Genomic DNA, 50,894 nt, shown 5'->3' on the forward strand with positions numbered 1-50,894 from the left:
TAAAGCCGTTCGTAGGCCGACACCAGTGCTGGCAACGTCGACACATTTGGGCGGCGTGTTGTGACAATGTAGTCGTCGATAGTCACAGCTTGTCGTTCGCCTTCTGAAGTTCGGCCAGAATATTTTTGACCTCGTCGTCAGAATAGCCTTGGAATTTGATCCCCTTAAGTGTGACTGCCTTGTGTCGCTTTGCTTTAATTATTTCGACGACAATCTTGCGCACCTCTGGAATTGTCACTCCTGCAGCCGAAATGAACAGCGTAATAAAACTTAGCGTTGTCCCATCGATCGCCCGGCCATCGATAATCGAAATATCATTTGAGAATTTCTGAACTAATTCCTCGCCAAAAGCGCGGTCTTCTTCGCCTAGATCAATAGCAATCATAATTGTTGCCTCAAATGGTCCAGCGGAGTTCGCGGTGCGTGTACGTATCGATCTTAGCACGTTAATATTGCGCCCTGCCAGCGCTAGGTTCAACTGCACATCTCGTGAACCGAAGTTTTAGCCAAACAAAAGGAGGATATTTTTAGGTATCCGGAGTGCCTCGTTCATAAGGCTCGGATACTCGCCGCCGCGATAGTGGCCATAGCATCATTTGCTCGCGCTTTAAAAATGGGAGCGGCTACGCCTTACGCCGGTCGCACCAGTTGCAGGGTCACGTCGGCCGGTATTGGAGAGAAGCGTCAGGTCCTACCTCCACACCCGCGCCAGCATGAGCGCCAAGCAACCGAGTGCGGCGCTGACGAGGCACACCATCGCGTAGGACTGCGCGAACACGCCGGTCTGGATGTAGACCTGGCATGCGATGACCAAGCAGACAGCGGCTAGCAGCAGACAGGCGCAGCCGACTGCGATTGACAGATACCGGATCGCGGTTGCGATCGGCTTTGCGGGTGATGCGGAATCGTTCATGCAGGATGACAACGGCGCGGCGGACAGTGGGTTCCGCCGCAGCTCGCACGCCTCTCAGTCGCGGGCGCAGCAATCGACCAGCGCGCGCCAAATGCGCTGGACTTCGATCGCCCTCTGATGTTCGAGGGTATGATGTGTATTTGCGTTCGCAGCGGGGGAGGCAGCTTCCAAGCGTGTTTCGCGCGGCGCGATCCAGCGCTCGGAGATCGGATCGTACCATTTGCCGAGATTCGTCACGCTCGTGTCTCCTCGTTGCCCCCTTGTTATGCGGCTATCCCTTACGCCGGTTGGTGGTGTTCTGGGTGATGTTGCCGTGATCGGCCTGCTCGCGGATGTTCTGCTTCTCGTCGTCGCGATGGCCCTTGGTGGTGTCCACGGGAACCTGTGGCGCGCTGCCGGGACCCTTGTGGCTTCGGTTTTCGTCGGGAACAGGCTGCACCGTTTTCGTCAGCGGCTTCGTCATGGGCTCTGACTCCGTCGTTGCCTCGTCAAGGAGCAAACGCGCAGGTGGCGCGCGACGTTCCAATTGTCGGGACGATGTGATCGGTGCCGGGATGCGCGAACGTGCTTTGACGAAAGACGTGCCTTATCGAAACCGCCGCGTCACCATCGCCAGCACGAACACCGGCTCGCTGCCGTCGAACACGCTGAGCGTCCAGCTGTCGCCGGGGCGCAGCGCGTGCTCGACGTCGCGGGAGAGGCGGACCGCTTCGCGCCAGGCCGCCTCGTCGTCGTGCAGCGATTCCCCGGTTGTGTCGGTGTGGGGCTGCTGGCCCTCGAAATGAAAAAAGTACCGCGGCATGTGCGGGCAATGCGGGCAAAGCGAATATGTTCCGGCAGGCCCTAGCCGGATGACGTCGAGCGTCCCAGCACCTCGTGAAAATGCTTCTTCACCGCATTGTTGCAGGCACAGGCGCTGGCCTCGAGCGCGGGCGCATCGAGAACCAGGATGGCGCCGCGGCGGGTCGCGAGGATGCGCCTCGCCTTGAACGTCTGGATGACGCGGCTGGCATAGCTGCGTGACACGCCGAGCATGCTGGCGAGCTGCTCATGGGTGAAGGGGATCTCGTCGCTGCCGAGATGCTCGCGCGCAGCGCCGATCCATTTGGCTGCGCGCTGCTCGATCGAATGCGAGGCGTTGCAGGCCGCGGTCTGGAGCAATTGCGCGAACTGGCAGGCGGCGTAGCGCGACATCGTCTCGTGCAGGCTCGCCGATCGCTGCTGCGCCTGCTCGAGCGCGCGCAGCGGCAGGCGCTGGAGCGTGCCGCCGACCTTCACGACGATGCGGGAATAGGCCTGCAAGGGACCGCGGCCGGAGGGAATGCCGGTCGCGCCCTCGCGGCCCACCAGCAGGCTCTCGACCTCGCGGTCGTCCTCGACCGGCACCGCGAACGAGACGAACGCAGGGCCGCAAGGGAAGTGGACGAGCGAGATGCCGTCGCCCGCGTGATGTAGGATGTGGTTCGCAGCGAGCTCGACCGCCTGCAAGTGCGGGGCGAGCAATTCGAAATCCTGGGCGCTGAGCGTGCGCAGCAGATCGTTCCTGGGCCGGCCGGTCACGCTTCTTGTCTCTTGGCTTTTACGCGGCCGGGAATCGGCAACTGGGGGACCCTACGTTTCCGCGGAGGAACCGACAGTTCCAAAGTGAACACAAGCGCTTACGGGAAATCGAAAAGTTCGGCGACGAGGGGCGTCACGCCGCCAGGCGTTGCAAGCGGGGCACGGCGTGAACTTTGTTCTGGGCCGGAGAATGTGGTTAAGTCAAATTCCAGAGACTTTACGGGCAGTTGCTGCCACTTCATCGACCGCCTGCGTCAATGGCGTGTCAGTCAGGATCGAAGTCAGGTCGCGCCGCTTGATGGCGTGACCATAGGTCTCCAGGACTTGTTTCGCGCTCGCCCAGCCGCCCAGCCATGCAACCGTGTGCACATCGACCCCGCGCCGCAGCAGCTCCGTAGCGAAGCCGTGGCGGCAGCAGTGGGGCGTCAAGAGCTTCCCCGGGACCCGGGCTGCCGCTGCGTCCCAAGTTTCCTTCATGTCTCCGTACTTCCGGTAGACGAACAGAGGCCGCCCGGGAACGGGCTTCAAGTTGGCCAGCGCGGCTACCAGCATCGGCGGGAGGTGAGCCACGCGCGTCACCTCAACCAGCTTGTCCTCCTCGACCTTCGTCATCCTGATCGTCGCCTCGGCTTTCTGGAGGTCCAGATCCTTCTCGGGGTCGACGGCCAGCGCCTCGCTCGGACGGGCACCGGTCAGGAACATGAAGAGGGCATAGGCCCCGAGGTGGGGCTTTGTTTCCGCCTGGAATCGCTGAACCCAATCCAGAGTCGCCGGCTCCTTCTCCTTGTGGACGTTCGGGAAGCGCTTCACGCGCAAAAAGTCGCACAGCTCGAGTTCGGCGCAGTGGTTGACGATCGATTGAACGGGGGTGATCGCCAGCCGGTTCTTGCTCGCCCCGGTGCAGTGGCCATAGACCTCGTTGGCGAACGCCCGCACGGCGCTGGACTTGATGTCCTTCACCAGCTTCCCCTTGAAATGGTCTCTGGCTGCCTTGACGGCATCCACGGCGCCGATCATGAAGGGCTTCCCATCCGCAAGAAACTGGGTGCAGGCCTGGTCAAATGTCAGGATCGCGCTGGGGCCAAGTCGATGACCTTCCCAGTATCGGCGCTCGATCTCGGCAACCTCGCTCGCGGCGCGGACTTTGTCTTTGGTGTGGGTCGAACCACGGAGCCTTTTCCGACCGCCATCCGGGCCAATTGTTCCGCGGTAATGCCAGACGGCACCGCGACGGTATAGTTCAAGCGGCATTGTTCGAGCTCCCTGATGCGCGTCCGAATGCGTTCGATGTCGGACGGCTCGAATTCTTTCCGGCGGCCCATCGGAATGTAAAAGGGCACGCCCTTGGCATCCACAGGATTGTCGGCAAGCCACGCCCGCAGCCAGCGCTCCGACATGCCCAACTGTCCGGCAGCTTCGATCAAAGTGAATGGCTTCGTCATTTGCCTATTCTAGCAGGGTTTTCGACGTTTCGGAATAACTGACGTGAGGCTAAAAATTCTAAAGATTTCAGGCGCTGTTCACTCCTAGCAGTACAGTGAACAGATCGATGAAGGTGTCATCCGTCGGCGCTGTTGCGCGTATTCGACGAGAGCGGGGACGAGGGCGACCGTGCCTCATTCCAGAAGTCGGTATCGATCTTCCTGTATTCCTCGTCGGTTTTTGGATGCTCGCCTGTGATGGCCTTGAAACCATCGGCGCTGATCGCGATTGTGTCGCTCAGGTCGCCCTTGGCGTTGTGGTAATCGAGCAAGAAGCGAGCCTGATCAAACGGTACGCCGTACCGGCGATAGGCACGAAATGTGGCCAGCGTAATCGCGTTCGTATCGCAGGACTTGCGCAGATTCGTTTGACAAGCCTGCTCGTCGCTATCGATGTAGATCAGCTCCATGAAGCTCTGCATTGCCATGCTCACTTGTTTGAGGGGAATGCGAGTGAGGCGCGGATCTGTTCAAGACAGGATTGCGGCGTGCCTGGGCCAACGAACGTCCCGCCGGTCTCGCCAGCGAAATACGCCATAAACCTCTCAGCCTCTTTCAAAGCTGGGACCAGCACATTGATGCGCTCGGCAAGCTTGTCTCCGACGCGGATATGATAATCGCGAGACGTCGTCATGCGGTCGAGTTCGCCGCTCAGGTCCGGCTTCTCGTCCCTGATCCGGTTTGCTGCCCGCTCGACCTCATTGAGGCTTCGGCGGCTAATTGCGGCGTGCAGATCCTGCACCATCGGGTGGTCGCTCATTTTTGCTGTCTCCGGGCTGCATAGAAGAATTTTGCCGAGTGGGTCGCCGTCTGGGTAATAGGTCCACGAGGCGTTCATCCAACTGAAGTTGGTGCGCCGGCCTCGAATGATTGACCAAAGCTGTTTGAGGTTCATCCCCGCTCCTCTGAAGGGACCGCTTCACTGATAATGTCTTCGGCCTGCTGTCGAGCAAGCGGCATTGCTTCCTTGATGCCATCCATCATCACCTCGCGACCCTCGTCGCGGATGCTGACGAAGCAGACCCCGATCAGGCCGGTGAGAACGCCGGCCATGAAGGCGCTGAGTTGGCGCTCAGGTGGCATATCTCGATAGATGGCGATACGCTGCGCCTGCGCTGCCATCTCAGCGACCTGGATGCGGAAGCTATCGCACATGGCGTCGTAGGGATCGCCAGGATCGAACTCGCCTTCGTTCTCCTGCACTCTCATGACCTATCCCCCGTTGGTCCCACATCATCCGCGATGCGCTCGAAACGGCCATCGAAAAATTCCAGTGCCGGCCGCACCCAAACCAAGCCATCGTGCTCAGCTTGGTAGACGACCATCGTCATTCCATCGAGCGGGTGAATGACGCTGGACGCCTTCGCGGCCTCGAATAGAATGCGATAGGTCGTCCCGCGAACCTTGTGACGGTATCGATCAGCCATTTGAACCCCCCGATGCGGACACATCTGCGAGTACGTACTTGACCGGCTTGCGACCACACTCCTCGCACTCGCCCCAGACTTCATCCTCGCACCACTGCCGACCGTCGCTGTAGGCGTGCTTCTGGCAGCCCTTGCACCAGGGTTGGAGCCAGATCGTCTGATGCGCATCGACGTCTTCGTCGCCTTCAAAGCGTCCCGTCATTTGCAGTTTCCCTGTTGCGAAGGATGCTGGGATGTGAATGCGCGGAGCTGATCGGCTTGGCGCTCGCATTGGGCCTTCCACATGTCGCGGTTGCGGCCGACGCGTGCTCGATGATTCTGCACCGTCTCCAGTTCGGCAGCCAGCTTGGCGATGTCCTGCAAGGCCATCTTCAGCACGTTCTCTGCCTGCGCTTGGCTGCCTTGCGTTACGGCCCTGGGATCAACCCTGGCCCAGCTTTCAGCATCTTTGTTGAGATTCACTTTTCGCCCCCGCAGTTGGGGCGCGAGAGCGTGGACCGTGTTTCGTCCAGATAGCCATCCGGATTGTTTTGAGCGGGACGTTTCCGGCCATCCGCGAGGCGTCTTTGCCTGCGCGCTTCCTGCGGTTGAACAGAAGTGAGCACGTTGGTGGCGCCGGCCTCGTGTCGGAGTGCTTGGACGATCATGCTGCGTTCAAGATCGTTCATCGCCACGCGACGCCGTGCTTCGATGGCGATCGGCCAGAGCTAAGAGGCCGCGGGCCTTGTCGGTGTCGGCAGAACAGTGAGGGCCTTCCACCCTCTGGGCCAGCAATGCCGCGGTGTTACGCGTGGCCGGCTCTTCTTGGCGGACCGCTGCCGCCAAAACTGATTCCGTCTCGACCGGAGCGGCCGGCGGTTGTTCGATGCCGGTGCCATTGCAGTCCACGCAAGTTGTGTCGGCTTCAGGAGGAAGCCCGCACATCCGACTGTCGTATTTGCCCGTGCCGCAGCACGTCTGGCAATAATATCTGGGGCCAGCCGGAGCGGCCGGCGGCTGGGCGGCGTACAGAGCCCGCGTTGTGATCTTTGGGCTCAATTCGGCGGCCCTGATCCAACCTTCAGCTTCTTTTTTTGTCCGAACCAATCGCGGGAAAGTGCTGTCTCCCACGCGCTCGACAAGATAGCCGTCGGGCTCTCGCGCAGCTTGGGCAACATCGATCATATCAATCCCCTACGGATTACTTCATGACGCAAAGCGGCGTCTGAAGCCTCGATTAATGATACGGCCGACGTACCATCTGCGGTTTCCATCACTGCGATAGCCACGCGGGCGTCGTCCAAGTACGATTGAGCTAATTTCTCGCCAGCCCTGAAGGCGTCGCGGCGGCTGGCAATAGCCACTGCCACGCGCAAAGTCAGATCATCAATCTCAGCGGATGATGGTGAGTGAGGCGCGCTCATAGGTTCGCCTCGATATAGTCGGCGATCTGCTTGAACGTGTGGGGCTTGAAATTACCGGCACCATCATTGCGCATGCTGAGCGGATGGCTCTGGTCGAACCCGCCAACGAGATTAAAGATTGGTTCATAGGAGGAGTAAGAAGACTTACCGCCGACGCCGTGCCCCTCGACACCAAGGCCGTCATTACGAATGGGCAGGCCTGCAACCTTGCAGAGAACCCCAAGACAGCAATACCGATTGCCATCTCGAAGAGCATTTCTGGCCTGCTTGTACTCCCCACTCCGGAGAGCCTCGACCCACTTTGCCTTAAGGTTCGCATCCATGATTTGCCCTATGTGTTCGCGGGTGAGATGAGATCAGTGGTTATGCTCTGCCGCTTACTTCCGGCTGGCCTTCGAACCGGGCGATCATCTCTTTCATCAGGGAGACCACGTCCTTACGGTCGGCGCCGTTCGAGATGAAATTGCAGCGCGATCCATCTGCATGACCGAACGGGAAGACGAGCAAAACGAAGCCCGTCCCCCGCTCTGCGCCTGTGGCGTCGCCGTTGAAGGCTTGATCCAGGCCGCGTGCGACCGCATTCATAAGCTCACGGTATTCTTGCTGGATCGGGGCGTCGCCAAGGCGCTCGGTCATGACGTCAGTTCCTTCACGATCCACATGACGGACTGTTCGAGAGAGGTCATCGCCAGCGATGAATAGCGGCCGGTCTTGACCTTGTTGAACACGGCTTCCAGATCGGTTGCCTTGTCCTTGATCTCGTCGTGCAGAGCCTTCTCCTCGTCAGTCAACGCCCGGTATTTCGGCCGGAAGCGAGTGACTGGGATGGCAGTGTCGGCCTGCCTGCCGTCGGGTTGACCTTCGTAGACGTGTGCCATTGGGTTCTCCTTTTGGCGGTGGGTAGTTCAGCGTTGATGTTGAGACTGCGGGGTGGCGTCGAGACCATGCTCGCGGATCAGGTTCGCAACCTCGTAGGCTGCATATCGTCCGATCGAGCGACCAGCGTAGTACAGCGTATGGCAGCCATCGGTTGGCGAGCCTGGATCGCGCTCGTGGGTAACACCCAGTTCCCAAAGCGTGTCCGAGATGGTGTTTCCGTCTCGCGTCATTGTTCAGACCCCAAGTGAGGCGATGAGAGCGCGAGTGAGATCAATCTTTTGACGCCGGCACATCGACATATTCACGCTTGGGTGTGTAGGGGAAAGTCACGGGCACGCGGCTGTCATAGCTTGTGAAGCAACAGCCATCCGGCTCGCGGAAGATCTTGCCTTCGATGTCATATGCGCCATCAGCGTTCTTGAAGACGTGCGAACAGCGGACGTTCTGCCAAGTGTTCTCGCCGACCTCCATCCACTCGTCGTCGGCGCCAGTCAGGGGCGAAAGCGGTTCGAAGCGAGCCACTTTCTCGAAGATTGAGATAGCCATGCCGGCTGAGAACCCGCTGTGCCCCTCATCGGCGAATACCTTGACCATCTTCATCACAGCGTCTCCGAGCATCCCGCCGTAGTCGCTGTCTTTCGCGAACAGGCCGGCAATTTCCATTTCCTTACGGGCGTGCAGTTCGAGGTTCGACATTGGTATCTCCTGTTGTAAAAAGGTCTCAGGCCCGCTCACGTAGCGAGTGCGCTGGACCCGGCCTGCCTGCGTCTTGGATCGCAATCGTGATCCCGATAATCAGAGCAACCGTGCAGATGCCCAGGATCACATTGAGGAGCGTCATCGCTGCGCTGTCCTGAGCTTGCGCTTGCGAAGCCAATCACCAGCCGCTGCGTTGAGCAGCATGACGCCGTAGATCGGGAGGCTCGCGAGCGCGAGGATGACCAGGGTGGAGCGGACGATCACCATCACGTTGCTCCCGCCAAAACGAAGACGACGGCGAAGAGCAAGATGACGCCGAGGATGCCGATGACCATCATCTCAGCACCACCGATCCGTCGATCTTCTTCTTCAGCCTGGAATCCCGCGAGCCGGGGAAGCGCGAAGGCTTGCGAATGCCGCGGTACTTGTCAGCGACGCGCTTTGCCTTGGCGATCATGGGAACGTCGATCTTCTGCGTCTTCGATCCGTGGCACGGCAGGCAAAGAACGGCGCAATTGGTCAGACTGTTGTCGCCGCCAAGGGCATCTGGAATGATGTGGTCGAAGTGCTTCTTGTGGGCAACCTCGGCGCAACAGCGCAGGCCACTCGGCAAGATGCCCTCGCACAAGCCTTCCGATCTCTCGTAAGCTTCGCGCATCGTCTGTTTGGTGAACTCGCGCCTCACGATACCAACTCCAATTCGCGAAACTTCACGCCGCGCTCGGCACCGAAGGCGTAGATCAGCTCAAGCAAGTCGCTGATCTCTTCCTTGGTCATCTGCGAGGTCCGCATTCCGAGCGGGACGAACGTGCCGGCGTCGATACCCGGAACGACGCGGGTCCGGCGCAGCGAGGCGGTGAGTACGTCTTTCCAGTCCTCGCTGCTCAACTTCTGGCCGTACCAATCGACAGCCTTGCTGATCTGGCCGAGCAGCGACCACATCAGGGCGTTTTGATCGAGCGACCGGCGCGGCGCTCGAAACTCCACGGTCGTTCCGGCTGGAACGTTCTGCGCGTCCATTGCCCAGCGCGCGATCAGGTTGCGGTCGGCTTGGCCTTTGATTTGGACGACAGCGCGGGGCATCAGGCGGCCCCCTTCGTCAGCTTTGCGGGGATCGTGTCCAACTCTTTGCGCACAGCCAGGGCATCGTCCTTGTGGCGCGCCCAGAAGCGCTGGAGACCTTCGCGGTTGCGGGTCTTCATGCCCTCAAGCTCGTCCGCGGTCGTGCAGTTGCGGGCGTGCATGATGATCTGGTCCGCGTAGCGGCCGGCGGGGATGAATGACAGGTGGCCGGTGTCGTCAACGAACGGGTATTCGTCATCGGACATCGCGATGGTCTTCATGCGACGCTGCTCGCGCTCGATCTCGACCATTTCGGACGCGGAGCGATCCTGAACCTGGATGTGCTCCATCTCCTCTTCGGCATAGACCCCATCGAAGGTCTCGGGCCAGCCTGAGCGGAGCGCGACCATGTTGGCACACTTCGCCAGCATGACGCGCGGCATCTTCGCCCAGTTGCCGCTATCGTCGAGCGCCTGCATCTTCGAAATGTCGGCGCCGGCCTTCAGTTGCTTGCGCTTCTTGGGTTTGCCGGAGTCCTGATAGGTCTCGCCGGTATCCACCCACTCGAAGGCATCGCCGGAGGTCTTGATCGGTGCATAGTCGGTCCAGTAGGCCCACCCGATCACCGGATGCCATGCGTTGGTGTTGTCCTGCTTCCAGAGCTTGACCGTGCATTTCTCGATGCCGAGTGGGTTCGTCGGCCCCTTCAACTCGTCACGGTAAACGAACTCGGGCTCGGTCTCGGCCGGTCGATAATCGCGGCACCTGGAGGCAAGCACGCGCTGGCCGTCCTGCGTCACGATGATCGTCATCTTGCGCTTTTTGGGGTCGTCCTTCGAATAGACGACAGCGATGATCTGCTTTGAGAACGGGTCTAGCCGCTTGGCCCCCGCGTATTCGATGAAGAGGTCAAACTCGATTTCGTTCGTGTCGCTGGCAACCGTCTGCTTGATCGTGGCAAGCTGGCGCGGCGTCCAGAACGATGACGGCGAGATGTGTGCAATCTGGTTCATGTCAGCCCCTGCGGATGGTGAGCGAGACGCCAGCGGTCTCAAGGTGGCAGCCGGGAATGGCCGGCATCTCGGTTTCCAGTGCCGCCAGCGCCGCCGCGCGTTCTTCTGCGGTCTTGAGCTTGGCGATAGCGTCCAAAGCCTTCTGGCGCTCGCGCAGCGTCTTGCCGAGGCCGGCCTTGTCGAGAACCGGGTCCTGTCGCTTCCAGAATTGCGTGGGGACTTCGCTCTCGTTGTCGATCTCGATCCGTGGCGCAGCCTTGCCAACGGAGACCGTGCCGATGTCCATCTCCAACCGGGGCCAGTTGGCGACTGTCATGGCCTGCTCAATCAAGCCGCGCGTGGCCTCGACGCGCTTCTCAAGGCGCGATCTGCGCGCTTTCAGCTCGGTCTCGCGCGCCTTGATGCCGTTGATGAATATCTCATCCTCTTCGATCGTGAGAACGGCGGCGCGGATTTCCGCGTCCAACGTGGTCTCGCCGGCAAACGTGTCGGCAAGCGCCTGCTCATCTTCGCCTGCGATCATGCGCGATAGTTCAAGGCGAAGGCTCTTTGCAGCTTCAATCGAGCGATGGAGATCGTTGGGGGCCTCACTCACTGTACACACTCCGGTTCGGCCATCGCCTCGGCGACGCTCTGTTGAATCTTCGCGAACTCGAAAATGCCGTTGATGATCTCGCGCTTCCCATCCGGGTCTGCGGCAATGATCTGGTGGAAGTTTTCCTGGATCGCCTTGATGATGGCTTGGGTGTCGGTCACAGCATCCGCTCCGCAATCTTCGCCCACGTGGCGAGCATGAGGATGAAGATGGCGAGAGAGGTGAACTCGGCGAGGGTGCGGATCACGTTGACGCCTCCGCTTGATCGACCAAATCGGCAGGAACAATCTGAATGCAGGGCTTGCCGTTCTTGATGTCAGTCAAGATTGATGCGACGTTGTTAATGTCGTGGCCAGCACGAGCGGCGGCCTTGTAGACTGCGCCAGACATAGCAGCGCGCTGGTCGGCCATCTCTTTCTCAACGAGAGCCAAGGCGAATGCGAAGCCCGGCAGTGTGGACTTCGGCCTGTCCCCACCAAGCGCCTCAAATGCTTGAGCGAGGCCGTAAGTGCGCCAGATGACACTGGCTAGCTTGTCGTCCACCGCGACGTTGATTGGCGCGCTCATCTCACGCCTCCCTGCGAAGGCTGCGGGCATGGTCAGCGCGAGCGGCTTCGTGGTCGAAGGGCGGGGCGTCATAGACGCGATGGTCGTTCGCGCGGTTGATCAGCTCGTCCTTGACGTCGGAGACGTGCGAGCTGCCGCCGACGCGGTAGGTGATCTCGTGGGCGAATGCGATCTCGTGGCCGTCGCCGATGGCTTCGCGGACCTTGTCCACTGCACCACTGAAGGTCATCTCAGGCGAGACGTTCGCTTCAAGGCCGTGGACCTTTCGGGTGTCACGGCCGTAATCGACCATGACGACGAAGTAGCTGTGGCTGGTGGGCTGGTTGGTGGTGGCCATTCGTCGTCTCCCCGTTCGATGAGGAGACATAACCAAAGTTATCGATAGCCGTCAATAAGAAAAGTTATCGAAGCAGAAAAAAGTTATTGTGCAGTGCGAATGAGACCTTGTTGAAAAGGGGCTTAGCGCGGCTGCGAGCCGCAGAGGCTGACCAAATATTTAATAAAAGCGCCGCCGACCGATGGGCCTTGAAGTTCTGGCCGAGAGGACGCGAAAATTCGAACATTTTCGGCCATCTGGCCAGTACTCATTTTAGCAGTGCTGACGCAGGCCTGGTAGTGCCGCGCATACGCCGCTCCCTCGTCATTGTCTGAAAAAGAGGTGAGGGCGTCGTACATGCCGGCGATATATGCAGCTCGCATTGATGCCGGCAAAGATTCCCACTGGCTGTAGGTGAAGTAGACGGCGTTCGCTGGCGCGGCCGAAACCAGGAGCGCAGCGAGGATGATGGCGCGCCCCTTCATCATCGCCTCGTAAATTTACCCGTGACTCGGTGAGCAATCGTCCATTCCCGCCGGGGTAGGCTAAAATCCCTGCTCTTGCCTTCTTGCGGGTTGTGTTGGGTGACAAGCCAATTGTCCACGGTTGCCCGCCGGAGCTTCTTGATGGTGGCGCGGGCCTCGCCGTGCAGCTCAGCATAGAAAATATAGACCTCGCCACCTATAACCGGCATCGACGGCTCAACGATCGCCATCTCTCCGGCATTGTATTCCGGCTCCATGGACGTCCCGGTGATCAGGAGACCATAGGCGTCCCGAACGTGCACCAAGTGGGTAGGGCGGGGGACAAAATCGACTGGCTCGGCAGATCTGATGATCTCACCCGGCCCACCTTCTGCCGAAGCGAATATCCTGAAGTCCGGGCGCCCTGGTTGAAGGGGAGGCGGCGCCTCGTCCAGCCTCTGGCTATTCAGGGAATCGTCGAGGACCGCGAGGTCCAGCTCGAGCAACTGCGCAATCTTCGGCATAAACTTGGTCTGCCGAGTGGCGCCGTCCTCGATCTTCTTTATAGCCGGCTGCGAAATGCCGACGCGGTCGCCCAGTTCCTTCTGGGACCAACCGCGCTTTTCGCGCGCCTCTCTGATAATGCCGCCGGGTTCCATAGCCCGGAGTATTATAACGTCGGTTATCGGTTGTCTCGACAACATTAGTTATTGACTTCCTCATAACTGCGGTTATGTTTCGCGGTTATGGGCGACAATCTCATTGAACGTGCGATCAAACTCGCGGGCGGCTCCGAGGCCAAGCTGGCCAACGAAACCGGCCTGAGCCAGCCCTTGATCAACAAGGCGCGGAGAACCGGGCGTGCAGGCCCGAAACTCGCCTTGGCGATCCACGAATTTACGAAGGGCGTTATTCCAGCGTCGGCCCTTCGCCCTGATCTATGGGCGCCTCCTTCGGCAACGAGTGATGACACGCTCGTCCCAAACGTTGCCGGAGTTGATTGATGTCAGCTCATCATGCGGTGAAGAGGCGACGTTTTGATCCAGGCTGCAACGTCTGGATCTGCGGCTCTCATGCAGCTCTCGATACAGCGGCCAACATAAACGGCCGGCATCGCAAGATTGACGATTGGCGTCAGGTCGGACGCGAGGGGATGCGCCAGACCCGTTCTGTTTCGGATGCCCTTGAAGGTGAGGATACCGTTCGAGAATTCGTAGTCCTCGAACCAATCGACAAAGAATTCCGGCACTTCCTCCCGCCGTACGCTCATCACAATTTCCCCGCCCTGTTTGTTGGCGCGAAACACGCGCAGGGAAAAGTGTGCAGTGGTTCCATTCAGGTTGCAAATGGATTCGTGACGCATCCGACAAAGTACGGAGATGCGCGCGTTCATGTCTCGGAACGATACGCCTATTGCCGTGCAGAGAATGCAACTGGGGCGCGAGCACGATGAATAATCTCGGATTGACGCATATCAATGCGCGCAAGTTGAGCCGCCGGACTGCGCTCGTGGACGGGGGCGTTCTCAACGCGCAGTCCGGCTCTCGTGGCGCCGTCACCAAATACAATTCGGGCGCCGCAAACCTATGTCCCCTTCCGTCTGGATCTATATCCAGACCTGAACCGCTCCTCGAACGCGGCTATCTCTCTCAAGCGCTGCTCGACATAGGTGCGCTGTTCTTCCTTTTTCTTTTCATCATCTCCGCTGCGCTGAGCGTCCCGCTCGCGATGTTCCTGCTGATTTTTGCACGTTTGTAGGACCCTCGCCGCCGCCAAGCCAAGCGGGGTCCATGTCGAGTCGTCGTTGTCGTGTGTGAGTTGCTTCATGACTTGAACAATCAAGCATGGAGCGTTGGTCGGATGAGACCAGAGCGTGGGAAGAATTGGCCAATGAGTGGCATCGTCAGTTTAACAAGGAACGTAGCTGAAGCGTTCGTAATGCGCGAGGAGCGGCGTACCGGCTCCCGCATGGTGGCCTACGACGACGTGGCAAGAGCGGTCGGCACGTCGTCAGAGTGGTTGCGAAAATTCATATCGAAAAGCTCGGCAAAAGAACCGGGCATGGCTTTGGGCTTCAGGATTCTGGTCGCCTACCGCCGGATATGTGAGCGCGTCGAACAGGCAGGAGACCGAGAACGCAGGCTCAAGGAAGAAATTGATGCGGCTTTGGAGAGCGCTTTGCTCCTGGTGGAGCAAGCGAAAGGAACGGATCGAAGCGCAACGTAAGCTGCGCGCATTCATGGAGCGGGGGAAATGACAGCAACACGCAGAAAGCTCAATGACACAGAAGAGTACGGAATCCTGACGCTCTGGAAATTCGGGCTCGACACGTTCGATATCGCGCGCGAGCTCGGCGTCCATGAGTCCGTAGTAGCAAATCGCTTGATGCACCTCCGTTCGGAGGCTCGTCATGGATGAGCTTCATTGGCGAGACCAGTGGTCGGCGGACGATCTCAAGCAGCTCGTCCACAAGCGCGAGGTCGAGGGCAAATCGTATCCTGAGATCGCCGTCGAGATGAGCCGCAATATGGGCTCCGTCGGCCGGCGCTATCGCGAGCTAGTGGCGGCTCGGCCTCAGATCGAGGAGCCGAAGCCCCGCTCTGGTCGTCGGCCTGCGCTGCTTCACGAGGAGCTAGGCATCGAGACCTACACGCACATGCAGGCGATCTTGTTCAGCCCCCATGATGGCCGCTTCGGGAAAGGGATCAAGTCCCAACCCATGAATTCGCATTGGTATCGCTACCCAATCACGCTCGCGAAAATCGGTTGATAGCGGCGAGCTTTTGCTACCGGATCATTTTTGGTGATGTCATGAAAACCGTCGAACAGCAGTATTTTGAAACACTCGATGAATCCAAGCGGTGCAAGCCGCGCTCGCGCCGCATGACGATCCTTCTGCAAAGGCTGGTGGATCTGAACCGGCGCAGGATGGAAATCGAGATGCGGAAGGAGAAGCGCGCGGCGTGAAATTCTACGCGCTGAAATTCGTCCGGCATGACCGGATTGAAGACCATCTTCGCAAGGGCTGGCTGATTTCCATCCCGAACGCGCCGATGCACCACCATCACTATAGCTGCGAGCTCGCCTGGATTTGTTCATGTCCAGTACCCGGCGGATTCACGACACCGAAGAGGGAAATCAATGAGCGAGCCGAGCATCGGACACAATAGCGCGGCAGACGAGCCCGCGACCAAGTTCGCCAAAGATCAGCTCAAATCGTACATCGAGCGCATCGAGAGGCTGGAGAAAGAGAAGAAGGCGATGGCATCAGACATTCGTGATGTCTACGCCGAAGCCAAAGGAAACTCTTTCGATCCTGCTGCGCTCCGGCAGATCATTCGTATGCGGGCCGAAGACCCGGAAAAGCGGGCAGACCGCGAAGCCGTCCTGGAAACCTACATGCACGCCTTGGGGATGCTGTGAACCACTGGTGGCGCGCATATAACGAGGCGGTCAACGATCCGAAGCTGCAACTTCTTTCGGATGCGCTGTTCCGCGCCTGGTTCAACGTGATGTGCATCGCATCCACGAACGGCGGCAACCTGCCGGCACTGAAGGACATCGCCTTCACCTTGCGTATCCAGCCGACGAAGGCCGCTCAGGTACTGGCGCAGCTTCATGCGGCCGGTCTCCTCGATAAAACTGAAACAGGCTTCATCCCTCACAACTGGAACGGTCGGCAATATAAGTCGGACGAGCCAAAGGCGGCGAAGGGCAAAGACAGCTACGTCTATGTCATAGGCACGCAGTGGGGCGCGGAAGCTTTGAAGATCGGTTTCTCGAAAAACCCGTGGGCGAGGATTGTAGAGCTGCAAACGGCCCATCACGAGAAGCTTTCTGTGCTCGCCGTGTTTAAGTGCCGGTCGCATTCAGAGGTCGATGTCCATGACATTCTGAAGGCATACCGTAAGGCTGGCGAATGGTTTTCTCTGCCGACGAAAATTTGCGTAGCCATCAGCAATGCCGCTGGCCGTAGCTGCACCTACGATGATCTCGTAGTTGAACTACGAGAACTACTACGTAGCACTACAACAGAGGCAGATACAGAGCAGAAGCAGAAAGATTCAGAAGCTAACGCTTCTGGCGCTGAAGCGCCCGACCATCGCAAACGGCTTTTCGGCGATGGTCTGTCGAAGTTGGCCAAGCTGACCGGCAAGGGGCCGGACGCATGCCGCTCGTTTGTCGGGAAGTGCCTCAAAGCAGCATCGGATGACGCTGTGATCGTCCTCGGCCTGATCGAGGATGCGGAACGAAATCAAGTCGCTGATCCGTCTGCCTGGATCGCAGCAAGGCTGAAAGGGCCTGACCATGCAAAGCCGAAATCCTCCGTCATTCAAGCCGCTGACAACCTCATCGCAAAACTTGCCGAGTTCGATGGCCCGGCAGGAGGCCTCGACGACTTACGCAGCGATGCGCGCCAAGATTCTCCTCGGCTGCTATCGCACGGGTGACGCGAACGATCCCGAAACCTACGTGGCGGCGATCACGGCCATTCTCGCGCGATATCCGCAGGACGTCATCACGGCCGTCACGCATCCGGCCACAGGCCTGCCGTCGAAGAAGGGCTGGCTCCCGACCGTGAAGGAGGTTGTTGAGGCTTGCGACGAAGCCAACGAGCCGACCATCCAGAACGAGCTGCGCCTGAAGCGAATCAAGGAACAGTTGGAAGCCCGCGAGCGCGAGGACAAGGGCGAGCGGCCGACCTTGGCGCAGCTCAAGGAAAAGTACGGCAACAATTGGGGGATCGAAGACCCAGAGGACGCCAAGAGAGTGGTCAAACCTGCGCCCACGGCAGAGCAGTTGCGGCACCACTATCAGCATTATGATCTGGCGTTCAAGCCGAAGAACCAAGGCGAGTTGGAAGAGCAGATCGACCGCGGCGTTTCACCATCCAGTGTTTGACGGGGCAACCATGACAGCATCACTCACAGACCGACAGCAGGAAGTCTGCAATCTGGTAATCCAGGGCATGACGAACAAGCAGATCGCTCGTGCGCTCCAGATCAGCCACCGAACGGTTGAGGACCATCGCACCGACGTCTACGCCAAGATGGATGTTCCGAACAGCACGGCGCTGGTTCACAAGCTGCTGTCTGCTCGGATCGCAGAGCTGGAGGCGAAATATGGTTGAGCGCTATTGGACCGTCGCACAGACGGTTTCGAGAATGGAGCATGTGGTCCGCCGCGACCTTGAGAAGGCGGACCACGGGGCGTTTGTGCCGACCTATGCGCGGCGCTGGAGCGTCGATGGCCGCTCTTATGCGAAAGAGTGCGCGCTGTTCACCGGCTATGTTTTCTTCATGACCGATGGCGACGGATGGGCGGGTATTCCGGACATCTATGGCGTCTATCGCGTGCCTGCGAATCCGGATGGCAAGCCGCATCGCGTCAAGCCCGCGGAGATGCTGCCGATCGTCCTGGGACATGCGGCCGGCGACCACGACAAGCAAGAGCCGGCGAGATTCACGCGCTATTACAATCCACAGAGGGCAGAGCGACAGCGCCGAGACCCCGTCAGGCGCCGGCCTCGCCGAAGCAAGAGGGCCCGGGCAAACCCTGATCCGTGTTCCTCCTGATATGAAAAGCTTATCAAATCAGGCAATGGAGTCACCTAACGGTGACGTGGGTGCATCCCTTTCCGCCGGGCCTGCTTTTGATAGTTCAGGCCAGAGGGTTTTCTTTGCCAAAATTCACCGTTCGCGCGGCGCCTTGAGCAAACCAAGTCGCTGCATCTCCCCTGCATACGGCCGATTGCGTGCCGAGAGCGCTTACCTGCCGGGCAGCCGCGCGAAACCATTCCACCAGCAACGAGGAAAGAACCATGCTGAGTGCATCTGAAGCTGCCATCGAAGCCGAGATCAAGACCAAGGGCCTTAATGCGCCACGCCTGACGCCGGACAAGATCGACGCCACAATTGTCGGCGAAGACTATCACGTTTTTCCCGGAACCACGATGACTGTGTGCGCGCTGAAGCTGCGCAATGGCTACGTGGTGATTGGCGAGAGCGCGGCTGCGTCGCCTGAGAACTTCGATGAGGCAATTGGTAAGCGGATCGCCCGCGACAATGCCCGCAACAAGATTTGGGCGTTGGAGGGGTATTTGCTCCGCAATAAGCTTCACGACGAAATTCGCCTTGCTCAAGGGAACATCGCATGACCCCCGAACAGCTCAAGCTTCTCGCCCGCATGATCCGAGACGGTCAGGCCAAGCTCATCGAGCGCAATGGCAAGATCAAGCCGAGGAGCAGGATCTAGGATGACCGCGCTGGCTATCGTCGGGGTGATCGTTGCGGTTATTGTCGCGGCCGCTATCGGCGCTCTGATCGCTCTGCTCACTATCTTCAACCCATTCCGCAATGGCCATTAGCGCATGAGCATCGTCACCGACTTCAAATCCATCGCCCGCAAGCTCAACTGCCAAGAGCAGAAAGCCGAGTTCGAGGAGAAGAACCCGCCGGCTCCGGATTGGTATTCGCAGCTCGCCGCTGGGTCGTGGCCGTATGGCGTGGCGGCGCCTTTAGTTGCGACTGAATCTGAATTGGATTTGAATAGATTGGACAATGGCAAAACCGAAGGGCTCACCTAAGACTGGTGGCCGCGCCAAGGGCACGCCGAATAAGCTAACATCCCAACTTAAGGAAATGATCCTTGAGGCCGCGGAGTTGGCCGGCGAAGACATGGGCGGCGGCGGTACGGTCAAATATTTGAGAATGCAGGCAACGTTAAATCCAGTTGCGTTTATGTCGCTCCTGGGCCGCGTTCTCCCGATGCAGGTGGGGGGCGATCCAGACGGAGAGCCGATCAAGTTTACCAGAATCGAGCTGATTGGTGTCAGTCCCTCAGCTAAGGATTCCTGAAAAGCTCGTTCCAGTCTTTACTGGCGAGGCCATGTATCGCGGATCCTACGGGGGGCGCGGGTCGGCGAAGACCAGAACGTTCGCCAAGATGGCCGCGGTTCGTGCGGTGGTGTTCGCGGAGGCCGGCATAACCGGCGTTGTGGTCTGTGGCCGCGAATTCATGAACTCGCTGGCCGACAGTTCATTTGCCGAGGTCAAAGCGGCGATTTCTGAGGAGTCTTGGCTAAATGCCAAGTACGACCTTGGCGAGAGCTACATCCGGACCAAAGACGGCCGGGTTGAGTTCGCCTTTATCGGCTTGCGTCGAAGCCTCTTCAGCCTGAAGTCGAAGGCGCGCATTCTGATCCTGTGGGTGGACGAGGCCGAACAAGTCTCGGAAGACGCGTGGATGATAGCAGACCCGACAGTCCGCGAGGAGGAGTCGGAGATCTGGGTTACCTGGAATCCGGGGCGGAAGAACAGCGCGACGCACAAGCGCTTTCGCGTTGATCCGCCTCCGATGTCCAAGATTGTTGAGATGAATTGGCGGGACAATCCGTGGTTCCCAAAGAAGCTCAACATCAAGCGCGAAAGCGACGCGGAGAAGCGCCCTGACCAATACGACCATGTCTGGGAAGGCGACTTCGTGACGGTTGTTGAAGGCGCCTACTACGCCAAAAGCCTCTCAGAGGCCAAGCTGCGCAATCGTATCGGCAACGTATCGCCTGACCCGTTAATGACCATCCGGGCCATCTGGGATATCGGCGGCACAGGCTTGAAGGCGGACGCCTGCGCGATCTGGATTGCCCAGTTTGTCGGGCGCGAGATACGGGTGCTGGACTACTACGAGGCTGTTGGGCAGCCTCTTGCAGCGCATGTTCAATGGTTGCGCGATCGCGGCTGGTCCAAGGCCTACTGCATTCTGCCACACGACGGCGCGACGAACGATAAGGTTTATGACGTCTCATATGAGAGCGCGCTGAGGGATGCTCAGTTCGAGGTGCGGGTGATCCCGAACCAGGGCAAGGGCGCGGCCAAGATGCGGATTGAGGCAGCCCGCCGGCTGTTCCCGTCCATCTGGTTCAACAAGGATACGACCGAGCCGGGGCGCGATGCTCTGGGCTGGTATCACGAGAAGAAATCGGATGACGAGCGCAATGTCGGGCTTGGACCTGAGCATGACTGGTCATCGCACGGCGCGGACGCCTTCGGCTTGATGTGCGTCGCTTACGAGACGCCAGAGGATTACGATGAAGATGACGAGGATGACCGCAGCGCCAACCGCGGCCGCTCAAGCGTGACGGGCTACTGATGGCCTACGGCACGCCAACCGAGCGCAAGCGCACGCCGGCTCTTGAGAAAACGCTGGCGAGGCTAGTTGAGTACGAGCAATCGCAGAACATTGCCGATCTGCTGCTGGACCGTAAGGCAACGGCTGATCGCAAGTCTGGTGAGGAGCTGCTGACTGAGATCGGCTACGACGTCGAGCGCAAGTACAAGATCGACAAGGAAAGCCGCAAGGACTGGGAAGAGGGCTCAGAGCGCGCAATGAACATCGCGCTCCAGGTCCGCAAGCCCAAGAACTACCCGTTTGATGGTGCTGCGAATATCAAATATCCGCTGGTCACGGTTGCTGCGCTGCAATTTGGAGCGCGGGCATATCCTGCGATCATCGACGGTTCCCGCATCGTCAAGGCCATGGTGGTCGGCAACGATTCCGGCGTGCCAATCAAGGACGACAACGGCGACCCCCGCGTTGACCCGCTGAGCGGCGAGCCGCTATGGATCAAGAAGCCGGGCGAAAAGCGCGTCAAGGCCGACCGTGTCTCCCGCTACATGTCCTACCAGCTTCTCTACGAAATGGAGGAGTGGGAAGAGGATACCGACGTCCTGTTGCACCATCTGCCGATTGTTGGCTGCGCTTTCCGCAAGGTATGGCGCTCGGAGACGCTGGGCCGCAACAAGTCGGAGATGGTCCCGGCCATCCACCTGGTCGTCAATAACAAGGTGCGCAGCCTCGACGAGGCGCCTGCCGTCACCCATGAAATCTTCCTGTACCCGCAGGACATCGAGGAGCGGAGGCTTAACGGCACGTTCCTTGACATCGATCTTCCTGCGCCTGTCACCGAGGGCCAAGAGAACGACGAAGATGCTCCGCACATGTTCCTGGAGCAGCACAAATACCTTGACCTCGACGAGGACGGCTACAAGGAGCCGTACATCGTCACGGTCCACAAGGAATCGTGTCAGGTCGTTCGCATCGTCGCCAACTTCTCGATGGAGTCGGTGAAGGACAACGGCAAGAAGATCGTTCGCATCGCCAAAGAGCAGTATTTCGTCAAGTACAGCTTTATCCCCGATCCCAAGGGCGGCTTCTACGATATCGGCTTTGGTCGGCTGTTGGAGAGCCTTGGCGAGACGATCGACACCACGATCAACCAGATGCTGGATGCGGGCCATCTCCAGAACGCTGGTGGTGGGTTTATCGGGACAGGAATTCGCCTGAAGAAGGGCGGCCAGATCAAGGTTTCGCCGGGCAGGTTCGAGCAGGTGGAAACGAGCGGCAAGCTCGGCGACCAGATCCACATGCACCAATTCCAGGGCCCGAGCCCGGTCCTATTCAACTTGCTTGGCATGATGATCGAGGCTGCCAAGGACATCACTGCGGTCAAGGACATCTTGACGGGCGATACCAACGGACAGACCCAGACGGCGACGACCACGCTTGCGATGATCGAGCAGGGCCTGAAGGTCTTCACTGCGATCTACAAGCGCATTTACCGGGCGCTGAAGGACGAGTTTCGGCTTCTGTTCGACCTGAACGCCAAGCACATCGACGAAAAGGCCTATTACACCTTCAACGACGAAGAGCAGGTGGTCGAGAAGGTCGATTTCGACCTGAAGTCGATGGATATCTGTCCCGTGGCTGACCCGAAGATGGTCACGGACATGCAGCGCATGACGCACGCGCAGTTGCTGATGCAGATCCAGGAACATCCGGTATTCGGCAAGATCCAGAACCCGGTAGAGGCGCTGCGGCGGGTTTACGAGGCGGCTGGCACGGAAGAGCCGGACAAGCTGGTTGTGAAACAGCAAGGCCCGTCGCCGGCTGAGCAGCTTCAGATGGAAGAGATCCAGTCCAAGACTGCGGCCAACATGGCTGGCGCCCAGAAGAGCGCGGCCGAGGCCGACAAGACGCAGGTTGAAACCTCGCTGCTGAACCGCCAGGCCGATGTCGAAGTGACCAAGACCGGCGCTGAGGCGCAGAAGACGATGGTTGAAACGCAGTTGCTCCCTGCCGATCGCCTGCTTGAGATGCAGCGGACGGAGATGGAAAGCGCGCATCGGGACAAGGACCGCGAGCAAGCCGACGTACAGGCCGCGGAAGACCGCGCCATGGGCCGTGAGCAGATGGAAGCCAAGGCCAAAGAGAAGAAGAAAGAGCCTGCGTGATCGACCGCGAGTCGTTCGAGGAGTGGCTTGCCCATCCCGTCACCGAGCACGTTCTCAAGCGTGTCGGTGAACTCGCAGAGCAGAACAAGCAGAAATGGATTGATCGTTCATGGGGGCAGGGCATCTGCAACCCAGAGGAATTGATCGACCTGAAGGCGCGGGCAGAAGCCGCGAAAGACCTGAGCGAACTTAGATATGAGGATATCGAAGATGAACAACCCGAGCGGAGTGTACCCGACCGAGTACAAGGTTCTGATTCAGCCGATCAAGGTTGAGGAGCGGACCAAGGGCGGGATTTTCCTGCCTGACGAGCACAAGGATCGTGAGCAGTTCGCCCAGATGCAAGGCGTGTTGGTCGCTGTTTCTCCCCTCGCATTCACCTACGCCGGCAAAGCCGAGTGGGGCGATGCAGAGAAGCCGAAGCCGGGCGACAAGGTGATGTTTGCGAAGTTCGCAGGCGCTGCCGTGAAGGGCAAGGACGGCGCGGACTACCGCATCGTGAATGACAAAGACGTCAGCGCAGTGCTGGCCTGAGAGGATAGAGCATGAGCGACGATCTGACCCCGCTTGAAGAGTTCGTTGATGATTCCGCCCCTGATGAGGTGGAAAAGGCCAAAACGATGGGCTGGAAAGAGCCCAAGGAGTGGAAGGGCAACCCGCCCAAGAACGGCTTCGTCAAGGCGAAGGAATATCTGGAGCGCGCCGAGACGGTCATCCCGATCATGCGCGCCGAGAACAAGAAGCTCAAGGACGAGCTGAACGAGGCGAGGGCTGATCTCAAGTCCTTCAAGGAAGAGACCAACAAGACCGTCGCCAAAATGGCGCAGATGTCCAAGGTTGCGCTGGATCGCCAGAGGACGCAGCTCGAAGACAAGTATTCCGCAGCTATCGAAGCCGCTACCGAAGTCGGTGACAAGGAGCAGGTTCGCAAGCTGCGACAAGCCGAGCGCGAAGACCTCAAGAAGTTCGACGAGGCCTCCGAGATCAAGGAAGAGAAGGCTGAGGACGCCAAGAAGGACGTCAATGGCGCTCTCCCCAAGGACGTTCAGGACACCATCGGCGCCTGGATCGCGGATAACACCTGGTACACGACCGACGCCGAAATGCAGGCCCTCGCCAATGCCCATCATGGCAGGCTGCTGAAGGACAAGCCGGGCCTTTCGCTCGCCGAGAACCTGGAGGAGACGCGCAAATATGTTGCGAAGCGCTTCTCAGAGAAGTTTGCGGCTGCGGAAGAGGATGAGCCGGAAGAGGAAGAGAAGCCTCGCGCCTCGCGCGTAGAGGGCGGCTCCCGGTCATCCGGAGGCGCCTCGCGCACCAAATATTCGCAGTTGCCGGCCGACGCCAAGTCGCAGTGCGACAAGTTCATCAAGGAAGACGGCTTGTTCCTCGAAAAGGGCGAGACCGCCGAGAAAGACCTTGCAAAGGCGCGCGAACGCTACGCTGCGCAGTATCTGGAGAGCTGAAGATGGCCCGTCAATCACGTCAAGAGGAAGTGCAGACCGAGCGCCGCCGTCGTGCCGGCTCTGGCGCCGAGCGCAACCTCAAGCTCTATGTGCCCGAAGAGCACAAAGACCCTGATTTTGTTTACCGCTGGGTCAACAACAGGCCCGGCCGCGTGAAGCAGCTCACGCAAATGGACGATTACGACATTGTTTCCGCGGCGAATGGCGAGATCGATGCCGGCACGTCGGAAGGAACTGTCGTCAAGCGAACCGTGGATCGCAGCGAGGGCGAAGAAGCCGTCCTGTTGCGCAAGCCGCGCAAGTTCTATGAGGCAGATAAGGCCGAAGAGCAGAAATCGCTCGATGCGCGGGATGAAGAGCTGCGCAAGGGACAGATTCAGGGCTCCGAAGCACTCAATGGATCAGAGGCATACGTCCCCGGTGGCCGACGCGGCCAGGACGGACGAAACATCGTCTCGGGGAAGTAGGGCCATCACCCCCACTTTCATTATTCAGGAGGCCTTAAATGGCTAACCCCTCAATCCCGAACGGGGCTGTCCCCGTGCGGACGTTGACTGGCCCCTATATGGGGAACACCAACGCATATTCGACCGCTGCCGGCGATGGTACGCTGCTCGGCATCGGCGACTTCGTGAAGCTCGCAGGCACCGCTCAGCTCATCGGCGATATCACCTATGCTGACGTGACCCGTGCGGCTCCCGGCGACGTCATCGTTGGCGTCGTGACCTCCGTCGTGCCGGCCACCCGCGATTCCACCGTGTATCGCGCGGCCTCGACTGCGACCATTGTCAACGTCTGCGACGACCCGACTGTCCTGTTCGAAATGCAGGAAAGCGCGGGCGGCACGGCTTTGACCGCAAACGACATTGGTCTCAACGCCAACTTCGTCGTCGCCAACGCCTCGACCACCACGGGCCTGTCTGCCACCACGCTGAACAACGCCACGGAAGCCACCACCAACACGTTGGATCTCAAGATTGTTGGCCTTGCCAACAAGCCGAACAACGAAGTTGGCGCGTCCGCCAAGTGGATCGTCCGGATCAATCGACACCAGTATGTCGATCAGATCGCTGGCGTGTAAAGGAGAACTGACACATGCCCGCTGGAACCATCACCACTGGTAACCACCCCAAAGCCCTATGGCCCGGGATGCACGCATTCTTCGGTACGACCTACGGGGAGTACAAGGAAGAGTGGCGCGATCTCGTCAAGGTCGAGAAGTCCTCGAAGAACTACGAGGAAGATACCCTCGTCACCGGCTTCGGCCAGATGCCCATCAAGCCGGAAGGCTCGGGCGTCAGCTACGACTCGGAAACCCAGGGCTTCACCAAGCGTTATACCCATACCGTTTGGGGCCTCGGCTACATCGTCACGCAGGAAGAGATGGAAGACAACCTCTATGAGGCGGTCTCCAAGAAGCGCATCAAGCGCCTCGCGTTCTCTGCCCGGCAGACCAAGGAGAACATCGTCGCGAACGTCTACAATCGGGCGTTCAACACCTCCTACACTGGCGGCGACGCCAAGGCTCTGTGCGTGACCGACCATCCGAGCACCGCCGGCACCTGGTCGAATCGTCTCTCGACCGACGCCGATCTGTCGGAAGCCTCGCTCGAAGACATGATGATCCAGATCGCTCAGGCGAAGAACGATCGTGGTCATGTCATCAACCTTCGCGGCATCAAACTCATCATCCCGTCCGGTGAGATGTTCAACGCGAAGCGCATCCTGAAGTCCGACCAGCAGAACGACACGGCGAACAACGCCATCAACGCCCTGAAGGGTATGCTTGACTACTCGGTCAATCACTACCTGACAGACGCTGATGCGTGGTTCATCCGCACGGACTGCGACTATGGCCTCCAGTTGTTCGAGCGTCGCGCTCTTGCATTCACGCAGGACAACGACTTCGACACCGAGAACGCCAAGGCCAAGTGCACCATGCGCTTCTCGGTCGGCTGGACTGACCCGCGCGGCCTCTACGGCACCCAGGGCGCCTAAGACAAACTGAGCGGGGGCCTTTGTGCCCCCGTTTCCTTTCTCACCATCGGTTTGATCCTTCACCAAGGCCCAAAGGGGTCGATTGGGAGAACTTCCTATGCCTATGTCCAACTATCCGAACGGCTTCCCGACTGGCGTCATGATCCGCGGCGTTCCGCTGGCGCAGACCCACCCCGGCAAGGCCTTCTGGCTCTCGAACAACACGACTGGCCTTCTGCCGGGCCAACGAGGCGGCTCTGACGGCAACAAAGGCACCTTCGATAGCCCGTTCTCGACGCTCGCTGGCGCGGTTGCGCAGTGCGTTGCCGGCCGCGGTGACGTTATCTTCGTCAAGCCCGGCCATGCAGAGACGATCTCCAGCTCCACGGCGCTCACCATGAGCATTGCCGGCGTGGCTGTTGTGGGTCTCGGCACCGGCACGAGCCGTCCGAAATGGACCATTGACACGGCCAACACCGCGACCATCAACGTCTCTGCGGCCGATGTCAGCTTCCAGAACGTCCAGGTCGTCGGCAACTTTCTGTCGATCGCGGCGGCTTTCACCCTCTCGACCGCCAAGAACTTCACGCTCCAGGATGTGGAGGTTCGCGATACTTCCGGCATTCTGAACTTCCTGAACGCTGTGAAATCGACCGGCGCGGCCAATACGGTCGATGGCCTCACCGCCATCAACTGCTACTGGAAGGGCCTCGGCACGACCTCCGTCAACGCCTTCATCCTCACCGCGAACGACATCGACGGACTGGTGATGAAGAACAACACGATCAAGTTGGCGCGCACCGCGGACGCGGCTCAGGTCGTTGTGACTGCCGGCGTGCTGACCAACCTCGATTGCGGCGGTAACAAGGTCTATACCGCCCAGGCCACCACCGCGAACGGCTCGCTGATCAACGTCGGCGGCACGACCTCGACGGGGTTTGTCTACAACAACTATGTCCAGACCCTCACCACGAGCTCGGACAAGCTGTTCACAACCACCGTTGGCCTTGCGGCCTTCGAGAACCGGGTGACTGGCGTTGTCGGCGCGACCGGCTTCGTCATCCCGGCCGTGGACTCCTAAGCCATCCAACAATCTGGCGGGGCCTCGTCCCCGCTTTCTCTTTTGAGGATCGAAGATGGCAACACGAGCGTTTATTACCGAATTCGCTGATTGGCCGACGCAGGACGTTCTCACCATTCCGAAGTGGTCGTCCCGCGTGGTCGAGCAGGCGCCGATCGCGGATATCACGACGTCACAGCAGTCCGCAGCGTTTGGTGCAAACACGCGGTACATCATGTTTTCATGTGACGGTGTGTTTCATTGGACGATCGGGTCAAATCCGACGGCGACGACGTCCAAATTCCGGTGCGCGGCTGATACAATTTACCACATCGAGGTGCAGCCCACCGACAAAATCGCCTTCATTGCAGGCACCTGAGCTAGATCGTGGCAACCTTCAGCAAGTTCAACTCCTTCGTCGAGGACGTGGCAGAGAAGGTCCACAATCTCGGCTCCGACACGCTCAAGGTCGTGCTGACCAATTCTGCACCGTCTGCGTCGAACACCGTCCTTGCCAACATCACGCAGATTGCGAACGGCAACGGGTACACGACGGGCGGCGCGACATCTGCTCAGGTATCGTCTGCGCAGACCTCGGGCACCTACAAGCTGGTTCTGACGGATGTCACCTGGACAGCCTCGGGCGGTTCAATCGGCCCGTTTCGCTATGTCGTGCTCTACAATGACACCGCGGCAAGCGATCAGTTGATTGGCTATTACGACTACGGAACGAACATCACGATCACGGACGGCAATTCGTTCGTGGTGGACTTCGACGGCACAAGCGGCGTGCTGACGTTGGCCTGATGGCAGCCTTCCTCAATGTTTGCCGCTATACGCCAACGGCCGGCAGCACGACAGACTGGACGTTCTCGGCCGCCGTAACCGGCTATCAAAGCCCGACCGCTGCCGGCGTCGTCAATGGCAGGCTCTATAAGTACCGCGCAGAAAGCTCGGATCTAAGCCAATGGGAGATTGGTGAGGGCGCCTATAACACAGGGACTGGCGTCCTTGCGCGAACCACTGTTCTATTCAATTCGTCGGGGACGACGTCCAAGATTAACTTTTCCGCCGCGCCTCAGGTTGCGATTGTCGCTCTCAAGGAAGATCTGCTTTCTGTCGAGGAGGCCAATGCTTTCACAGCGGGACAGAAAACCCAGGCCCGCTCAAACATTGGCGCTCCGCTCGGAGATGATTCTGCCTTTACGTCCTATTCGCCTAGTGTCACTGCATCGGTTGGATCGCCAACAACCGTCAGCGCTACCGGCCGATATAAGCAGGTCGGGAAAATCGTCTTTGTGCAATTCCATGTGACGGTGACAACGGTCGGAACGGCTGCCGGCCAAATGCTGGTGACGCTGCCAGCAGTTTCGGTTTCAACCTATTACTATACCGGGGCAGTCTACCACAGCGGTAACAACAAGAGCGGAGCTTTCACCGTCGTTCCGGGGAGCACCAACGGGGTCACGTATGACGCGACCGGAACGACATGGTGGGCTTCGGGAGCTACGCTTGAGGGGTCGGTCTTCTACGAGGTTCCGTAAGTGCTCGGCTTCAATGCGGAAGGCCGGTTTGCTCTCGGCCAAATCTCCGGCGCCTCGACGACGACCATGCCCGCCTCTGTCGGCTCGTTCACCCTGACGGGTGTCGCCTCAACGTTCCGTGTGTCGATGGCGTCCGGGGTCGGGAGCTTCGTGCTTTCGGGGGTGGCTGCCAACCTGAAGCGCACGATTGCAGCTTCGGTCGGGTCATTCACGCTGTCCGGCATCTCTGCATCGTTCCGTGTGTCGATGCCCGGCAGCGTGTCGAGTTACACGCTAACCGGCGTTAACGCCGTTCTTTTCGAATCTGTTCCGGTCATCTCGCGGCGCTACATCAACAATGGCGGCATCTGCCTCGGCTTCGATGCCATCGCCAAGCTTGCCATTGAGGAAATACCAGATGCGCCCTTCGAAGACACGGCGCCCATCAGGCGGAAGCCGCTCTTGATCCGCGGCGTCAGCTACTGGCCAGGAGCCAACTGATGTCAGAGATGGCCTATCGTCCCGGAGACTTCTGGCGCATCTGCGAGGTGTGCGGGTTCAAATATAGGGCGTCACAAACCAACCGCCGTTGGGATGGCCTGATCGTTTGCCACGACGATTGGGAAACCAGGCATCCTCAAGACTTCGTTCGCGGTCGCAAGGATCTGCAAAACGTGCCTGACCCGCGCCCAGAGCCGCTAGACAACGTGATTGGGCCGTTGACCACGGCATTGAGTGCGGCAGCCACGGCCTCGTCCTCGACCATTCTGGTGAATTCGTCGGTGCGGTTTTTGGCAGAGGACTCGATCGGCGTCATGCTCACTGGCGGTATGAAGAGGTTCACGATCTTGTTCGTTCCGGATGAAGCGAGCCTTATCCTGACAACCCAGTTGGGGGACAGCGCTCCGGCTGGGTCGGCCGTCATCAACTATTCGGCGATTTCGGAGCCCGACATCGGATGAGCACTTCCGGAACGACGACATTCTCCCGCAACCGGGATCAGTTGATCAAATCCGCCCTTCGGAAGGTAGGCGCGTTCGAATCCGGCGAAACGCCTGACTCTGAGAGCATGAACGATGCCGCTGAAGCCCTGAACACGATGGTCAAGCATTGGCAGGGAAGCGGCATCCAGATCTGGAAGACGATGGAATCAATCCTGTTCCCTCAGATCAGCCAAGTTCGCTATTCCATCGGCTCGTCATCGACGGACCACGCCACGGAGAGTTGGGTTGAGACCGCGATTACGACGGCCGCAGAAGCTGGCGTGACGTCGATCATCCTGGATTCGGTGACCGGAATTGCGACGACCTATCAAATCGGCATCCAGCTCGACGACGGCACATTCCAGTGGACGACGGTCAACGGGGCTCCGTCTGGAACGACCGTAACTCTCGCTACGGTGTTGACCGATAGCGCCGCGGTCGGAAATCTCGTGGTTTCGTATCAGACCAGTCTCGTGAGGCCGCTCCGCGTCATCGACGCGCGGCGCTACAATTTCACCAGCGCGATCGATGTCCCTCTCGGTGAGATGGATCGCCTCGAATACCAGGACATGCCGAACAAGACCTCAACCGGCGCTGTCAACAGCTTCTATTATGACCGGCGCGAAACAGGTGCGGGGTATCTCTACGTGTGGCCGGCGCCAGCTACGACGGGCGAAGGCATCAAAATGACCATCGCGAAGCCCATCGAGGACTTCACGGCAGGAGGCGATGACGCTGACCTTCCTCAGGAGTGGATCAGGGCTATAGAGTGGGGACTGGCAGACGAGATCGCCGACGAGTACGACGTTCCGGAGCCGAAGCGCAGTCGCATAGAACGTCGGGCTGCGCAATATCTCCAGGAAGCCAATTGGTGGGAGAGCGAGCTGCTGTCCCTTGAATTCGTGCCTGACAACGGCCGATGAAAATTCCCTTCGCGACGAACTCATACAAGAGCCCGTCGCTGCCGATCTCCGCTCAGCGCGTCGTCAATATGTATGCCGAACGGCAGCCGCCGGACGCAAAGACTGACGTAGCTGTGTTCGGGCACCCCGGCATCGTTGATTTCGCGACTTGCGGATCAGGCCCGGTTCGTGGCTTCCACGTCATGGGCGGCGTCCTCTACGTCGTCTCGGGGCGCCGCCTCTATTCGGTTTCGTCCCTTGGGATCGCGACGGATATTGGCGGATCTATCTCCGGGACGTCTCCGGTGTCCATGGACGACAACGGCTCTCAACTCGTCATCGTCAACGGGACGAACGGATATCTCTATAGCGCGACGCTTGGGTTTATCCTGATCACCGATACGGACTTCAACGCCGCGGAGACCGTACAGTTCTTCGATCAGAGGTTCTATTACGACTGGAAGAGCACCAACAAGTTTTTCGGCTCCGATCTGCTTGACGGCACGTCGTATAATGCTCTCGTGTTCGCTTCGGCTGAAACTCGCCCCGACAATGTCAAGGCTGTCGTCCTGACCAAGCAAATCCTGCTGGTGTTTGGCGACACGACTATTGAGCCATGGCAGGACATCGGCGCGGCCAATATGCCGCTTGAGCGCGTGCCAGGCGTCGTGATCGAGCGAGGTCTAGCCGCTCCAAGGGCCGTTGCAAAAGAGGATAACACCGCGTTCTTTCTGGGTGAGGACCGGCGGCATTACAGGCTTGATGGTGTGACGCCAATCGGCATCAGCACGCCGGCCCTCGATGCTGAATGGCAGAGTTATGGGACGGTTTCTGACACGTTTTCCTTCGCCTATTCGTGGGCGGGGCACAAATTCGTTGTCCTGCAATTCGTCTCGGCCAACAAGACCTTTGTGTTCGATATCTCGACGGGGCTCTATCATGAGCGGGAATCGTGGGACATCAACGGTCGATCTCTTGGCCGCTGGCGGGTGAACTGTGTTGCCAATTGCTACGACAAGGTGCTGGTTGGGGACGCCTTCTCCGGCAAGATCGGCTATTTGAGCGCGACGACCTACACCGAATTCGGCTGCACGACGCAGGCGCTGTGCACGTCGCCTCCGATCCATGCTGACCGCAAGCGCTTGTTTATCTCGCGCCTTGAACTGGATATCGAGGCCGGCGTGGGCATCAACACGGGGCAGGGCTCGGACCCGCAATGGATGCTGAGGTCTTCGAAAGACGGAGGCCGCACCTATACGACGCTCCAAAAGTGGAGGTCGGCCGGCGCAATCGGGCAATACAGGACGCGGCTCCGCTGGCTGCGGATGGGCCAGGCCAGAGAGCGCGTATTTGAGGCGACCACGACTGACCCCGTGAAGCGGACCATCATCGCCGCAAACGGCGACGGGTATATTGGCGTATGACGATCGCAACCTCGGCCGTCCCAACGCCGATCGTCAAGCCGAACCAGCAATTCGCTGTGGTGGACGTCAAAACGGGATGCCTGACCGATCACGGCATCCAAATGCTGTCTCAGTTCTATAACTTTATTGTGGGGATGAATCGGGTCATCCCGTGCAACGCTTCGGGAACGAACGTCATCACCCTGACGCCGCTCGATGCCTCGCCGTTGCTGAAACAATACGCCGACTATGAGGTGTTCGCTTTCGTGGCAGCAAATACCTCAACCGGCAGCGTGACTATGAACGTGGCGGCAAGAGACGGTAGCTTGGCGACATTGAAGGCCTACAAAACCAACGGATCGGCCCAGGCCAGCACGGGCGACGTCGTCGCTGCTTCGCTCTATCTCGCGATCTATAATGACGCGCTGGATTCCGGGGCCGGAGGCTTTGTCCTGAAATGAGAGCGGAGATCAGGGCGGCTGAACCCGGCGATTTGGGCGAGCTTATCGAAATGGGCCGCGCGTTCTTCGAGCACTCGGGTAGCGAGGCGTTCACCACGTTTGACGAGCCGTCGTTCACAGCGACCCTGATTGCGGTCACTAGCGGCGTGTCTGGCGGGGTGCTTTTGGTTGCGGAGGCTGCTGGACAGATTGTCGGCATGGCCGCCTGCGTCGTGTTCCCATTCTATGCGAATGTCCAGACCTTGATTGGTCAGGAAATCTTCTGGTGGGTGAAGCCGGAGCACCGCAAGGGTGTGGGCGGCGACCTGTTGGACGAGCTTGAGGCTGAGGCGAAGCGTAAGGGCGCGAAGGTCTTCATTGGCGCTAACCTTTCGGGTGAACAGAACGCGGCCTTTGCGCGTCTCTACCGACGCCGCGGGTATGTTCCCGGCGAGAATACCCATCTCAGGATTTTTGCTTCATGATCGGGACTGGACTCGCAATTCTTGCTGCTGGAGCGCTTGGCGCGGGCGCGTCAATCTATGGCGCCAATGCTGCCTCGTCCGCGCAACAGAACGCCGCCAACAAAGCCGCTGCGATCCAGCAGCAGGCGATGGATTACCAGAAGCAGAATTACGATAAGGCTTCGGCAAACCTCACGCCGTTCATCAATACCGGAACCGGCGCAAACAACCTCCTCGCGTCGTTCTACGGCATCAATGGTTCAGATCCTGCTCTCGGCCAGAATGCCTTGCAGCGCTTCCAGCAGTCGCCTGATTACCAGTTCGCACTCAAGGGCGGCACCGAGGCGCTGGACAATTCTGCGGCAGCCAAGGGCGGTGTTCTCGGCGGCAACCAGATCAGGGCGCAGACGGAATACGGTGCCGGGCTCGCCACTCAGAATCTGTCGAATTACCTGACCCGGCTGTCTGGCCTTTCTGGTCAGGGCATCCAGGCCGGCGGCTATCTTGGCCAGATCGGAACGGGCGTTGGAACGCAGGTCGGCGCATCCGCCAGCAACGTTGCCAACTCGACCATGGCGGCGGGGACAGCCGAAGCCTCCGGCATCCTAGGCACGGTCAAGGGCATCGATAGCGGTCTCAATTCGCTCTCGCTCTACAACCAGATGGGCAAGTCCAGTTATGGAGGCGGCTCGAATTATCTGGCGAACTACAACGGCAACCAGATCGGAGGGCTGTACTGATGTCGATCATCGACAACACGCTCGCAGCTCAGGTTCCGCAGTTCGACCCTGCGACGCCGCTTAAGCAGGCCGCGCAGCTCCAGGCGGCTGATACCGAAAACCGACAGGCCCAGTTCAAGCAGGCGCAACTCGAACTTGGCACGGAAGCGCGCGGGCTCGCGGCTGTCCAGAACTCGCCGGAGTTCCCCCAGCGATGGGCTGAGGCTGCGGATCGGATGCACGCCAAAGGGCTGCTCGACGATCGCGCCTATTCGCAGTGGCGCAATACGCCGTCTCCGCTGTTGCTGAAGCAGATGATTGCGCAGACGGAAGACCCGACCTTGAGCTTCCGTAAGCAGGAGGCGGTTCGGGAGCAGGGGAATACGGATCGGTCGTTCGCACTCCAGAAGACGAACGCGGATCGTAACTATCTACTTGCAAAGCAACGCGCGGATCAAGCGGACGACCCGACGCCGGATGGCTTTGAGAAGAATCCGGATTTTGGCAAGGTAGAGGGCGCGACACAGTACCGGCCACTATCGGGCGGCCCTCAAGATCCGGGCTATCTTCAGTCTGCCGCAGCGGCGAAGGCTAAGGTTCCGCGCATCCTTGCTCCCGGCGAAGCCGTTGTCGATATGGCGAGCGGCAAGGAGACCTACAAGAACGCTGGTGGAGCCGGCTTAATCGACGATGACACGGCCAATTTTGCGGCCGAGCAGATCCTTCAGGGTGCGAAGGGCGTCAAGACAGGTTACGGCCGGGGTGCACAGGGGCCGGAGAATATTGCGAAGATTGATGCGGCTGTGGCTAAAATTGCCAAGGAGCGCAACATCTCTGCGACGGAAATGGTTCAGCGCGGCATTGATCTGGTCGGTGACACCTCACGCGAACGAACAGCGGCCACTCAGGAAGCGAAGATGTCCGCGGCTGGTATCGAGGCTCAGGGCGCTATCAAGCTCGGTCAGGAAGCGTCTGATGCGGTTTCTCGTACGAAGTGGGTTCCGGTCAACAAAGCATTGCAGGCGTACCAATCTAATACCAGCGATCCAGATCTGAAGAGGTTCGGCGCCGCCAACCTCACGATTATCAACACCTACGCTCGCGCAATCAATCCCAATGGCGTTGGCACTGTCGCCGATAAGGAGCATGCGCGCGAAATGTTGAGCACGGCCGATGGGCCGGAGGCCTATAAGGCTGTCTTGGACCAGCTCAATAAGGAAATCGATATGGCGCACACTGCGCCAGTGAAGGCGCGTGCTGGCTTCCGGTCTGAGCGGGCGAGCCGTGTCGGTGGCGCAAAGCAGGAAGCAAAGCCGCAGCCTGCCGATCGTTTCAGCCAGATTATGCGGGAGAATGGCGGCGACAAGGGTGCGGCTTACAAGAAGATGCAGGAAGAGGGCTACTGATGGATTTCGATCCAGCAGAGTTCGAAAGCTTCAAGGCATCGAGCGCGCCGTCCTCTGGCGGGTTCGACCCGAAGGAGTTTGACTCCTTCAAGAGCGGCAAGAAGGATGCGAAGGGCGGGTTCAATTGGTCAGATGCCGTCACTGATGTTCCGAACGAGATCGGCCGTGAGTTTATGGGCGGCGTCAAGCAGGTGACTGGCCTTGCCGACGTCGCGAAGACCCACGTCGAGGAGGGGCAGGTTGCTGGTCTCTTGAAGACCGCGGCGGCGCCGCTCGGCGTGGTCAAGGCTGCTCTCTCTCCCGTAACTGGCACAGTCAAGTCCATCGTGGGCCACACGATGGCAAACCTTGAGCATGCGGCTGGTGGCGTCATTGCGCCGGATATCGCGGCCAAGGATGATCCGGCCAAGATGTACGAAACGGCCAAGAGCGATGTGGACACGGCGCTCGCGGCGGCGGCAAGTCGTGGTAGGCCTCGCGCCGCTTCTGCTCCGGCGGCGCCAAATGAGGTCACGGCGGCGTCTGACCGTCTAGCAGCATCTGGTAGCCCGGTTGAAGTGCCGCAGGCCATCGCCAGCGATAGCATGATTGCGCAGCGAACCGGGCAGGCCATCCGCAATATTCCGATCGTGGGTGACGCGATCCCGAAGGCGACAGGTCGGCTCTCCGGGCAGTTGGAAGAGGCGACCGGCAAAGTCGCCTCTGAGTTCGGTGGCGGTAGTGGTCCGAATGTGGCCCATAACATCGGACAGACGATCGGCTCGGCTGCCGAGCGAGAGGCCATGGCTGCCAAGACTGCGGCGCAGCAAAGCGATGCGGCGGTCCTCGCCGATTGGGAGCGCAATGTTCAAGGCGCCAACAATGCCGTTGCTGGCGTCGAAAACGACGCTCTAACCCGCGCCCGCGCGGCTGTCGGCAACATGTCGCCACAGGACATGGGCGAGACGCTGATTGCTAGGCTGAGGGCTGGCGAGCAAGAGGCGCGAGCCACCAAGGACCGGCTTTATGGCGTGGCCGGCGAGAGCGACGCCACGATCCATGCCGACTCCGTCCGAGGGGTTCACAACCGTGTTTCTGCGGCACTGGATGACGCTGGAAGGGCTGTAGACGCCCAACTGACGCCGGCAGCCAATCGTATGATGGAGGAATTGCGGGGCTTCTCCGAACTTCGCATCCCCAACAGGGTTGGGCCTGGGGCGCCAAATCCTGCCGACATTGCCGCGGTCGATGCGCGCGGGATGGAGCAGGTTCGCAAGCGCCTGAGCAGCATGTCGCAGGCGGCGAACAACGACGCCGACCGCGCCGCCTCTCGCCTCATCATGCGCCAGTTTGACGAATGGCAGGGTGACGCCTTCGAAAACGCCCTGTTTTCTGGAAGCCAAGAAGGATTACAAGCGGCTCGTGATGCTCGCGCGGCCAATGCAAGCTGGCGGCAGCGCTTCTACAATGATCGGGACGACGCCGACCGCATTATTAACAGGATCGTGACTGGGGAGGTCACACCTCAGGAAGTTTCGAACTACATCCTTGGGGCCTCCCAGATCGGCGCTAAGGGCGTGTCGTCCCGGCTTTTGACGCGCCTGGGAGAGGCCACAGGAGGCGACCCCGAAGTCATGCAGGCGATCAGGGGCGGCGTCTGGAATAAGCTCTCTGAGGCTACGGAGGGTGCCGCCGCCAAGCCCGCCAGCAAGATCGTCGATGACATTAGCGAATTTTTGAACGGTTCGGGGCGCGACGTTGCCGGCCGGCTCTTTACTGAGCCGCAGCGCGTAATCATGCGTACTTACGCGGATGCGCTTCAAAGGGGAGCAGAAGCCCGTGGGGCTATCGCTGAAGTGGCCGCCAATACCAGGCCATCTTCGATGGAGGTTGGGATTGGCCCTCTCCAGCGCCTTGCTAATGACGTTTTGGGGAAGGGCGGGGGGCGCGCTGACGAGGCGCTTTACAGCGCGATCAACGCCTACGCAAAATCAGGGGCTCGGGGCGACATCAACACGCTATCTCGCGTGCTTCGCGCCATCCCGGAAAGTGACCGCGGCAACCTTGCTAGCGCCATGATCCGGGATATGGGCGTTTCGCCTCGAACTGGGCAATTCTCTCCCGACGTGTTTGTGTCGGCATGGAATACCTACAAGCCAGAAGCAAAGGCGTTGCTGTTCGGTATGAGCGGCCCGCAAAGACAGGCCTTGGATGATATCGCGAAGATCTCGCAGCGCATGAAGGAAGTCGGGTCGAAGTTCGGCAACCCGTCCGGAACAGCCCAAAACGTCAACTTTTTCGCTCTTGCGAGTTCTTTCCTGGCTGCCCCTCTGACGACACTGGCCACGGCCACCAGCGGCGCGATTGTCGCCAAGATGCTGGCATCTCCGGCCGGTGCCGTCAGCGTTTCCCGTTGGTCGAAGGCATACGAGCGGGCGGCAGCACTGCCGAGCATAGCGAACCGGGAAGCACTCCGGAATGCATCATCAATGCTGGCGATCAACGTTAGCCGCGAGACTGGTGCGCCGGTCAAGGATTTGATGCTGCAACTGCAAGGCCCAGTGCCCGCCGGCGCAGAAGACAAAAAGCCAAAACCCTAGCGGGTAAGGCACGCAGAGCCAGATCAACGCGAGAATTAGGGCCGTCCACCAGGGCGGCCTTTTCCTTTGAGGACCATCAATGGCCGGACGTTTTATCAACCCGTTTCCTCAGTTCACGGACTCGACGCCCGACGTCTATTCCGGCGGGAAGCTGTATTTCTACGCCACCGGCACCTCGACCCCGCTCAATACCTATACCACGAAGGCGCTTGCGGTCGCCAATCCGAACCCGGTTGTGCTCAATTCGGCTGGCCGCCCAGCCGTCGATATCTTCCTTCAAGACCTCGAATACAAGGTGGTTTTGAAGGATGCCAGCGACAACATCATCTGGACCGCCGACCCGGTCTCTCATCGTGACTCCCTGCTGGTGGCCAAGACCTCGACCGGATCAGGCTCTCCAAATGGGTCCGTGGCGGGTACGGCGGGCTCGTCCAGCGTCCTCCCGGATTTCTATTGGGATTATACCAACTCCGTCCTGTACGTCTGCACGACCACGGGGACGTCATCCACGGCGGTATGGACGGCGATTAACGCGTCAAGCTCAACCCCGGCTGTACCGCCTCCGCAAGGGCGCCTGACGCTGACAAGTTCGACGCCAATCCTCGTCGCCGACGTGACCGCGGCGACGGCAGTCTATTACACACCGTTCGTCGGTAATCTCCTGCCGATCTACAACGGGTCTTCGATGATACCGACCGAATTCTCGGAGTTGACGCTTTCGCTGGTTTCAAGCCATGCAGCGAACGCCATCTACGATGTATTCGTGTTCAGCAATTCGGGCGTGGTGACGATTGCGACCGGCCCCGCATGGTCTACGGCCACGGCCGGCAGCGGCGCGCGCGGTAGTGGAGCCGGCACTACCCAGCTTGCCCGCGTCAAGGGGCTCTGGACCAACGCGGTGTCAATGACCGCTAGGAATGGCTCGACGACATACACGGTTGGTGCCAACCTCGGGACCTATGTCGGTTCTATTTCGATGGACGGGACGAACGGTCAGGTTTCGTGCTTGCCGACTTACGGCCAGTCCAGAAAGTGGGGCGTCTGGAACGCCTACAACCGAAAGAAGGTCGTCCTTCAGGCCGGCGACGCTACGGCATCTTGGACCTACACCACGAACACGGTCAGGCCGTCCAACAACAGCACCGCGAATTCGGTAACTGTCTTCTGCGGGCTGCCGGAGGAAAATGTCGATATTTCCTTTTCGCAAATGGTGCAGGGCGGATCTGGCACCACGAACAACCAGGTGCTGGCGGCGTGGGCTGGTGGCATCGGCTGGAATTCAACGACCGTTATGTCCGGCATCAAGGGCATTGCTCAGGTTCGAATTGATGGCACGTCGGTTGACAACCTGAACAATCACACTTCAACCGCCCAATACTCGCCCGTTCCGTTTATCGGAATCAATGTCGCGACGTGCCTTGAACAGACGACCAACTTGAACAATGCCAGTGTGAGTTGGACCGGCACTATTGCCGGGATGCTCATGCTCGCGAAATGGGACGGCTAGATGCAGTCGTTCCTCGACATCACCCGATTTCGGGCGGCCTCGACAGGGACCGGGAGTTTCGTCGTTTCATCCGCGGTGCAGGGCTACCAAACGCCAGCATCGGCAGGCGCGGTTGATGGCGATACCTACCGCTATCGCGCAGAGAACTTCGACCTTTCGGAATGGGAGGTTGGTTATGGGGTCTACAGCGTCGCAACGCTGACGCTTACCCGCGCGACCGTTCTCTACAATTCGAACGGCACGACATCCGCAGTCAACTTCACCACGCGCCCCCAGGTCGCCGTGGTGGCGTTGGCAAGGGACATTCCGAAGACCATCGACCTTGAGATTACGTCTGGCGTTGCCGTGAACGTGGACAATGACGCCAGTGTGGTCCGCGTCAATCTGACGGCCAGCGGGCCGATGATCTTGAACATGCCGCTATCAACGGACAAGATTTGCGACACCCTTGTTGCAGATTGGAAGGGCGAGGCGGGCACCTACAACATCACGGTCAACCCGAGTGGTTCGGAGAAAATACAGGGGCGGTCCTCGTGGGTCATCGCCTCTGACTACGGCAGCATTTACCTGAGGCGAGTTCCGGGGGTCGGATACGCAATATGAGATATCTCTATAAGGTCGCTCTTTCGGTCGCTTCGGCGGCCTTTTTTATTGTCTCTGCTCAGGCCCAGAACAGCACAGTCACCAACCACGCCTTTGCGATCGGCAAGGGGCCTGGCGTCAGCGGCTACACCTCATTGCTCTGTGGATCGGCCCAGCTCGCTGTTGGCCAGTCTGCGGCCGATCCGATTTGCCGGACGCTCTCCGGTGACGTCACGCTCAACTCGTCCGGCGTCACCGCGATTGGCGCTGGCAAGGTCACAAGCTCGATGCTTGCGAGCGGGGCCGTCCCGGTGTTCGCAAGCCGGGCGGCGGCAGCAGCTCTGGATCTGTCGGCGTTCACCTTCGTCCGCACGATGGCCTATTCATCGTCTGGCTATCTTGGTGGCGCCACATTCAAAAATATCGGCTCGTCACCTGTGGTGGACAGTTTCGTTTCAACGTTCTCAATCACAGGAGGAACTGGCTACACGAATGGCGGCCCGTATTATGGAGCGCTGTTTCAGAATTCTTCGCGACCCTACGTGATCGGAACGGTCACGGTATCTGGCGGCGCGATCACGGCTGTTGACGTCTCTGGTTCGCCGGGCAACCAATGTAAGGTTGGCGAGGTATATCAGTTGATCGGGAGCGCGGCCGATACGAGTTCTCCAGCCAACGGCCTGCCTTCAGGTGGATCTGGTGCGTCGATCACTGTAACCGGCTGCTCTGTTCCTTTGGGGTCGTTCACTGATGTTGTCGGCAACAATTACCAACTTGTCCCAGACCCCTCGGGGGCGAATATCGCGCAGTTTGGCGCTGTTGGTGATTGGAATGGCTCTGACGGCACTGCGACTGACAACTTTGACGCCGCGCAAGCGTGCCTGTGGTCCGCCGGGTTCAAATCGACGCAGTCATACGATGTTGGCGGCTATTGGGGTGGGGCGTGCCTAGTGCCGCAGGGCTCGTTCATGATCTGCGGCGTTAGCACTGCATCATTGATCGTTGCGAATGGCGTTCGTCTGGTTGGGCAGGCAGAGACCGGCTCAACACTGAGCTTCTGCGCCGCAAAATCCGCCGCGACGATCCTTATAGAGTTGGGCGACCCCAATTGGCACTTCGCCTGCTTTATGACGTCGCTGTGGCATCTCGAAGTTCGCTCGTCGTCTGGCACAGGCTACATGGTGCATTCGAATTGTAGCCAGGACTTCGGCGGTGTCTATCAAACCGCGATTTTATCGAACGGCGCGAGCGGTCGCGGGTGCTTGCATTACGAAAAGTCCTACGGAGGCGGCTCATCGTTCACCATCTGGAAGGTTACTTGCGGAGCAACCTCCAACTTCCCGATGGTGAAGCTCGGCAACACCGACGCTTCAGGTCTAAATCTCGGAACTACAGTCATTGATATCAACACGCTGGTCACGGGTGGAAGTTCGTCGGGGCTGCCAGTGCAGGCAGCCCCTGCGCTCCAGATCCTGGGCGGCTGGGTGACGGGTGTGGGTATTCATTGCGAAGGGGCGCCGGCATGTGTTCAGATTGATATATCGGCAACAGCGGCAGGGACGGTTGACCTAAAAAACATTACCGGTGGGAATGGCAACCCAAATCTGACGTGCACTGGCGTCGTACAATTTGGGCCGAATAACTATACTGGCGGCAACAACCAGCTTGGGCAGGTGCAAGCTGCGGCGACATGCACGCATGTAGTTGAAAATGGAATGTCTGGCGGTTCTCACTACAACGACACAATCGTCCAATCCGCCAAGTTCAATCCGAATTACACGTCATACTAAACCCGCCCGAACAACATGAACCCTCCCCCGACGACAATTAGAACGCATCCGGCAAACACGATCCCTAGGAAGACGTCCATCTCAAAACACCCTTTGGCTCTGAATTTACTGAGTCTCGGTCCGGTGTTGAAGTCAGCCAAGCTGAAAGTGGCTTGATGAGGGGCTTTTCCACGAGTGCATGAATGATGCCGGCCACAAGCGTAAGCGCGGCCGGAACAACAAAGAGCGCGATCATCCGCTTCCCGAAAGCGTCGCTGTAATCGATCCCGAAGGCGTTGAGGACCATTTTTCCGGCGTCCTGGTGGATTAGGTAGAGCGGGTAGCTGACGAGGCCAACATAAGCCATCGGCTTTAACACCCGCTGTATAAGGGCCGGTACGCTAAAGAAAGATGCCGCGACGAGCGCGGCGGTGCCGAGCCATAGCACCAAAGACCGGGACAGGGTGATCGGAGCCGATGGCTGAGTGTAGCCGTAGGCCAGCATGACCGCCTCGAACCCGAAGGCAAAGACGATGCCGAGGACGCCCCAAAGAGGCCGGTTACGCAGCTCTGCGACCGCGATCCCGGCAATGAAAAATGAATAGAAGTCCAGTTGCGTCGGTCCTCTGGCGAGCATCATGCTGATAGCGGCATAGGCGCAGACGGCCGGTAGAAGCCAGTTTCGCAGGCCGAGCAACAGGATCGCAAACACCACGACGTAGAATTTGAACTCGACGATCAGCGACCAGTAGGCGTTGTCAGGCAGCAAGTAATCGGAGCCGGGCAGGTTGAGGGTCGGTAGAGCGATCCAGCTATAGAACATCTCGCGCCAAGGCACGAGCCGGCTCTGTTCAATGAGATGCGGCGCTAGGTGCTTGAAGGCGACAGTGATCAGGCTGCAAACGACCAGCGCGGGCATTAGCCGACCGAGGCGTTTTGCGTAAAATTGCCAAGGCGTCTTGGCGCTCGCTGCGCTGATGGTGATGCAATAGCCGCTGATCGCGAAGAACAGGACCACGCCGTAATAGCCGGTCTTGAAAATGCTGATTGAGCAGAAGTGGTACAGCACAACCCACAAGACGGCGAACGCGCGCAAATAGTCGATCGCCGGAGACCTTTGTTCCATAAGCCGCGCTCCCTGCCCGGCTGATCCAATACCACCACAAACCCAGAATGAGCAACCCATGGTAGACCTTAACGCCCTGACGGCGGCGAACGCGAAGCGCTGGGCAAATGCCAAGCTGACCCGTGGGGCCGAGGCGCGGAGCATTGCCGCCCGGCTCTATAAGGCCAAGGCCCGTTATCAGGCCGTAGAGCGGGATACGGGCGTCCCGTGGGCTGCTATCGCAGTAATCCATGAGCGGGAATCCTCGCAGGACTGGCGGGCCTCTCTCGCTCAGGGCGACCCATGGAATAAGGTCTCCGTCCACGTTCCGGCTGGACGAGGCCCGTTCGATAGCTGGGAGGCCGCCGCGATCGATGCGCTAGTCAAGTGCCCGCCTTTTCTCGCTCGGCACAAGGACTGGTCGATTGCCGCCGCCCTGACTGCGCTGGAGACCTACAACGGCATCGGCTACGCGGCCCGTGGTGTGTCATCGCCTTATCTCTGGGCCGGCACAGACCAATATCGCGCCGGGAAATACGTCCGTGATGGCGTCTATGACCCAGGCAAGGTCGATCCGCAAATGGGCTGCGCGGCCCTCTTTGTAGCGCTGATGGCGCTGGACCCGACCGTCACCTTCACGGGCGCCAAGATCACGCCGGCCGCTCCCGCAACGCCAGCCCAGCCCTCCGTCACCAATCCGACTCCGGGCTCTCTCGGCGCGTTCATCGCATCCATTTTCACCGCCATCTTCAACAGGAAGTAGACCATGTGGGACAAAGTGAAATCCGCCGCTCTGTGGGTCTGGAACTGGATCACGGTTCTGGTGGCGACCATCATGGGTCTTATGTCAACCGCCGTGCAATACCTCGACCAAATCACCGGGCTCGATTGGTCTCAGGTCGTGTCGAAAGAGCGCGCGGTCGCGGTTGTGTTCTGGACGGGCGTACTGAAGGCGATCGTTGCGGCTTACCAGGCACAGAAAGCCAAGACCTGATGTGGCTTTCAATCATCAGTTTTCTCGGCGGACCGGTCATCAAAGGCCTGATCGACGCCTACAACGCCAAGCTCAAAGCCGGCAACGTCGATAATCGAATTGCTGCTGATCTGGCAGCCGGAGAGATCGCGGCGCAGACGGCGGAGGCGCAAGAGCAGACGAAGCTCAAGATTGCAGAGATCGGGCACCCTTGGGAGCCGGAGAAGTTGGCGTTCTATATCGTGCTCGTCTTCTTCGCCAAGTGCGTCATCTGGGACACTGTGTTGGGCCTCGGCAGCACGCCTGCATTGAAGGGCGATGTCAGCATTTGGGCCGGGCTGGTGATGTCCTTCTATTTCGGCAAGCGCACGTTCGAAAACGTCGCTCGGATCATCAAGCGATGAACCAGGACGAGATCAGGGCCGTCATTCACGAAGTGCTTGCCGAGCAAAGGCAGGACCAAGACCAAGTCGCGCTCAGGACAATGGCGGTGATCCTGTCAGCGTTCGGAATCGAGGACGAAGACAGGAAGGAAATCCGGGCCGATTTCACCCACCTCCGGAAGTGGCGCAAGAGCGTCGAGCAAGCCCAGAGTTACACGTTCAAGGCGGTAATTACCGTGATTGCTACGGGCTTCGTCGGGGCTGTCTGGCTCGGCATCAAGACGGCGCTCGGCAAATGATCCTCCTTGTTGGGCTTCTCCTTGCAGCTCAGCCGGTAGACATCGATTGCAGCAAGGTCCGCTGGTACGCCCGGTACATGAGCCAAGCGGAGATGATCCGGCTGGCGAAGTCGTGGGGATATTCTGACGCCGATATTGAAAAGGGGAAGAAGTGCTTAAAGCGATGATGGCCCTCACGGGCCTTTTTCTTTGCGGGGCAGCGCTCGCAAAGGATGACGGACGCTACGCCAACTCCCCGAACAAGAAATGGTTCTCGGAGCAAAAGAACGAAGCCGGCATGTCCTGCTGCGACGAAGCGGACGGCCACATCTACGAGGGTGACTACAAGATCAATCCTGACGGCTCGGTCGAGGCGGAAGGTCACAAGATCGAAGCATACAAGGTCTTGAAGACGCACAACCCGACAGGCAAGGCGGTCTGGTGGTACATTGAGAACGGCTACGGCAGAACGACGTATTGCTTCTCTCCGGGGTCGCTTACCTGATGGGCAGCACTAACCGCACGGAGCGCTGCTCTGATGAGCAGTTCATGGCGTTGTTCAAGCGCTACGGAGCAACCGGAGTAGCAGAGAGACTGAAGATCAACGAGCGCAGTGTCTACAAGCGCCGCTCCAACCTGGAGAGAGCAGGAGCCATCATCGGGGCGCCCAGTTCTCAATATGTCGAGTATCCCGGCAGGCATCGCCTCGACATCAAGAACGGCTCCGTTCTAATCGGCTCGGACCTCCACATCTGGCCCGGCAAGGAATCGACGTGCCTCCGCGCCTTCAAAAAGCTGTGCAAGGACATCCAGCCAAGCGCGGTCATATTGAACGGTGACGTGATGGACTTCCCGCGGATCAGCCGGCATCCCCAGAATTGGGAGAAGGCGCCAGATCCACAGGAGGAGATCGAGGCTGCGCAAGATCACCTCAACGACGTGGTTCAAGCCTGCAAGCGTGGGACGCAAAAGGTCTGGACGCTGGGCAATCACGACGCCCGCTTCGAGTCCATGATCGCCAACTCTCTTCCGCAGTATAGAGGCGTGAAGGGCGTTCATCTCTCCGACCACTTCGCGGTCTGGCAAAAAGCCATGTCCTGCTTCATCAACGAGGGCGTTGATGGTGGCGCCACGATGGTCAAGCATCGCTACAAGGGCGGCATGAATGCGACGCGGGCGAACACGCTCAATGCCGGCGTCTCGATGGTCACGGGGCATCTTCACTGCCAGAACGTTCGACCTGTTTCTGACTACGGTCGGTTTGATCGTTATGGCGTTGATACTGGCTGCGTGGCTGACAAAGAGCATCGCGCTTTCTCGTACACAGAGGACGCGCCGCTCGACTGGCGATCGGGCTTCGCGGTCCTGACCTATCGCGAGGGCCGGTTGATGTACCCGGAGCTTGTGACCAAATGGGACGATAAGCACGTGCAGTTCAGGGGGGCGCTGATCCGTGTCTAAGAAATCCGAATACTACCAGGTCACAGACGGGGAATGGATCAGAGTCCCAAAGCGCGGGTACAAGGAGCAGTGCTGCGACTGTGGCTTAATTCACAAGCTCAACTTCAAGGTTGACGAACAGGGCCGCATCTTCGTTCAGACCTTCCGCGATCCGCGCGCGACGGGTGGGGCGAGAACGAGATTTCGTGAAGAATAGCCTAGTTTTATAGGTGTTTCGAGAGTTTTGTGATAGAGTGATTTCATGGTCCCTTGCATCCACTATGTCGGCTTTCGCGACGACCGTTACTGGAACGCTTACCGCGTCTTCGGCGGGCCTCGCGTGTTTCATCGCTGGTGGGACCAGCGGGCTAAACGAGAGATCGCGGACTGCGACACGGTGATCTTCGCAGACGGGGAATGGACGCAAGAGCCACGTAAGTTCAACGCGCCGGATTTGGACGAAGAATGAACGCCTCCGACATCGCCAAGAAGGCCGCCGACCTCGTCAGCGGAGACCGCGCTCAAGCCCACGGCGATATGGCGGATAACTTCGGTCGCTGCGCCGATCTGTGGTCTGCCTATCTCGGAAAGCGCTTGGACGTCGAACTAACCGCAGTAGACGTCGGCAACATGATGGCGCTTCTCAAGATCGCCAGAACGCAGACCGGCGAAGTGAACGCAGACGATTTCGTTGACGGCGCTGGATACCTCGCCTGTGCTGGCGAGATCGCACTGAAGCAGTACCGCCGTTAATCCACCCCACAACCCGCCCTGACACAGCGCCCCAAGAGGGCGCTTTTTGCTTTGGAGACCTCATGTCATTTGGAAGGCTCGGTACTTTGGGGCGCGGATTCGGCCGGCTTGGTGGCCTTGGAGGAGCGAGTGGTCCCCGCGGCCAGAAGATCGTTCCTGACACGGCCAACAGCTTCTATGTCATGGCCTCGACGAGCCGTGGCGCGGCGCTGGCCTATCATTTTATCCGCAATTCGGGTGGGTCTGCGGGAACGGACGTCGGCACGCCATGGCAGCCGTGGCGGCTATCGGGCGTGTTCGAGTTCGCCAACATCAACAAAAACCCCTTGTCAGACACGCCGATCTATACCTGGGTGGACGACACGGGAGCGCAGAATTACGCCGTGCAGCTCGGCGCCAAGTTCGCCGGCTCTTACCATGGTGGCGAGACGACCAGCGCACAGACCGTCAAGCTCGACGGCGCGAATGCGGACCCGACCGTTGCCTCTGCGGTCGGCTCATCCGTCACGATCGCCCACACCTCGACCGTCTCGGACGGCACGAACAGCTACACCGTTGACTTCAGCCTGACGATCAACACGGACGGCTCTGTCACCTCGACGATGAACTCGATCTCGTCCGCCGCGACCTTCGGGAAGTGGTATGTCGGCATGGTGATCGCGGCTCAGGCCTATGACGAGGCGTGGGTCAACTTCTCCGGCGCGCTCACCGGCACGCAATACAAGGTGCCGGTTTCGGTCGGCACGCAGACCTATGGCCGGACCTATCTCGCCGCGGCCGACACGGTCAAGATGCGGAAGTCCTCGGACGGCCGGATCATCCGCGTGGTCTCGAACGCGCCCAGCATTGCCGGATACCGCCGCACATCGATCGTGCGCGACACGGGCCTGAACCGCTCCAAGCTCTATTACGAGTTCACGGGCGGCGTTCCCGGCACCAAGACTGGCATTACCTGGACCAACTATTACGAGACCGGAGCGGCCGGCGCGACGACGTTCGCCTCCAACCTGCTCACCAACGGCGATTTCCCTGCGAATATCTCGGGCTGGACCACGAACCAGAATCCCGGCGGCGTGGCGTGGAACAGCGGCAAGCTCCGGCAGACCCGCAGCGCGGAAACCCGCACCATCCAGGGCGCCAGCGTCACCATCAACGTTCCGTACCTCATGGCAGGCGAGGACACGTTTACGGGCGCGAGCTACCTCGATCCGGGCTCGCTGGCGTTCAGCAACAACTCGAACGGCTCGCTCTCGTCTCCGGTCGCTGACTACGGCACCGTGCCCTTCGACCAGAACGGCTACAACGCCCACATTGTCGTGCCGACCGCCACCGCGACGCGCTACGTGATGATGCAGCTTCCCGCTCAGACCGGCGGCAGCAGTGTCAGCGACACGGCCGACTGGGACAACATGTCTCTCATCCAGATCGGGCAGTAAGCGCCCGGATCATCGCGATCCGCGCGTGCATGTCCGGACCTCTTCCTTCCGCAGCCAGTATCAGCGCCTCTACGGCGGTCTGCCAGTGGGGCAGGGACTGTTCGCGCTTGGGAAGGGCGAGGATATGATCGGCGGCGTCCTGGAGCGTTCGCAGGGCCTTTCCGGAGGGCAGGGAGATGGGGTCGTCTAACGCGCGGGACCATGTCATTCCTTGGCGCGCCGCTGTCTGGCGAACGTCCTCGCTGCCTCCAGCGCCTGTTCGCTCGTCATGGTCTCAGGGCGTAGCCGGCGGGACGGTTCATCGTCGTAATAAAACCATGTCGGTTCTTGGCCTGGAACTTCGACCTTGTAACTCCCGGTCTTCGGAACCACCTCTGGCGTCTTGCTGATCTTTACTCGGTCCATCCCGCATGATTCCGCGGGCGGGGAGGGCGGTCAAGCGGGCTCTTCCTCCGTTAGATCCGGCGCATTGAACTGGCGCGGTTCCTGCTGCCAATCCCCCTCAGCAAAGATCACCACGTCGTCAGGAGCGATCTCGCGAGCTGCGCGCCGATCCCACCAACGATGAAACACGCGAGGGCCACCGAAAACCCGGAAAGCATTCCAGTAGCGGTCGTCTCGGAAGCCCACATAGTGCACGTGCCTCATTGGAGATTTCTCAGGGTCACCGAGCATGTGCCCGGACGCGTACAACCGGCACGCCGGCCGCGTCGGATTGCTTGATCATGTTTGCCGTTCCCTTCCCGCCGGGGAAGGCGATCACGATATGCGGCTTTCCAACCTCAAGCATCTTCCGATTCCGGATCGGTCCAGCAGTGTTTCCATGCGCGCCCCAGTCCGCTGGGTAGGCGTTGCATAGAACGTCGCGCTCTAGAGCCCAGTCCGCCGCCAGCGCATCAGCGCCCCGCGCTGCCCCGTGGATGAGGCAAACAATCGGGTTCGCCATGTGGGCGACGTCGAGCACGCGGAATAGCTGTTCGCGGTCGTCATAGTCCCTGCCGCCGCAAACCAAAACCCTCTGTTCCATCATTCCCTCACTTGCGCTGCTTGCCCATCAATAAAACTGAGGCGCGGGCGGCATTTCCACCCAATGGGTGAACCATTCGACGGGGCTGTATCCGTCGCCTCTGAAGACGAATCCTGGGCGGTGCGAGGAGATTATCCCCGTCGTCCAACATTGAGCGGCCTTCGGCGCATCAGCGCCGATAAACCAGAGCAAGAGGCGCTCATCCAGCGGTGGGGGTGTATTGGCATCGATCGGCTCGCACTGCGCACTGGCTTTCGCTGCGACACCTATCATCGTTGAGAGGGCGAATGCTGCCGTTTTCATCACATCGATAGTTTTGGATTCGTCCAAGCGGCCTCCGTCAACACGAGGAGGATTCTGAAGTTCTTCGATTAGGCTCATTGGTTCGTTTGCCATGTCATCCTCGATGTTCGCTTAGGACCGCTCAGGCGGGTTCATGATGACGATCGGGCCGGGGATCTTCATCGCCTCAATAGTCGCCAGTTGCTTGATCACGTAGTCTCGCTGGCGTCGCATCGGCTCGACAGACATATTGAAGCGCCTCCAAGCCTCCCTGATCTCGTCCTCCTCGTCCGGCCCGGCATAGTGCCTGAGGCGATCGATCCTCTCCCGCACCTTCGTTTCCTCTTCGGCGATGCGCCGGTCAAGATCGGCAATCAGTTCGTGGGCCGGGCTCAAATCAGTCATCTTTCCCTCTCTGCTCACCACCACCGAACCCTATTCGTAGCTCGACGACATATCCTCGTCGAGCGCATCGGCCGGCGACATGCCATCTTCGTGAAACGAATACCAGCACTCCGCTCCTGTGAGTTGCCAGAGCGAGCCGCGTCCATAGGGCGACTCTCGCTTGGCGTGCTCGGCATCGAGATCGGTCATGAACTTCTCGAACGCTTCACGAGCTTCCGGTTTGAGCTTAGCCAGAAGGTCGAGGTCAGCGGGGAATCTCTCGTTCGGCTGCATTGTCGTCTCCTAGGTGTGATGGTGATCGGTCAGAAGGGCTCAAGGCCCATAATTACATAGCCGGGGCTCAGTCCAAACGTTGCCGCGCATCCCGCATCAGGTCGATGGTCGAGCATGTAGACGACCTTGCGAGTGATTTCGCGACCGCTATATGCCTTTGTCTCCGGGTCGAACTCTTGAAGATGCAGCACATCTCCTCGTTGGAACTGGCGGTCATTTTTGCGGAGTTCAAAAGTCTTTTCGCACTCGACAAGCGCTGCGAAAAATTCCGGCCACGTTTTAAGATAATGCCGCACCATCAATGCTCTCCATTCGAGACCGCGCGCGTGACCTTTACCACGGGCACGCCGGCCGCCTCAGCTCTAGTGATCATGTCGTCCGTGCCTTTCCCGCCTGGAAAGGCAATGACGATGTGCGGCTTACCGCTGTTCAACATCTGTTGGTTGCGGAGAGGGCCAGCCTTGCGGCCCTCGTGAGCCCAGTCAGCAGGATAGGCGATCGCGTGGATGCCCCTCTGCTTAGCCCAGTCCGCCGCCAGCGCATCAGCGCCCCGCGCTGCCCCGTGGATCAAAGCCACAATCGGATTGGCAGCGTGCGCCGCGTCGAGCACGGCATTGAGAGACAGCGCGTCGCTGTAATCCCGTCCGCCGCAAACCAAAACTCGCTGTTCCATTATTCTCCTACCCGATGACCTTGCCGAAGTTGGCGTGCGCGGCTGTTGGCAACGGCTGCCACAGCCTCCCACATGATCGCCTGAAACTCTGCTGGCCATCCCACGATCTCGCGATCCAGGGCGCGGACGGCCAATTCGGCGCGGGCTGTGATCTTCTCGGCGAGGTCGATGGACTTCTCGATGTGGCTGGTCATGACTGCCCCTGTCGTAGGGCGGGTGCGACCTCGCCCTCATCCTGCATTTCGTAGGCAGATGGGCAGGCATCGCACGCGATCATCACAACCTCGTCCCCGACCTTATCGGGGCCGATAATCTCGCCGTATCCGCCGTTGCAGCAGTTGTTCCCGCACTTGCCGCAAACAACCATCCGGCCGCACGACTGGCAGTCGTCCCAAAAGTGCCCGTTGTGCTTCCAGCC

84 protein-coding genes (1 of these 84 cut by a window edge) are annotated in these 50,894 nt (G+C 59.5%); 46 read left to right on the forward strand and 38 right to left on the reverse strand.

Annotated features, from left to right (window positions below; translation table 11 throughout):
* The 29 genes from AB7532_RS15320 to AB7532_RS15460 form a co-directional block, all read right to left on the reverse strand.
* Positions 1 to 86, reverse strand: the 5' portion of a protein-coding gene (locus tag AB7532_RS15320) for a hypothetical protein (protein ID WP_441235605.1). 1,150 nt of this gene lie to the left of the window's left edge; only the first 86 of its 1,236 coding nucleotides appear in the window; its start codon is at positions 84 to 86; the stop codon falls past the left edge of the window.
* Positions 83 to 478 (reverse strand): hypothetical protein, encoded by a 396-nt coding sequence (locus AB7532_RS15325; RefSeq protein WP_441235606.1) that lies wholly within the window; start codon positions 476 to 478, stop codon positions 83 to 85. The genes AB7532_RS15320 and AB7532_RS15325 overlap by 4 nt, the downstream gene beginning before the upstream one ends.
* 213 nt (positions 479 to 691) lie before the next feature.
* Complete coding sequence (locus AB7532_RS15330) at positions 692 to 913, reverse strand: hypothetical protein (RefSeq protein WP_441235607.1); 222 nt, start codon at positions 911 to 913, stop codon at positions 692 to 694.
* Between the two features lie 54 nt (positions 914 to 967).
* The gene (locus AB7532_RS15335) at positions 968 to 1,150 is read right to left on the reverse strand and encodes a hypothetical protein (protein WP_441235608.1); all 183 of its coding nucleotides are present in this window, start codon (positions 1,148 to 1,150) and stop codon (positions 968 to 970) included.
* 34 nt (positions 1,151 to 1,184) lie between these two features.
* Positions 1,185 to 1,376, reverse strand: coding sequence for a hypothetical protein (locus tag AB7532_RS15340; protein WP_441235609.1), 192 nt, complete (start codon positions 1,374 to 1,376; stop codon positions 1,185 to 1,187).
* A 123-nt stretch (positions 1,377 to 1,499) separates the two neighbouring features.
* Positions 1,500 to 1,715 (reverse strand): DUF6894 family protein, encoded by a 216-nt coding sequence (locus tag AB7532_RS15345; protein ID WP_441235610.1) that lies wholly within the window; start codon positions 1,713 to 1,715, stop codon positions 1,500 to 1,502.
* 41 nt (positions 1,716 to 1,756) lie between these two features.
* The gene (locus AB7532_RS15350; protein WP_441235611.1) at positions 1,757 to 2,473 is read right to left on the reverse strand and encodes a Crp/Fnr family transcriptional regulator; all 717 of its coding nucleotides are present in this window, start codon (positions 2,471 to 2,473) and stop codon (positions 1,757 to 1,759) included.
* Positions 2,474 to 2,674: 201 nt separating this feature from the next.
* Complete coding sequence (locus AB7532_RS15355; RefSeq protein WP_441235612.1) at positions 2,675 to 3,490, reverse strand: tyrosine-type recombinase/integrase; 816 nt, start codon at positions 3,488 to 3,490, stop codon at positions 2,675 to 2,677.
* 47 nt (positions 3,491 to 3,537) lie between these two features.
* Positions 3,538 to 3,915 carry a hypothetical protein gene (locus AB7532_RS15360; RefSeq protein ID WP_441235613.1) on the reverse strand — a complete coding sequence of 126 codons (378 nt, stop codon included), beginning with the start codon at positions 3,913 to 3,915 and terminating at the stop codon, positions 3,538 to 3,540.
* A gap of 116 nt (positions 3,916 to 4,031) precedes the next feature.
* A complete protein-coding gene (locus AB7532_RS15365) occupies positions 4,032 to 4,364 on the reverse strand; it encodes a hypothetical protein (protein ID WP_441235614.1) in 333 nt (110 codons plus the stop codon).
* A 20-nt stretch (positions 4,365 to 4,384) separates the two neighbouring features.
* On the reverse strand, positions 4,385 to 4,849 hold the full coding sequence (locus AB7532_RS15370; protein ID WP_441235615.1) for a hypothetical protein: 465 nt from the start codon (positions 4,847 to 4,849) through the stop codon (positions 4,385 to 4,387).
* Positions 4,846 to 5,163, reverse strand: coding sequence for a hypothetical protein (locus tag AB7532_RS15375; RefSeq protein WP_441235616.1), 318 nt, complete (start codon positions 5,161 to 5,163; stop codon positions 4,846 to 4,848). Before AB7532_RS15375 ends, AB7532_RS15370 begins: the two co-directional genes overlap by 4 nt.
* Positions 5,160 to 5,381, reverse strand: a complete 222-nt coding sequence (locus tag AB7532_RS15380; protein WP_441235617.1) for a hypothetical protein — start codon at positions 5,379 to 5,381, stop codon at positions 5,160 to 5,162. The genes AB7532_RS15375 and AB7532_RS15380 overlap by 4 nt, the downstream gene beginning before the upstream one ends.
* A gap of 198 nt (positions 5,382 to 5,579) precedes the next feature.
* Complete coding sequence (locus tag AB7532_RS15385; protein WP_441235618.1) at positions 5,580 to 5,843, reverse strand: hypothetical protein; 264 nt, start codon at positions 5,841 to 5,843, stop codon at positions 5,580 to 5,582.
* A 192-nt stretch (positions 5,844 to 6,035) separates the two neighbouring features.
* Positions 6,036 to 6,545: a hypothetical protein gene (locus AB7532_RS15390; RefSeq protein WP_441235619.1), complete on the reverse strand. Its 510-nt coding sequence runs from the start codon at positions 6,543 to 6,545 to the stop codon at positions 6,036 to 6,038.
* A gap of 235 nt (positions 6,546 to 6,780) precedes the next feature.
* Complete coding sequence (locus tag AB7532_RS15395; RefSeq protein ID WP_441235620.1) at positions 6,781 to 7,107, reverse strand: hypothetical protein; 327 nt, start codon at positions 7,105 to 7,107, stop codon at positions 6,781 to 6,783.
* Between the two features lie 40 nt (positions 7,108 to 7,147).
* The gene (locus AB7532_RS15400) at positions 7,148 to 7,420 is read right to left on the reverse strand and encodes a hypothetical protein (RefSeq protein ID WP_441235621.1); all 273 of its coding nucleotides are present in this window, start codon (positions 7,418 to 7,420) and stop codon (positions 7,148 to 7,150) included.
* Positions 7,417 to 7,662, reverse strand: a complete 246-nt coding sequence (locus AB7532_RS15405) for an Acb2/Tad1 domain-containing protein (protein WP_441235622.1) — start codon at positions 7,660 to 7,662, stop codon at positions 7,417 to 7,419. The genes AB7532_RS15400 and AB7532_RS15405 overlap by 4 nt, the downstream gene beginning before the upstream one ends.
* Positions 7,663 to 7,933: 271 nt before the next feature.
* On the reverse strand, positions 7,934 to 8,359 hold the full coding sequence (locus AB7532_RS15410) for a hypothetical protein (RefSeq protein WP_441235623.1): 426 nt from the start codon (positions 8,357 to 8,359) through the stop codon (positions 7,934 to 7,936).
* 141 nt (positions 8,360 to 8,500) lie between these two features.
* On the reverse strand, positions 8,501 to 8,629 hold the full coding sequence (locus tag AB7532_RS15415) for a hypothetical protein (RefSeq protein ID WP_441235624.1): 129 nt from the start codon (positions 8,627 to 8,629) through the stop codon (positions 8,501 to 8,503).
* 67 nt (positions 8,630 to 8,696) lie between these two features.
* Complete coding sequence (locus AB7532_RS15420; RefSeq protein ID WP_441235625.1) at positions 8,697 to 9,047, reverse strand: HNH endonuclease; 351 nt, start codon at positions 9,045 to 9,047, stop codon at positions 8,697 to 8,699.
* Positions 9,044 to 9,445: a recombination protein NinB gene (locus tag AB7532_RS15425; protein WP_441235626.1), complete on the reverse strand. Its 402-nt coding sequence runs from the start codon at positions 9,443 to 9,445 to the stop codon at positions 9,044 to 9,046. Before AB7532_RS15425 ends, AB7532_RS15420 begins: the two co-directional genes overlap by 4 nt.
* Entirely contained in the window at positions 9,445 to 10,437 is a 993-nt protein-coding gene (gene bet / locus AB7532_RS15430) for a phage recombination protein Bet (RefSeq protein ID WP_441235627.1), read from the reverse strand. The genes AB7532_RS15425 and bet overlap by 1 nt, the downstream gene beginning before the upstream one ends.
* Position 10,438: 1 nt before the next feature.
* Positions 10,439 to 10,960 (reverse strand): siphovirus Gp157 family protein, encoded by a 522-nt coding sequence (locus AB7532_RS15435; protein ID WP_441235628.1) that lies wholly within the window; start codon positions 10,958 to 10,960, stop codon positions 10,439 to 10,441.
* Between the two features lie 68 nt (positions 10,961 to 11,028).
* Complete coding sequence (locus AB7532_RS15440) at positions 11,029 to 11,193, reverse strand: hypothetical protein (protein ID WP_441235629.1); 165 nt, start codon at positions 11,191 to 11,193, stop codon at positions 11,029 to 11,031.
* An 82-nt stretch (positions 11,194 to 11,275) separates the two neighbouring features.
* A complete protein-coding gene (locus AB7532_RS15445) occupies positions 11,276 to 11,599 on the reverse strand; it encodes a hypothetical protein (RefSeq protein ID WP_441235630.1) in 324 nt (107 codons plus the stop codon).
* Position 11,600: 1 nt separating this feature from the next.
* Positions 11,601 to 11,936: a hypothetical protein gene (locus AB7532_RS15450; protein WP_441235631.1), complete on the reverse strand. Its 336-nt coding sequence runs from the start codon at positions 11,934 to 11,936 to the stop codon at positions 11,601 to 11,603.
* Between the two features lie 122 nt (positions 11,937 to 12,058).
* Complete coding sequence (locus tag AB7532_RS15455) at positions 12,059 to 12,403, reverse strand: hypothetical protein (protein WP_441235632.1); 345 nt, start codon at positions 12,401 to 12,403, stop codon at positions 12,059 to 12,061.
* On the reverse strand, positions 12,400 to 13,038 hold the full coding sequence (locus AB7532_RS15460; protein WP_441235633.1) for a helix-turn-helix domain-containing protein: 639 nt from the start codon (positions 13,036 to 13,038) through the stop codon (positions 12,400 to 12,402). Before AB7532_RS15460 ends, AB7532_RS15455 begins: the two co-directional genes overlap by 4 nt.
* Before the next feature lie 87 nt (positions 13,039 to 13,125).
* On the opposite strand from AB7532_RS15460, the gene AB7532_RS15465 reads away from it, so the two are divergent.
* Positions 13,126 to 13,383, forward strand: coding sequence for a YdaS family helix-turn-helix protein (locus AB7532_RS15465; protein WP_441235634.1), 258 nt, complete (start codon positions 13,126 to 13,128; stop codon positions 13,381 to 13,383).
* Between the two features lie 2 nt (positions 13,384 to 13,385).
* Here AB7532_RS15465 and AB7532_RS15470 read toward each other — a convergent pair whose 3' ends face one another.
* Positions 13,386 to 13,772 (reverse strand): hypothetical protein, encoded by a 387-nt coding sequence (locus AB7532_RS15470; RefSeq protein ID WP_441235635.1) that lies wholly within the window; start codon positions 13,770 to 13,772, stop codon positions 13,386 to 13,388.
* A 56-nt stretch (positions 13,773 to 13,828) separates the two neighbouring features.
* Here AB7532_RS15470 and AB7532_RS15475 point away from each other — a divergent pair, with 56 nt between their 5' ends.
* From AB7532_RS15475 to AB7532_RS15650, 36 genes are all read left to right on the forward strand, one after another.
* The gene (locus AB7532_RS15475) at positions 13,829 to 14,137 is read left to right on the forward strand and encodes a hypothetical protein (RefSeq protein WP_441235636.1); all 309 of its coding nucleotides are present in this window, start codon (positions 13,829 to 13,831) and stop codon (positions 14,135 to 14,137) included.
* A gap of 132 nt (positions 14,138 to 14,269) precedes the next feature.
* A complete protein-coding gene (locus tag AB7532_RS15480; RefSeq protein ID WP_441235637.1) occupies positions 14,270 to 14,605 on the forward strand; it encodes a hypothetical protein in 336 nt (111 codons plus the stop codon).
* 184 nt (positions 14,606 to 14,789) lie between these two features.
* Positions 14,790 to 15,149, forward strand: coding sequence for a hypothetical protein (locus AB7532_RS15485; RefSeq protein WP_441235638.1), 360 nt, complete (start codon positions 14,790 to 14,792; stop codon positions 15,147 to 15,149).
* Positions 15,150 to 15,190: 41 nt separating this feature from the next.
* On the forward strand, positions 15,191 to 15,346 hold the full coding sequence (locus AB7532_RS15490) for a hypothetical protein (protein ID WP_441235639.1): 156 nt from the start codon (positions 15,191 to 15,193) through the stop codon (positions 15,344 to 15,346).
* Positions 15,347 to 15,535: 189 nt separating this feature from the next.
* A complete protein-coding gene (locus tag AB7532_RS15495; protein WP_441239286.1) occupies positions 15,536 to 15,802 on the forward strand; it encodes a DUF2312 domain-containing protein in 267 nt (88 codons plus the stop codon).
* Positions 15,799 to 16,830 carry a GIY-YIG nuclease family protein gene (locus AB7532_RS15500; RefSeq protein ID WP_441235640.1) on the forward strand — a complete coding sequence of 344 codons (1,032 nt, stop codon included), beginning with the start codon at positions 15,799 to 15,801 and terminating at the stop codon, positions 16,828 to 16,830. Before AB7532_RS15495 ends, AB7532_RS15500 begins: the two co-directional genes overlap by 4 nt.
* Complete coding sequence (locus AB7532_RS15505; RefSeq protein WP_441235641.1) at positions 16,790 to 17,281, forward strand: hypothetical protein; 492 nt, start codon at positions 16,790 to 16,792, stop codon at positions 17,279 to 17,281. Before AB7532_RS15500 ends, AB7532_RS15505 begins: the two co-directional genes overlap by 41 nt.
* 10 nt (positions 17,282 to 17,291) lie before the next feature.
* Entirely contained in the window at positions 17,292 to 17,510 is a 219-nt protein-coding gene (locus tag AB7532_RS15510) for a LuxR C-terminal-related transcriptional regulator (RefSeq protein ID WP_441235642.1), read from the forward strand.
* Positions 17,503 to 17,955, forward strand: a complete 453-nt coding sequence (gene nusG, locus AB7532_RS15515; protein WP_441235643.1) for a transcription termination/antitermination protein NusG — start codon at positions 17,503 to 17,505, stop codon at positions 17,953 to 17,955. Before AB7532_RS15510 ends, nusG begins: the two co-directional genes overlap by 8 nt.
* A 245-nt stretch (positions 17,956 to 18,200) precedes the next feature.
* Complete coding sequence (locus AB7532_RS15520; protein WP_441235644.1) at positions 18,201 to 18,536, forward strand: Gp49 family protein; 336 nt, start codon at positions 18,201 to 18,203, stop codon at positions 18,534 to 18,536.
* A 213-nt stretch (positions 18,537 to 18,749) separates the two neighbouring features.
* Complete coding sequence (locus AB7532_RS15525) at positions 18,750 to 18,965, forward strand: hypothetical protein (protein WP_441235645.1); 216 nt, start codon at positions 18,750 to 18,752, stop codon at positions 18,963 to 18,965.
* Positions 18,940 to 19,236, forward strand: a complete 297-nt coding sequence (locus AB7532_RS15530) for a hypothetical protein (RefSeq protein ID WP_441235646.1) — start codon at positions 18,940 to 18,942, stop codon at positions 19,234 to 19,236. The genes AB7532_RS15525 and AB7532_RS15530 overlap by 26 nt, the downstream gene beginning before the upstream one ends.
* A 31-nt stretch (positions 19,237 to 19,267) precedes the next feature.
* On the forward strand, positions 19,268 to 20,527 hold the full coding sequence (locus AB7532_RS15535) for a PBSX family phage terminase large subunit (RefSeq protein WP_441235647.1): 1,260 nt from the start codon (positions 19,268 to 19,270) through the stop codon (positions 20,525 to 20,527).
* Positions 20,527 to 22,668, forward strand: coding sequence for a hypothetical protein (locus AB7532_RS15540; RefSeq protein WP_441235648.1), 2,142 nt, complete (start codon positions 20,527 to 20,529; stop codon positions 22,666 to 22,668). The genes AB7532_RS15535 and AB7532_RS15540 overlap by 1 nt, the downstream gene beginning before the upstream one ends.
* Positions 22,665 to 22,943, forward strand: coding sequence for a hypothetical protein (locus AB7532_RS15545; RefSeq protein WP_441235649.1), 279 nt, complete (start codon positions 22,665 to 22,667; stop codon positions 22,941 to 22,943). Before AB7532_RS15540 ends, AB7532_RS15545 begins: the two co-directional genes overlap by 4 nt.
* On the forward strand, positions 22,879 to 23,202 hold the full coding sequence (locus AB7532_RS15550; protein WP_441235650.1) for a GroES family chaperonin: 324 nt from the start codon (positions 22,879 to 22,881) through the stop codon (positions 23,200 to 23,202). The genes AB7532_RS15545 and AB7532_RS15550 overlap by 65 nt, the downstream gene beginning before the upstream one ends.
* A gap of 11 nt (positions 23,203 to 23,213) precedes the next feature.
* Positions 23,214 to 24,134, forward strand: coding sequence for a hypothetical protein (locus tag AB7532_RS15555; RefSeq protein ID WP_441235651.1), 921 nt, complete (start codon positions 23,214 to 23,216; stop codon positions 24,132 to 24,134).
* 2 nt (positions 24,135 to 24,136) lie between these two features.
* Entirely contained in the window at positions 24,137 to 24,601 is a 465-nt protein-coding gene (locus AB7532_RS15560) for a hypothetical protein (RefSeq protein ID WP_441235652.1), read from the forward strand.
* Positions 24,602 to 24,639: 38 nt separating this feature from the next.
* Complete coding sequence (locus AB7532_RS15565) at positions 24,640 to 25,215, forward strand: hypothetical protein (RefSeq protein WP_441235653.1); 576 nt, start codon at positions 24,640 to 24,642, stop codon at positions 25,213 to 25,215.
* 14 nt (positions 25,216 to 25,229) lie between these two features.
* The gene (locus AB7532_RS15570) at positions 25,230 to 26,132 is read left to right on the forward strand and encodes a phage major capsid protein (RefSeq protein ID WP_441235654.1); all 903 of its coding nucleotides are present in this window, start codon (positions 25,230 to 25,232) and stop codon (positions 26,130 to 26,132) included.
* 97 nt (positions 26,133 to 26,229) lie between these two features.
* A complete protein-coding gene (locus AB7532_RS15575) occupies positions 26,230 to 27,192 on the forward strand; it encodes a hypothetical protein (RefSeq protein WP_441235655.1) in 963 nt (320 codons plus the stop codon).
* Between the two features lie 55 nt (positions 27,193 to 27,247).
* On the forward strand, positions 27,248 to 27,550 hold the full coding sequence (locus AB7532_RS15580) for a hypothetical protein (protein ID WP_441235656.1): 303 nt from the start codon (positions 27,248 to 27,250) through the stop codon (positions 27,548 to 27,550).
* An 8-nt stretch (positions 27,551 to 27,558) separates the two neighbouring features.
* Entirely contained in the window at positions 27,559 to 27,978 is a 420-nt protein-coding gene (locus AB7532_RS15585) for a hypothetical protein (protein WP_441235657.1), read from the forward strand.
* Positions 27,978 to 28,715: a hypothetical protein gene (locus tag AB7532_RS15590; RefSeq protein WP_441235658.1), complete on the forward strand. Its 738-nt coding sequence runs from the start codon at positions 27,978 to 27,980 to the stop codon at positions 28,713 to 28,715. Before AB7532_RS15585 ends, AB7532_RS15590 begins: the two co-directional genes overlap by 1 nt.
* On the forward strand, positions 28,716 to 29,195 hold the full coding sequence (locus tag AB7532_RS15595) for a hypothetical protein (RefSeq protein WP_441235659.1): 480 nt from the start codon (positions 28,716 to 28,718) through the stop codon (positions 29,193 to 29,195).
* Positions 29,195 to 29,656, forward strand: a complete 462-nt coding sequence (locus tag AB7532_RS15600) for a hypothetical protein (protein WP_441235660.1) — start codon at positions 29,195 to 29,197, stop codon at positions 29,654 to 29,656. Before AB7532_RS15595 ends, AB7532_RS15600 begins: the two co-directional genes overlap by 1 nt.
* Complete coding sequence (locus AB7532_RS15605; protein WP_441235661.1) at positions 29,653 to 30,600, forward strand: hypothetical protein; 948 nt, start codon at positions 29,653 to 29,655, stop codon at positions 30,598 to 30,600. Before AB7532_RS15600 ends, AB7532_RS15605 begins: the two co-directional genes overlap by 4 nt.
* Entirely contained in the window at positions 30,597 to 32,003 is a 1,407-nt protein-coding gene (locus AB7532_RS15610; protein WP_441235662.1) for a packaged DNA stabilization protein, read from the forward strand. Before AB7532_RS15605 ends, AB7532_RS15610 begins: the two co-directional genes overlap by 4 nt.
* Entirely contained in the window at positions 32,000 to 32,443 is a 444-nt protein-coding gene (locus tag AB7532_RS15615; protein WP_441235663.1) for a hypothetical protein, read from the forward strand. The genes AB7532_RS15610 and AB7532_RS15615 overlap by 4 nt, the downstream gene beginning before the upstream one ends.
* Positions 32,440 to 32,907, forward strand: a complete 468-nt coding sequence (locus AB7532_RS15620; protein WP_441235664.1) for a GNAT family N-acetyltransferase — start codon at positions 32,440 to 32,442, stop codon at positions 32,905 to 32,907. The genes AB7532_RS15615 and AB7532_RS15620 overlap by 4 nt, the downstream gene beginning before the upstream one ends.
* 128 nt (positions 32,908 to 33,035) lie before the next feature.
* Positions 33,036 to 33,626 carry a hypothetical protein gene (locus tag AB7532_RS15625; protein ID WP_441235665.1) on the forward strand — a complete coding sequence of 197 codons (591 nt, stop codon included), beginning with the start codon at positions 33,036 to 33,038 and terminating at the stop codon, positions 33,624 to 33,626.
* Positions 33,626 to 35,011: a hypothetical protein gene (locus AB7532_RS15630; RefSeq protein WP_441235666.1), complete on the forward strand. Its 1,386-nt coding sequence runs from the start codon at positions 33,626 to 33,628 to the stop codon at positions 35,009 to 35,011. Before AB7532_RS15625 ends, AB7532_RS15630 begins: the two co-directional genes overlap by 1 nt.
* Positions 35,011 to 37,590 (forward strand): hypothetical protein, encoded by a 2,580-nt coding sequence (locus AB7532_RS15635; protein ID WP_441235667.1) that lies wholly within the window; start codon positions 35,011 to 35,013, stop codon positions 37,588 to 37,590. The genes AB7532_RS15630 and AB7532_RS15635 overlap by 1 nt, the downstream gene beginning before the upstream one ends.
* A gap of 79 nt (positions 37,591 to 37,669) precedes the next feature.
* Positions 37,670 to 39,097: a hypothetical protein gene (locus tag AB7532_RS15640; RefSeq protein ID WP_441235668.1), complete on the forward strand. Its 1,428-nt coding sequence runs from the start codon at positions 37,670 to 37,672 to the stop codon at positions 39,095 to 39,097.
* Positions 39,098 to 39,700 carry a hypothetical protein gene (locus AB7532_RS15645; RefSeq protein WP_441235669.1) on the forward strand — a complete coding sequence of 201 codons (603 nt, stop codon included), beginning with the start codon at positions 39,098 to 39,100 and terminating at the stop codon, positions 39,698 to 39,700.
* The gene (locus AB7532_RS15650; RefSeq protein ID WP_441235670.1) at positions 39,697 to 41,469 is read left to right on the forward strand and encodes a hypothetical protein; all 1,773 of its coding nucleotides are present in this window, start codon (positions 39,697 to 39,699) and stop codon (positions 41,467 to 41,469) included. The genes AB7532_RS15645 and AB7532_RS15650 overlap by 4 nt, the downstream gene beginning before the upstream one ends.
* A 64-nt stretch (positions 41,470 to 41,533) precedes the next feature.
* On the opposite strand, the gene AB7532_RS15655 is transcribed toward AB7532_RS15650, so the two are convergent.
* Positions 41,534 to 42,574 carry an acyltransferase family protein gene (locus AB7532_RS15655; RefSeq protein ID WP_441235671.1) on the reverse strand — a complete coding sequence of 347 codons (1,041 nt, stop codon included), beginning with the start codon at positions 42,572 to 42,574 and terminating at the stop codon, positions 41,534 to 41,536.
* Positions 42,575 to 42,632: 58 nt separating this feature from the next.
* Here AB7532_RS15655 and AB7532_RS15660 point away from each other — a divergent pair, with 58 nt between their 5' ends.
* The 9 genes from AB7532_RS15660 to AB7532_RS15700 all read left to right on the forward strand — a co-directional run bounded on the left by AB7532_RS15660 (position 42,633) and on the right by AB7532_RS15700 (position 47,816).
* On the forward strand, positions 42,633 to 43,316 hold the full coding sequence (locus tag AB7532_RS15660) for a hypothetical protein (RefSeq protein ID WP_441235672.1): 684 nt from the start codon (positions 42,633 to 42,635) through the stop codon (positions 43,314 to 43,316).
* 3 nt (positions 43,317 to 43,319) lie between these two features.
* A complete protein-coding gene (locus AB7532_RS15665) occupies positions 43,320 to 43,547 on the forward strand; it encodes a hypothetical protein (RefSeq protein ID WP_441235673.1) in 228 nt (75 codons plus the stop codon).
* Positions 43,547 to 43,930, forward strand: a complete 384-nt coding sequence (locus tag AB7532_RS15670; protein ID WP_441235674.1) for a hypothetical protein — start codon at positions 43,547 to 43,549, stop codon at positions 43,928 to 43,930. Before AB7532_RS15665 ends, AB7532_RS15670 begins: the two co-directional genes overlap by 1 nt.
* Complete coding sequence (locus tag AB7532_RS15675) at positions 43,927 to 44,208, forward strand: hypothetical protein (protein WP_441235675.1); 282 nt, start codon at positions 43,927 to 43,929, stop codon at positions 44,206 to 44,208. The genes AB7532_RS15670 and AB7532_RS15675 overlap by 4 nt, the downstream gene beginning before the upstream one ends.
* A 151-nt stretch (positions 44,209 to 44,359) precedes the next feature.
* A complete protein-coding gene (locus AB7532_RS15680; RefSeq protein ID WP_441235676.1) occupies positions 44,360 to 44,692 on the forward strand; it encodes a hypothetical protein in 333 nt (110 codons plus the stop codon).
* A 44-nt stretch (positions 44,693 to 44,736) separates the two neighbouring features.
* A complete protein-coding gene (locus AB7532_RS15685) occupies positions 44,737 to 45,648 on the forward strand; it encodes a metallophosphoesterase (RefSeq protein WP_441235677.1) in 912 nt (303 codons plus the stop codon).
* Between the two features lie 241 nt (positions 45,649 to 45,889).
* Positions 45,890 to 46,096: a hypothetical protein gene (locus AB7532_RS15690; protein WP_441235678.1), complete on the forward strand. Its 207-nt coding sequence runs from the start codon at positions 45,890 to 45,892 to the stop codon at positions 46,094 to 46,096.
* The gene (locus AB7532_RS15695) at positions 46,093 to 46,380 is read left to right on the forward strand and encodes a DUF6378 domain-containing protein (protein ID WP_441235679.1); all 288 of its coding nucleotides are present in this window, start codon (positions 46,093 to 46,095) and stop codon (positions 46,378 to 46,380) included. The genes AB7532_RS15690 and AB7532_RS15695 overlap by 4 nt, the downstream gene beginning before the upstream one ends.
* Positions 46,381 to 46,442: 62 nt before the next feature.
* Entirely contained in the window at positions 46,443 to 47,816 is a 1,374-nt protein-coding gene (locus AB7532_RS15700; RefSeq protein WP_441235680.1) for a hypothetical protein, read from the forward strand.
* 664 nt (positions 47,817 to 48,480) lie between these two features.
* On the opposite strand, the gene AB7532_RS15705 is transcribed toward AB7532_RS15700, so the two are convergent.
* The 7 genes from AB7532_RS15705 to AB7532_RS15735 are packed head-to-tail and all read right to left on the reverse strand — an operon-like array spanning position 48,481 to position 50,670.
* Positions 48,481 to 48,846 (reverse strand): SLOG family protein, encoded by a 366-nt coding sequence (locus tag AB7532_RS15705; RefSeq protein ID WP_441235681.1) that lies wholly within the window; start codon positions 48,844 to 48,846, stop codon positions 48,481 to 48,483.
* Between the two features lie 24 nt (positions 48,847 to 48,870).
* Positions 48,871 to 49,239 carry a hypothetical protein gene (locus AB7532_RS15710; protein WP_441235682.1) on the reverse strand — a complete coding sequence of 123 codons (369 nt, stop codon included), beginning with the start codon at positions 49,237 to 49,239 and terminating at the stop codon, positions 48,871 to 48,873.
* Positions 49,240 to 49,257: 18 nt separating this feature from the next.
* The gene (locus tag AB7532_RS15715) at positions 49,258 to 49,530 is read right to left on the reverse strand and encodes a hypothetical protein (protein WP_441235683.1); all 273 of its coding nucleotides are present in this window, start codon (positions 49,528 to 49,530) and stop codon (positions 49,258 to 49,260) included.
* Positions 49,531 to 49,560: 30 nt separating this feature from the next.
* Positions 49,561 to 49,803, reverse strand: a complete 243-nt coding sequence (locus AB7532_RS15720) for a hypothetical protein (RefSeq protein WP_441235684.1) — start codon at positions 49,801 to 49,803, stop codon at positions 49,561 to 49,563.
* A gap of 29 nt (positions 49,804 to 49,832) precedes the next feature.
* The gene (locus AB7532_RS15725) at positions 49,833 to 50,102 is read right to left on the reverse strand and encodes an ASCH/PUA domain-containing protein (RefSeq protein ID WP_441235685.1); all 270 of its coding nucleotides are present in this window, start codon (positions 50,100 to 50,102) and stop codon (positions 49,833 to 49,835) included.
* Positions 50,102 to 50,476 (reverse strand): DUF2493 domain-containing protein, encoded by a 375-nt coding sequence (locus AB7532_RS15730; protein WP_441235686.1) that lies wholly within the window; start codon positions 50,474 to 50,476, stop codon positions 50,102 to 50,104. The genes AB7532_RS15725 and AB7532_RS15730 overlap by 1 nt, the downstream gene beginning before the upstream one ends.
* Positions 50,476 to 50,670, reverse strand: coding sequence for a hypothetical protein (locus tag AB7532_RS15735; protein ID WP_441235687.1), 195 nt, complete (start codon positions 50,668 to 50,670; stop codon positions 50,476 to 50,478). The genes AB7532_RS15730 and AB7532_RS15735 overlap by 1 nt, the downstream gene beginning before the upstream one ends.
* Positions 50,671 to 50,894 lie beyond the last annotated feature (224 nt).

The organism is Bradyrhizobium sp. 930_D9_N1_4 (genome assembly GCF_052076015.1).
GTDB lineage: Bacteria > Pseudomonadota > Alphaproteobacteria > Rhizobiales > Xanthobacteraceae > Bradyrhizobium.

Coding starts and splice junctions, on each gene's coding strand:
- AB7532_RS15655 (WP_441235671.1), bottom strand. CDS start 42,574: ATGGAACAAAGGTCTCCGGCGATCGACTATTTGCGCGCGTTCGCCGTC.
- AB7532_RS15630 (WP_441235666.1), top strand. CDS start 33,626: ATGTCGATCATCGACAACACGCTCGCAGCTCAGGTTCCGCAGTTCGAC.
- AB7532_RS15560 (WP_441235652.1), top strand. CDS start 24,137: ATGGCCCGTCAATCACGTCAAGAGGAAGTGCAGACCGAGCGCCGCCGT.
- AB7532_RS15635 (WP_441235667.1), top strand. CDS start 35,011: ATGGATTTCGATCCAGCAGAGTTCGAAAGCTTCAAGGCATCGAGCGCG.
- AB7532_RS15550 (WP_441235650.1), top strand. CDS start 22,879: ATGAACAACCCGAGCGGAGTGTACCCGACCGAGTACAAGGTTCTGATT.
- AB7532_RS15410 (WP_441235623.1), bottom strand. CDS start 8,359: ATGTCGAACCTCGAACTGCACGCCCGTAAGGAAATGGAAATTGCCGGC.
- AB7532_RS15475 (WP_441235636.1), top strand. CDS start 13,829: ATGAATAATCTCGGATTGACGCATATCAATGCGCGCAAGTTGAGCCGC.
- nusG (WP_441235643.1), top strand. CDS start 17,503: ATGGTTGAGCGCTATTGGACCGTCGCACAGACGGTTTCGAGAATGGAG.
- AB7532_RS15540 (WP_441235648.1), top strand. CDS start 20,527: ATGGCCTACGGCACGCCAACCGAGCGCAAGCGCACGCCGGCTCTTGAG.
- AB7532_RS15465 (WP_441235634.1), top strand. CDS start 13,126: ATGGGCGACAATCTCATTGAACGTGCGATCAAACTCGCGGGCGGCTCC.
- AB7532_RS15665 (WP_441235673.1), top strand. CDS start 43,320: ATGTGGGACAAAGTGAAATCCGCCGCTCTGTGGGTCTGGAACTGGATC.
- AB7532_RS15570 (WP_441235654.1), top strand. CDS start 25,230: ATGCCCGCTGGAACCATCACCACTGGTAACCACCCCAAAGCCCTATGG.
- AB7532_RS15700 (WP_441235680.1), top strand. CDS start 46,443: ATGTCATTTGGAAGGCTCGGTACTTTGGGGCGCGGATTCGGCCGGCTT.
- AB7532_RS15670 (WP_441235674.1), top strand. CDS start 43,547: ATGTGGCTTTCAATCATCAGTTTTCTCGGCGGACCGGTCATCAAAGGC.
- AB7532_RS15580 (WP_441235656.1), top strand. CDS start 27,248: ATGGCAACACGAGCGTTTATTACCGAATTCGCTGATTGGCCGACGCAG.
- AB7532_RS15390 (WP_441235619.1), bottom strand. CDS start 6,545: ATGATCGATGTTGCCCAAGCTGCGCGAGAGCCCGACGGCTATCTTGTC.
- AB7532_RS15505 (WP_441235641.1), top strand. CDS start 16,790: ATGCGCGCCAAGATTCTCCTCGGCTGCTATCGCACGGGTGACGCGAAC.
- AB7532_RS15340 (WP_441235609.1), bottom strand. CDS start 1,376: ATGACGAAGCCGCTGACGAAAACGGTGCAGCCTGTTCCCGACGAAAAC.
- AB7532_RS15470 (WP_441235635.1), bottom strand. CDS start 13,772: ATGAACGCGCGCATCTCCGTACTTTGTCGGATGCGTCACGAATCCATT.
- AB7532_RS15490 (WP_441235639.1), top strand. CDS start 15,191: ATGAAAACCGTCGAACAGCAGTATTTTGAAACACTCGATGAATCCAAG.
- AB7532_RS15625 (WP_441235665.1), top strand. CDS start 33,036: ATGGATTACCAGAAGCAGAATTACGATAAGGCTTCGGCAAACCTCACG.
- AB7532_RS15715 (WP_441235683.1), bottom strand. CDS start 49,530: ATGACTGATTTGAGCCCGGCCCACGAACTGATTGCCGATCTTGACCGG.
- AB7532_RS15330 (WP_441235607.1), bottom strand. CDS start 913: ATGAACGATTCCGCATCACCCGCAAAGCCGATCGCAACCGCGATCCGG.
- AB7532_RS15710 (WP_441235682.1), bottom strand. CDS start 49,239: ATGGCAAACGAACCAATGAGCCTAATCGAAGAACTTCAGAATCCTCCT.
- AB7532_RS15520 (WP_441235644.1), top strand. CDS start 18,201: ATGCTGAGTGCATCTGAAGCTGCCATCGAAGCCGAGATCAAGACCAAG.
- AB7532_RS15400 (WP_441235621.1), bottom strand. CDS start 7,420: ATGACCGAGCGCCTTGGCGACGCCCCGATCCAGCAAGAATACCGTGAG.
- AB7532_RS15480 (WP_441235637.1), top strand. CDS start 14,270: ATGAGTGGCATCGTCAGTTTAACAAGGAACGTAGCTGAAGCGTTCGTA.
- AB7532_RS15695 (WP_441235679.1), top strand. CDS start 46,093: ATGAACGCCTCCGACATCGCCAAGAAGGCCGCCGACCTCGTCAGCGGA.
- AB7532_RS15690 (WP_441235678.1), top strand. CDS start 45,890: ATGGTCCCTTGCATCCACTATGTCGGCTTTCGCGACGACCGTTACTGG.
- AB7532_RS15735 (WP_441235687.1), bottom strand. CDS start 50,670: ATGACCAGCCACATCGAGAAGTCCATCGACCTCGCCGAGAAGATCACA.
- AB7532_RS15610 (WP_441235662.1), top strand. CDS start 30,597: ATGAAAATTCCCTTCGCGACGAACTCATACAAGAGCCCGTCGCTGCCG.
- AB7532_RS15525 (WP_441235645.1), top strand. CDS start 18,750: ATGAGCATCGTCACCGACTTCAAATCCATCGCCCGCAAGCTCAACTGC.
- AB7532_RS15660 (WP_441235672.1), top strand. CDS start 42,633: ATGGTAGACCTTAACGCCCTGACGGCGGCGAACGCGAAGCGCTGGGCA.
- AB7532_RS15345 (WP_441235610.1), bottom strand. CDS start 1,715: ATGCCGCGGTACTTTTTTCATTTCGAGGGCCAGCAGCCCCACACCGAC.
- AB7532_RS15380 (WP_441235617.1), bottom strand. CDS start 5,381: ATGGCTGATCGATACCGTCACAAGGTTCGCGGGACGACCTATCGCATT.
- AB7532_RS15615 (WP_441235663.1), top strand. CDS start 32,000: ATGACGATCGCAACCTCGGCCGTCCCAACGCCGATCGTCAAGCCGAAC.
- AB7532_RS15685 (WP_441235677.1), top strand. CDS start 44,737: ATGGCGTTGTTCAAGCGCTACGGAGCAACCGGAGTAGCAGAGAGACTG.
- AB7532_RS15725 (WP_441235685.1), bottom strand. CDS start 50,102: ATGGTGCGGCATTATCTTAAAACGTGGCCGGAATTTTTCGCAGCGCTT.
- AB7532_RS15590 (WP_441235658.1), top strand. CDS start 27,978: ATGGCAGCCTTCCTCAATGTTTGCCGCTATACGCCAACGGCCGGCAGC.
- AB7532_RS15575 (WP_441235655.1), top strand. CDS start 26,230: ATGCCTATGTCCAACTATCCGAACGGCTTCCCGACTGGCGTCATGATC.
- AB7532_RS15405 (WP_441235622.1), bottom strand. CDS start 7,662: ATGGCACACGTCTACGAAGGTCAACCCGACGGCAGGCAGGCCGACACT.
- AB7532_RS15360 (WP_441235613.1), bottom strand. CDS start 3,915: ATGACGAAGCCATTCACTTTGATCGAAGCTGCCGGACAGTTGGGCATG.
- AB7532_RS15720 (WP_441235684.1), bottom strand. CDS start 49,803: ATGCAGCCGAACGAGAGATTCCCCGCTGACCTCGACCTTCTGGCTAAG.
- AB7532_RS15565 (WP_441235653.1), top strand. CDS start 24,640: ATGGCTAACCCCTCAATCCCGAACGGGGCTGTCCCCGTGCGGACGTTG.
- AB7532_RS15435 (WP_441235628.1), bottom strand. CDS start 10,960: ATGATCGCAGGCGAAGATGAGCAGGCGCTTGCCGACACGTTTGCCGGC.
- AB7532_RS15395 (WP_441235620.1), bottom strand. CDS start 7,107: ATGGATGCGAACCTTAAGGCAAAGTGGGTCGAGGCTCTCCGGAGTGGG.
- AB7532_RS15640 (WP_441235668.1), top strand. CDS start 37,670: ATGGCCGGACGTTTTATCAACCCGTTTCCTCAGTTCACGGACTCGACG.
- AB7532_RS15730 (WP_441235686.1), bottom strand. CDS start 50,476: ATGGAACAGCGAGTTTTGGTTTGCGGCGGACGGGATTACAGCGACGCG.
- AB7532_RS15645 (WP_441235669.1), top strand. CDS start 39,098: ATGCAGTCGTTCCTCGACATCACCCGATTTCGGGCGGCCTCGACAGGG.
- AB7532_RS15510 (WP_441235642.1), top strand. CDS start 17,292: ATGACAGCATCACTCACAGACCGACAGCAGGAAGTCTGCAATCTGGTA.
- AB7532_RS15535 (WP_441235647.1), top strand. CDS start 19,268: ATGTATCGCGGATCCTACGGGGGGCGCGGGTCGGCGAAGACCAGAACG.
- AB7532_RS15445 (WP_441235630.1), bottom strand. CDS start 11,599: ATGAGCGCGCCAATCAACGTCGCGGTGGACGACAAGCTAGCCAGTGTC.
- AB7532_RS15620 (WP_441235664.1), top strand. CDS start 32,440: ATGAGAGCGGAGATCAGGGCGGCTGAACCCGGCGATTTGGGCGAGCTT.
- AB7532_RS15425 (WP_441235626.1), bottom strand. CDS start 9,445: ATGCCCCGCGCTGTCGTCCAAATCAAAGGCCAAGCCGACCGCAACCTG.
- AB7532_RS15460 (WP_441235633.1), bottom strand. CDS start 13,038: ATGGAACCCGGCGGCATTATCAGAGAGGCGCGCGAAAAGCGCGGTTGG.
- AB7532_RS15375 (WP_441235616.1), bottom strand. CDS start 5,163: ATGAGAGTGCAGGAGAACGAAGGCGAGTTCGATCCTGGCGATCCCTAC.
- AB7532_RS15605 (WP_441235661.1), top strand. CDS start 29,653: ATGAGCACTTCCGGAACGACGACATTCTCCCGCAACCGGGATCAGTTG.
- AB7532_RS15530 (WP_441235646.1), top strand. CDS start 18,940: ATGGCAAAACCGAAGGGCTCACCTAAGACTGGTGGCCGCGCCAAGGGC.
- AB7532_RS15450 (WP_441235631.1), bottom strand. CDS start 11,936: ATGGCCACCACCAACCAGCCCACCAGCCACAGCTACTTCGTCGTCATG.
- AB7532_RS15485 (WP_441235638.1), top strand. CDS start 14,790: ATGGATGAGCTTCATTGGCGAGACCAGTGGTCGGCGGACGATCTCAAG.
- AB7532_RS15370 (WP_441235615.1), bottom strand. CDS start 4,849: ATGAACCTCAAACAGCTTTGGTCAATCATTCGAGGCCGGCGCACCAAC.
- AB7532_RS15705 (WP_441235681.1), bottom strand. CDS start 48,846: ATGATGGAACAGAGGGTTTTGGTTTGCGGCGGCAGGGACTATGACGAC.
- AB7532_RS15365 (WP_441235614.1), bottom strand. CDS start 4,364: ATGGAGCTGATCTACATCGATAGCGACGAGCAGGCTTGTCAAACGAAT.
- AB7532_RS15650 (WP_441235670.1), top strand. CDS start 39,697: ATGAGATATCTCTATAAGGTCGCTCTTTCGGTCGCTTCGGCGGCCTTT.
- AB7532_RS15555 (WP_441235651.1), top strand. CDS start 23,214: ATGAGCGACGATCTGACCCCGCTTGAAGAGTTCGTTGATGATTCCGCC.
- AB7532_RS15675 (WP_441235675.1), top strand. CDS start 43,927: ATGAACCAGGACGAGATCAGGGCCGTCATTCACGAAGTGCTTGCCGAG.
- AB7532_RS15415 (WP_441235624.1), bottom strand. CDS start 8,629: ATGGTGATCGTCCGCTCCACCCTGGTCATCCTCGCGCTCGCGAGCCTC.
- AB7532_RS15455 (WP_441235632.1), bottom strand. CDS start 12,403: ATGATGAAGGGGCGCGCCATCATCCTCGCTGCGCTCCTGGTTTCGGCC.
- bet (WP_441235627.1), bottom strand. CDS start 10,437: ATGAACCAGATTGCACACATCTCGCCGTCATCGTTCTGGACGCCGCGC.
- AB7532_RS15600 (WP_441235660.1), top strand. CDS start 29,195: ATGTCAGAGATGGCCTATCGTCCCGGAGACTTCTGGCGCATCTGCGAG.
- AB7532_RS15355 (WP_441235612.1), bottom strand. CDS start 3,490: ATGATCGGCGCCGTGGATGCCGTCAAGGCAGCCAGAGACCATTTCAAG.